Here is a 57,671-nt window from a genome sequence, read left to right as displayed (position 1 = left end):
CTCTTAGGACGTAACGGGAGCGGGAAGAGCACGTTGGCAAAGGTGATCGCAGGTTTATGGACGACAGGTGTAACGGGAAAAATAGATCGCCGAGCAGAAACTACCGCATACGGAAATCGAATTCCTATGGTGATGCAACAACCTGAGGCAGCGATGGTGGGAGCTACACCTTGGGAAGATGTAGTTCTCATGCTAGAGCAAAATGAAATAGAAGCGAGTCACATCGTATCCTTGGCTGAGCAAGCACTTCGTCAAGTCGGTATGGGTGAACGAATGCACCAACCCATCGAAACATTGTCAGGTGGGCAGAAGCAACTGGTTGCGATTGCGGGTTGTCTTGCGGTACATTCTCCGCTGCTCGTGCTTGATGAAGTAACGTCCATGCTTGATCCAGAGACTGCTGAGATTGTACTTGAGCGGGTTCGATCTATTCATAAGGGCGGAGTGACCGTCATTTGGATCACGCAAAAGCTGGAAGAACTGCGGCAAGGTGATCGGATTGTTGCTATGAATGAGGGCAGGATTGTTTATGATGGACTTGCTGATGGATGGTTTACACGTTCGTTCAATGGCAATTCAGAGAGCGTATGTGAACAGCTTGGTTTCGAAGCTCCGTATTTGGCTCGAGTGGCATGGGAGTTGGAACAGCTGGGTTTTCGATTGCGACCGTTTCCGTATACTGCCGATATGCTTGCTGAGGCGGTGAAACTATATGAGCGCTGATTGGAAGCTTCAAGGTGTAACGGTATGTGCTGAAGGAGCAGATAAGCGAGTACTGCTACACGATGTGAATGTGCCATTTCGTGCGGGGGAGATCACCCTGTTGTTAGGTCATAATGGAGCAGGGAAGTCAACGCTACTTGAGACCATGGCTGGAATCCGCACGCTGCAAGAGGGGAACATTGAGCTGGGTGAAGGTTCGTTATGGTTACAGCGTGGTCGTAAAGCTAAGCTTAATCTGGATGTGACCCTAAAGCTGGGCATTTCCATGCAACATTCCGAAGCCCAATGGTTCGCATCGACCGTTCGAGAAGAGATGCTGTATTCCTTGAAGCCGTATCGGATTCAGATGGATACGGCTGAGATGCGAATGGAAGAGGCACTCGCTAAGGTCGGTCTCGAGAAGGAGCTGCTTGCACGCGACCCTTGGACGCTTAGTGGCGGCCAACAACGTAGGTTATCGCTCGCTTGCTTGCTAGCATGCGAGCCAGATTGGCTGCTGCTGGATGAACCGACGGCGGGGCTGGATGCCGCCGGGATAAGCAGCTTGTGCGCCGTACTTAAGGCGCACAGGGCAGCAGGGCGCGGCGTGGTCGTTGCAACGCACGACCTCGATGCGCTAATGCCACTCGCGGACGCGTTCCTCGTCGTCAGCGGTGGCGTTGTCCGCGAAGCGGCGCCGTCAGCGGCGATAGCCCACAAGGCTGCGGCGCCACAGGCGCTTCGCGCGCTGTCGGAGCTATGCGACGCGGCGACAGCGGGTGGGTCCCCGCAGACTGTCGCGCAGCGGACAGGCAGTGCGCCGCCGTGGCCGGAGCCGCGTGAGGTTGCCGCGGCACTGGCCATTGAGCTCGCGAAGTCAGCGAGCGAGCGCAGGCATCCAACCGCAGCCATGAATGCAGCGGTTGCGTCAACCGAAGATGAACTACAGCCGTCTAGTTTTGACAAGTCAGTCTTCACACCACCACCTCTCGCGAATGAGCAACAACGTGCTGAACACTTTGATCCAAGAGCGCTCATCGTAATGTATTTGTTGCTTACGGCAGGTGTGTTAGCGCAACAGAACTTCCTTCAGTTGGCGATTGCGGCGGTAATTATTATAGCCCTAACCATACCCTTTCGAGCGTTGGTTCAACCATGGATTAAAGTCATTCGTGCTTATATTATTCTCATTATCGTTTTATCAGGTTTCTCCGGTATATCTTTTCAACCATTAGAAATGGATTGGGAGAAGACCCTCCCGACGACGCTCCGTCTAAGCAAGCTATTACTCGTCATGTTACTGGGCATGCCCATGCTGAAGTTAATGACGCCACTAAGGTTGCAGCGCGCGTTGGAGCAGACATTTGGATGGTTAAGCCGTATAAAGGTGCCTATATATTCGTTTGCGTTACTTGTCACACTTATTTTTCGGTTTATTCCTCTGTTAACGGGGGAATGGGAGAGGTATGCGAAGCTCGCTCATGCACGGGGAAAGGCAGTAACGCCACTTCGATCGGTACCGATCAGAATGATTAGATCAGTCATCATCCCATACGTTCGTTCAATTCTTCGATTAGCGGAGCAAATGGCTGACGCCCTTGAAGCACGGGGCTTCGGCTACACTAAGCGAAAGCCGTCATTTGGTTTCCGTCTACGGTTCGGTCGTTCTGATGCTATTCTAATGAGTATAGCCATCCCTTGCATGATAGTTCTTTTGATACTACCCGTCATGTTGTAACTTGAAGATGGGTTATGCACTCACATCGAATATTGAATTCAGCCGGTCTAGCACCTACAAATAGAGAATGGCAGTCCAGAAAGTATGCTCACCTTCTGGACTGCCATTCTCTATGTTATATATGGATAATGTCAACAACGATCATGTTCCCATCACATTGTTAAATTCTCCAACTGTGCTTTATTTCCCTAAGCGGTAGCCACCATGAAATACTGGACCTACATATTCGTTAAATGCATAACCATTTCGAATGGCAGCCAAGACGAAGTCTTTCGCTTTCGCCACTGTATCGTCAACCGATAGACCAGTAGCGAGGCCACCAGCTATTGCTGCGGCAAAGGTACAGCCTGCCCCATGATTTGTTGCAGGTTCAATTTTGTCTGCTGTAAACACGGTATATTCAGTGCCGTTGAAGAAAACATCGACAGCTTGATCTCCATCCAACGATTTACCGCCTTTTACGACGACATTCTGTGCACCTAAGTCGTGAATAAGACGAGCAGCTTCTTTCATATCTTCAATCGAAGTCAGTTTGCCAAGACCCGACAATACACCTGCTTCAAATAGATTTGGTGTTACCACAGTCGCTAGAGGTAGTAATAAATCACGGATCGCATGAGCGCTCTCGGGGTTCAACACTTCGTTTTCGCCTTTACATACCATGACCGGATCAATGACAACATTAGTCTGGTTATTATTTTTAATGGCTTGTTCTGCTACACGCACAATCTCCACGCTACCTAGCATACCCGTTTTCATAGCATGCATTGGTCCGCCTGCGAAGATCGTTTTCAATTGCTCTGCAACAACAGAAGCATCTATTGGATATACATTGTGGTGCCAGCCATTATCTGGATCCATGGTGACAATAGTTGTCAAAGCACTGAAACCGTAAGTGCCATATTCCTCAAAAGTTTTTAAATCGGCTTGTATGCCTGCGCCTCCACTGGAGTCACTTCCGGCAATGGTTAAAGTCTTAATGATATTTGACAATGTTAACGTCCCCTTCTTCTATATCTTTAATCTGTGTTTGTAATAACGTGTGATTGAATTGATTATATCAAAGATTTGTATTTATTTAACCCTTACGATAACCAAAATGTCCTTTTTTATTGATTTGATGATGTAAATTCAGACCATTTCATAAAATCGATTGAAAAAAATATGAAAACTCTGTTAATCTATTAGAGTTCGATTTATTTATTGCATAAAGAATAAGTTTAATCAATGAAGGGACTATAACATCATGAAAATCATTCGAATCATCGTTCAGGTCGTATTGTTATATTTGTTTTATGTGGTGGGTAATTATCTACAAGAGCTATTTCATCTCCCTATCCCCGGAAGTATTGTAGGGTTACTGTTACTTTTTGTGTTGCTTCTATGCAAAATAGTGCCTGTAAGGTGGGTCGAGCATGGCTCGAATACCATTTTATCATATCTTCCGTTATTTTTTATTCCTTCGACAGCAGGCATTATGAATCACCTAGATATATTTAGTGGAAGAGGATTATTATTGATCGGTGTAATCATTCTAAGTTCCGTATTGACCATTGGAGTAGCGGCACACTCAAGTCAATGGCTGGCAGGGTGGAGGAAGAACGATAGAGAGGTTATAAGTGAGAGCAGTGATGGGGGGGGAGTGAAATGACGGTTCTATTAGCAGTAGTCATTATATTAGTTACAGTATGTATTTATATCGTGATGTCCATGATTTACAGACGTTTTCACATTCCCGTTCTCATGCCTGTGCTTACGGCTACTTCGGTTGTTGTTATTCTACTTCTATGCTTTCAGATTCCTTATGACAAGTATATGATTGGGGGTCAATGGATTAACCAACTACTGGGTCCAGCTGTTGTTTCATTAGCTTACCCTTTATATAAGCAACGCTATGTGCTTCGTCGCAATCTTACTGCTATCTTAGGAGGAACAATTACAGGGTTGCTCGTAGGGATGTTGAGCGGGCTATTTATGGCGATGGTCTTAGGATTCTCTAAGCTATACCTTCTTTCCTTACTACCTAAATCCATTACTACAGCGGTAGCGATTCAAATATCAAGTAACGTAGGTGGAGACATGTCACTCACTTCCATATTTGTGATGATTGCAGGCTTTACTGGAGCCATCGGTGGACCCTATATTCTAAAACTTTTCAGAATAAAAGGTCAAGTTGGAATTGGTATTGGTCTCGGAACGGCATCGCATGCGCTAGGTACTGCGAAGGCGCTAGAGTACGGTGAGGAATCCGTTTCGATGAGTTCGGTAGCGATGACTGTTTGCGCGATCGCAGGCTCCGTTGTGGCTCCATTGATTGTCTGGTTCTTGTATCAGTAAGTTGTGAGCGTTGAGAGACACTGTTTGAAAAAGTATTAGCAAGAGGATAACCTCAATCCATTATGATGGAGAAGGATATCCTCTTTTTTGTGCATCTTATATACTAGCGATTTGGGTAAATATCAGATGGATTTGGCAATGGTGAGTTCTACTTGGGACATGATAGGATGAAGTTGGTACATTGGGTAAGTAGAATCTGATTTAATTAATCTGATTGTATATTGAAGCGGAGGTATAGATATGACTATCAGCATCCAAGAGGTACTACAAGCGTTGAAAGAGCCAGCGGGCAATGTAGCGACAGGCGTGGACGTTCTATGTTGTGGTGAATTAGAAACACCTGTGAGCAGTATTGCAACAGCATTTATAGCAAGTCAGTATGTCATTGAAAAAGCGAGTGCTTTAGGCGTAAATCTGCTAATTACACATGAAGGCTTATTCTATAGCCATTTCGGCAATAAGGAGCTATCAGCAGAGGACCCGGTGATTCTAGAGAAACAACGAGTAATTAAAGAGAGTGGAATGGCTATTTTTCGTTGTCATGATACCATTCATCGTTATCAACCTGATGGTATTATGCTAGGTTTATTACAAGAATTAGAATGGATGGGTTTGATAAAAAAGCATATGCCATACGCCACGATCCTTGATCTTTCATCTGAACACACGGTTCTTGAAATTGTTAATCATGTGAAACAACAACTGAATATTCCACATGTGCGTATTGTTGGACATATGGATATGCCCGTTCGTCGTATTGGATTGTTGGTAGGTAATCGAGGTGGAGGCGAACAAGCTATTCCCTTGTACGAACGAGAGAATCTCGATTTAATCATATATGGAGAAGGACCCGAATGGGAGACACCAGAGTATGTTAGAGATGCCATATTTCAGAAAAAGAATAAAGCCCTAATGGTTCTAGGGCATGCAGAGAGTGAAGGGGCTGGTATGAAATATATGGCGAACTGGATTCAGGAGCAATATCCTAACATTCCAGTTCACTTTATTTCGGAGAAGCCGATTTTCCAATTTATTTAATCTTTTTAATCCTAGTTACTCGTCTTCGCGGATATCTCGAGTCTTAACATTACTACTGTATATTGTCGAATGACTGGATAACTTAAAAGAAGGGTAATTCGCTTCCACTTCAAGTAACATTAACTCTTCATAAAATATTTCTTGTTGAGGATTAATAAGAAACGGAAGCGTTCCAGCATCAATTTGGATATCCCCAGTGTCAGGTTGGCTTCTAATCAGTAATACCGTTATTCCGTCACAACCACAATCTACCGTATCATAAAAAAGCTTGAAGTAACCTGGACGATCTCCAAGTGCCTCTCTTAATTTATGTTCAGCTAACGGTGTGATTTGAATTTGCATATGTAATCAGCTCCTCATAGATGATATGTTGGCATTTATTATACCCTATTGAATTGGCTGCTGCATACACTCTATAACCACCTATCTGTCCAATTGTCATCCTTCCTTTCCCAGAATATCACCATGATTAGTTCAATCATAAGAATAATTTATGTGGACTTGGAAAGCATGATAATTATGACATTTGAGGGAGGTTATACTAAGTGAGTAATGAGGAAACACATGGAAGTGGTAAGCAGAATCATGAGACATTAGGTATGTCAATTCAAGATGTGGGAAGCTCGAGGGATCAGCGTATGGCCTCGGGTGAAGAAGATACCACACTTACAGACCGTCAGGGACATCCCATTCATAATAATCAGAGTATGCGGACGGTGGGTAGTCGGGGTCCTACGACACTTGAGAACTATCATTATATTGAGAAGATTACTCATTTTGACCGAGAACGAATTCCTGAAAGGGTAGTTCATGCACGTGGTGCAGGTGCTCATGGCTTTTTTGAGGCTTACGGATCCGTGGGTAATGAGTCGATAGCAAAGTATACCCGGGCCAATCTTTTTCAAGAGAAGGGGAAGCAGACACCTGTGTTCGTCCGTTTCTCCACTGTTACACATGGCAGTCACTCTCCTGAAACGTTACGTGATCCTAGAGGATTCGCGGTTAAATTTTATACGGATGAGGGCAACTGGGATCTCGTGGGTAACAACTTGAAAGTGTTCTTTATCAGGGATGCGATCAAGTTTCCAGATCTTATTCATGCTTTTAAACCCGATCCCGTGACGAACATTCAAGATGGGGTACGTATATTCGATTTCATTATGAATACACCTGAAGCCATGATGATGATTACATTCTTATTCTCGCCTTGGGGAATTCCAGCTAATTTCCGCCAAATGCAAGGCTCAGGAGTGAATACATATAAATGGGTCAATGCAGAGGGTGAAGCCGTTCTGGTGAAATACCATTGGGAACCTAAACAAGGGATCAAGAATTTAACACAGCAAGAAGCTGAAGAAGTTCAAGGTAAGAATTTCAATCATGCCACGCAAGATTTATATGAAGCAATTAAGTCTGGTAATTTCCCGGAATGGGAACTTTGTGTCCAAATCATGAGTGATGATGAGCATCCAGAACTTGATTTCGATCCACTAGATGATACGAAGTTGTGGCCTACAGACGCCTTTCCATTTCTCCCAGTCGGACGGATGGTTCTGAACCGGAATCCGGAGGATTACTTTACTGAAGTGGAACAAGCAGCCTTCGGTACTGGAGTTCTTGTGGATGGACTCGATTTCTCGGATGATAAAATGCTCCAAGGTCGTACACTTTCGTATTCGGATACGCAGAGATACCGGGTGGGGCCGAATTACTTACAATTGCCCATTAATGCACCGAAAAAACATGTTGCTACGAACCAACGGGGTGGACAAATGGCTTATCGTGTAGATAAAGCGCCAGGACAGAATCCTCATATTAACTATGAGCCATCCTCATTAGGTGGCTTACATGAAGCGACGAAGACAGGTAAGGAGCACACACCTCATGTAGACGGAAATTTAGTGCGGCAAGTCATTGAACGTACAAATGATTTCAAATATGCGGGTGAACAATATCGAAAATTTGAAGACTGGGAACGAGACGATCTTATTCTCAATCTCGTAAATACATTGAAACCAGCGCCACAACATATTCAACAAGGCATGGTGGATTTATTCACGAAGTGTGATGTGGATTATGGTCGCAGGGTATCAGAGGGATTAGGGCATAGAGGTGAGGGGAATAAGGGAAGTGAACCCCGCTCTGAAATGAGTAGACCTATGGGGGCTACCCATACCAACGAAGGGGTTCAAGATGCAGAGAACAAGGGACATTCGGCTGACCCTTATTAGTGTGAGGAGAGTAACCTTATTGTGGGCTTGTTAGTTTGGGAATGAAGAATAGAGCCAGTCATAACTCGAATTGGAGCGAGTAGACAGGCTCTATTTTTATTAATGTCATCATAATTGAAATTTGGGGTAATACATAAACAAAAGAAAAAAACCTTTCTAGTACAAACTTCCCTAAAAAATGGTAATAATGTATAATGGGTGATAGTGACTTTCTTGAATTCCTCATAAAGGAGAACATGCCGTTGTCTACTACCATAAGTATAAAGCCGAATTTATTCATTGGATCCGCAAGAGAATCGATTAGATATGCTAGTGCAATTCAATCTCAAATCGGTAGATTGGTCCAAGTTACTCCGTGGTTTGCAGGAACATTTGGTGCCAATGAGTATACGATGGAATCCTTAGAACGTATTTTAGATCAAAGTGATTATGGAATATTTGTATTTTCCCCAGATGACGTTGCCCTTATTCGCGGTAAACATGTTTTTATCACAAGAGATAACACCATTTTTGAAATGGGACTATTCTGGGGAAAACTAAGAAGGAACCGTGTCTTTTGTATTGTTCCACAAGAAGTAACCCAAAGAGATGATTTAGTTGCTGGCGTTAATGTTGCTGAATTTCATTTGCTCTCAGATCTTGCAGGTTTAACAATTATGGAATATGAATTGCGAAATGATCGTAATTATGAAGCAGCGGTTACCGCAGCTTGTATAAAAATATTAGATATCATAGAACGTGAGAAGCATTATGTGGATCCATATGTGCTCCTTAAGAAGAAGGAGGAGGAATTACAAAGGAAGCAGAGTATTCTTCATTTTTTCTGGGAGTTCAATCGAAATGTAACAGTCTCAGAAGATCAGAAATATCATGCATTAAGTGAAGCCGTTCGTAATTCGTTCATCTCTCCAGTCAATTGCAGAGTCACAGGAGCAGCCTTCTGGCAGAAGAACGGTAATGATGGGATTCGACAAGTAGGTGGCAATGTAGGGAGAGGTAAATTTTATCCATTCAATGTTCAAGAATTGGATGAAATGTCACAACCGATTTACGTCCTTGATGTATATAATAGTGGTAAGTGGACGTTCTTCAAGCACAAGGAAGTTGCGGACGTATATGTGCTGTGCTATCCTTTAGGGAGAGAGCATGTACTCTCCGTACACATTTCAGGTGTAGAAATGATACCGGAGGGTAATCTTGAAGATATCGTCTTATATAATGATGAATTGCTTCGTACCATAAGGCATTTAGTTGGAGGGGAATCCAAATGAATAATAACGACAACTTTCGTCAAGCTCATCAACAATTACCCGCCAAAGGACCTTGGGTAGCGAAGGATGAAACAATTAAAAGTGTATCTATAACTAGAGGAAGATCGTCATCCCGAGCGAATCGAATGAGTGCTAGCGTTCGTAAATTCAAAGGTAATGCACTATTCGTTGGTCCTTCTGTCGAAGGCAGCGATAAAGAATATGTGAAAGTGCTTAGTGGAACTGTAAATGACCACAAACCTTCGTTTGCTTAAATAGATAATGTATATGTGGCCTATTGGATTTGCTCAATGGGCCTTTTTTGTATGGATAAAGGTTTGTAATATTTCACTTTCAACAAGGACTACTTTTATAGACATTTTAGATAGAGTAGAATAGAATAGGGGTCTTAATGCATACATAATGATGAGGGAGTTGGGATGAAGATGAATGAAATTGATAATAATGCAACTATTCTTTTTCAAGAAGATAGTATTACGGATTGTGGGAGAGATTATTCTAACACAGCGAGTCTAGGCTCCGGTTAATGCTCTTCTGGTCGCTGCTGAAATAGGCCGTAAATATCCAGAAAGGAACATTCACTTTATTAATCGTGGAGTAAATGGGAACCGCTCATGGATCTCAATCATAGATGGGAAGAAGATTGTTTACAGTTAAATCCAACTTGGGTGTCTCTATATATAGGGATCAACGATGTATGGTGTCGATATGGTGATAATGATGCGACTTCGGTTGAACAATTTTGGTGGAGCCATTTTGTTTACAGCAAGTACACAGATTGATCCAGCGTATTGGGCTGAAGACGGCGTACATCCAACACCGGCGGGTCACTCGTTGATCACAAAGGCTTGGTTAGAAGCAGTACAGGCATAAAATGATTCTTAACCTAATTGTATGATCATGAGTTACTAACAACGATACTAAGGAGAGATTCAGCATATGAGTAAATTTAAAGTAGGTATAATTGGTTGCGGTAACATTTTCCCTATGCATGCGAGTTCTATTCAATTATCTGGTGTTGCAGAACTAGTGGCTGTATGTGATAACAAGGAAGATCGGGCGAAACAGGCGGCAGAGAAATATAATTGTAATTTCTATACTAGTTATGAAGAAATGTTGGATAAAGAAGATATTGATGTTGTTCATATCTGTACACCACATTATTTACATGCACCTATGACGGCTTACGCGGCGAGCAAAGGGAAACATATCCTGACCGAGAAGCCAATGAGTATAAGTACGGAAGATGCGCGTAACATGGTGGATATCTGTGAGAGTAATGGGGTCACACTAGGGGTTATTTTTCAAAATCGCTATAACCCAGGTTCTCAATTGATTAAAGATGCTATTCTGGACGGTAGTCTTGGTCAAGTCCTTGGGGCTAAATGTTCAGTGACATGGAATCGTTCGGATGAGTATTATAGTAAAAGCGATTGGAAAGGGACTTGGGAGAAAGAAGGCGGCGGCGTCTTAATTGATCAAGCCATTCATACGATGGATCTGATGCGTTGGTTCGTCGGTGAGGAAATCGAATATGTCGATGCTCAGATTGGTAATCGTGCACATGAAATTATCGAAGTGGAAGATAGTGTTGAAGGTGTAATCAAATTTAATAACGGTATATTTGGTGGCTTCTTCGCTATCAATTACTACAGCTACGATGCTCCTGTAGAGATTGAGGTTCATTGTGTGAAGGGTATAGCTAAAATGGTTGCAGAAAAGGCGACTATTAAATATAACGATGGAACCGAGATTTCGAGGGATAAGGATCCTAACGAAGTGGTCGATTATGGCGAAGGCGTGAAAATATACTGGGGCGTCAGTCATATGAAACAAATCCGTGATTACTATGAAGCGCTTCAGAATGGGAAGGTTCCTTATATCGACGGTAAGGAAGCACTCAAGACGCAGGAAATGGTCGCTGGAATTTACCAATCAGGAAAAGAAAATAAGCGTGTTTATTTGTAACACAAGCACCTCATAATTTTTGAAATAGTACAAGGAGTCATCCTATTTAAGGATGGTTCCTTGTTTGTTTACAGGCCGTTGTTGAAAGATCATGATCATGATGAGTGTAATCCATGAGATTTCTTGAACTGCTCAGGGGTCATTCCCTCTAACCGCTTAAAAACAGTACAGAAATAACTGGGATGCTCATAACCGGCTTCTTTGGCGATAAGTTGCATTTTTGTAGATGGGTTCAGGAGCATAAGCTGTTTACTTCTCGTAATCCGTTCCCGATTGATATATTCCATGGGACGAATCTGTAATGTTTTTTTGAATAGGTAGCAAAGATATTGTGGTGAAATGCCCGCGAATGTTGCAATCTGATCAATCGTAATCGACTGATGACAGTTCTCTTTCATATATTGCATGATAGGTTGCAAACGAAGAACATTTTGTTGAGAGGTATCATTGCTTGTATATACATATTTAGTTAAATCAAGTAAAAGGGTATATAAGACTTTGGAACATTCTACACTGACATAAGGCCGTTCAGAGTTAGCAATGGTCAGTAAATGAGTTAAATGTGCCATTGTTGCCTTACTATCAGTAAGTGAATAAACACCCGATTGATGAATACCTGCTTGGTGTAATAGGTTGTTGCAAAGGCTGCCGTCAAAAGAAATAAAGTTCAATTCCCAAGCTGCTGAGATCGCTTGATAGTGATGGGGAATATGAGGGTACAAGCAAATGCCTTGTCCATGGGTGACATGATAAGTGTGTCCCTCTAATCTGAGGATCCCCTCACCAGAGATGACCTGAAGCCACTGGTAGTGATAGAACCCTTGAGGACGAGAAGTGGGGCTTTGATGATCCCAGTGTCCTGCACTTGTCAGAAAGATGGGCAGCTTAGCATCAGAAGAAGTTATGATTGGGAATGTAATTGAGTCTATGTTGCATCACCATCCACTTTCATATTGTGATAACCATGTGAAAATTCTTAAATAGATATATACCATTATCGTTATTATAATATGAATATAATGATATTATATCTCAATCCTAAGAATGGAGCGATTGTCGTGACGAAACAGAAATATGTTTATTCGCCACCTGCAAATGGTTTTCCAGAGTGGAACAATAATCCGGAAACATTTCAATTAAATCGGATGGATGCACATGCGACTTTAACAACATTTCATTCCTTGGAAGAGGCCTTAATGGGGAAAGCAGATGAATCTGCAAGTGTACATTCCTTGAATGGAACCTGGAAGTTCACTTGGGCAAGTAATCCAGACAAACGTATTGTTGATTTCTATAAACAAGAAGTAGATTGCAGCGAGTGGGATAATATCTTAGTGCCTTCACATTGGCAGCTCCAAGGATATGATTATCCTCAGTATACGAATGTTCGTTATCCGTGGTCCGAAAGAGAAGACATCAAACCGCCTTATGCTCCAACAGAATATAACCCAGTAGGATCATATGTGCGAACATTTACTGTTCCTGAAGCATGGGGAGATCGTCCTGTGTTTATTAGTTTCCAGGGAGTTGAATCCGCCTTCTACGTATGGATTAATGGTGAATTAGTTGGGTATAGTGAGGATTCCTTCACACCTGCAGAATTTGATCTGACGCCTTATCTCGTCTCAGGTGAGAACAAATTAGCTGTTCAGGTATATCGCTGGAGTGATGCTAGCTGGCTAGAGGATCAAGATTTCTGGCGTATGAGTGGTATTTTTCGGGATGTATATTTGTTTACAGCACCGAATGTCCATATCTATGATTTCTTCGCGCAGGCTGATCTAGAAAATGATTATCAGAATGGTCAGCTTTCGATTACAGCAACCGTCAATAATTATCGAGAAATGAATGTAGGTAAGATAAGCATCGAGGTTGCCTTGTATGATCAACAACAACAGCCCGTATTACAGCAACCATTCAATTTAACATCAACAATGGATGTGAATCCGTCCATACAGCTCAGTGGCTCAATTCGTGTTGATCATCCTGAGAAGTGGAGTGCGGAGAAACCACATTTATATACGCTGGTTCTTCAATTGAAGGATGCTGAGGGGAACACACTTCAGTTCGTAAGCTGTAAGGTTGGCTTTCGTAAATTTGGAATAGAAGATGGATTGATGAAGATTAATGGGGAAGTCGTGGTGTTTAAAGGTGTGAACCGTCACGAATTCTCTTCGTTGACCGGTAGAGCAATTCGTATTGAGGATATGATCACGGATATTAAATTGATGAAAGCTCATAACATTAATGCCGTTCGAACCTCTCATTATCCGAATCATACGAAGTGGTATGAACTCTGTAACGAGTATGGGTTGTACGTGATCGATGAGACGAATCTCGAGACACATGGCAGTTGGAGTTATGGTCAAAAGGAGCTGGGAAATGCTATACCGGGTAGTAAACCCGAATGGCGGGCCAATGTACTTGATCGCTGTAACACGATGTTTCAAAGAGATAAGAATCATCCTTCCATTGTTATTTGGTCCCTAGGTAATGAATCTTTTGGCGGTGACAATTTCATGGCAATGCATGACTTTCTGAGAGAAGTAGACCCTAATCGGATTGTCCACTATGAAGGGGTGTTTCATTACCGCCCATCCGACGCTGCGTCAGATATAGAGAGTCAGATGTACTCTCATGTTCATCATATTGAGGAGTATGCACGTAATCAACCACAGAAACCGTTTATCCTGTGTGAATATAGCCATGCGATGGGTAATTCTTGCGGTGGATTGAAGGAATATTGGGAGTTATTTGATCGATATGAAGTTCTACAAGGTGGTTTTATTTGGGACTGGATTGACCAATCGATCTTGACGACAACGGAAGATGGTGTGTCTTATTTAGCTTACGGTGGTGACTTTGGTGAATCCCCGCATGATGGAACATTTTGTGGCGATGGGTTAATTTTTTCCGATCGGACAGTCTCTCCTAAGTTGCTAGAAACAAAGAAGTGCTATCAGAACGTGAAATTCACAAGTGAAGATATACTGCAAGGACGAATTAAGATAACAAATCAGTATTTGTTTACGAACTTATCTGATTTTGAGTTATTATGGCAGTTAACGAACAATGGAATCGTTGAAAAAGAAGGACGGAAGACAATATCTGTGGAGCCTAGCACTTCTGCGGTAGTTCATCTGAAAGAGGCAATTCCCGACAAGGATCAGGTTGAATCAGAGTCAGAGTATATTCTGACCCTACGTTTTGTGTTGAAAGAGGATACGGATTGGGCGAAACAGGGACATGAAATTGCCTTTGAACAGTTTATTGTACCTGCTTCTTCAGGTCGGGTTGTGTCTGTAACCAAGGTGGATGATCTTCCTGTATTGCAGGTTAAGGATCAAGAACAGGTATTGATTGTAAGTGGGGAGTCATTCATCATACAATTCAATAAGTTCACAGGAGAAATGTCGTCGTATCAATATAAGGGGATAGAGTTGATTCAACAAGCACCAATTCCAAACTTCTGGCGTGCGCTTACAGATAATGATAGAGGGAATGGCCATGAGGAACGTAGTGGTACGTGGCGTAACGCAGGAGTGGATAGAAGACTTGATCATGTTACTTATGAAATACAAGATCATTGGGTGAAGTTCGAGGTGAGTTACTCCCTCCCAACCACAGCGGTGTCATTATGTCAGATCTCTTACGTGGTTCATGGGAATGGTGAAGTGATTCTGGATATGCAGCTAGTGCCAGGGGAAGGGTCGCCGGATATCCCTGAGATTGGGTTGCTATTTACGATGGACTCTTCTTTTGATCAATTATCTTGGTATGGAAAAGGACCACATGAGAACCAATGGGATCGCAATACTGGGGCAGCTGTGGGATTATATTCCGGAGTAGTGAGTGAGCAATGGGTTCCTTACTTACGACCACAGGAATGTGGAAACAAGACGGAAGTTCGACATGCTTCCATAGTAAATACTGAACGAGTAGGTCTCCTTATTAAAGGGGCTCCGCGCTTCGAACTGAACGTTCTCCCTTATTCACCGAAAGAGATTGAAGCACATGATCATGCCTATAAGTTACCGAAGTCCAACAAAACGGTTGTTCGAATGAATTATAAACAAATGGGTGTTGGTGGGGACGATAGCTGGGGTTCTAGACCTCATCCGGAGTATCGATTATTTGGAAACCGCTCCTATAGCTTTAGTCTTTCCTTGAAGGGATATCATCATTAAATTGCTAAAGTTAGGTTACAATACTTTGAAACACCAAAGCATTGTAGATCCGAGGGTTATTGGATGAAAGGAGAATATCACATGAAACAAATGCGTATAGGGACATTAGTGAGAGCCGAGGATGCCATAAATGTACTTCCACAGATTATTCCCTACGGGTTCGAATCCTTTGCTCTGACATTCGGACAGTCTACGAAGGGCGAGAATTTATCCGAATTATCCAAACAACTAAAAGAGATTATAGCGGAGAAGGATATTGTGATATCCAGTATTGGGGTATTTGGGAATCCCTTAACAGGTGCGGGTGATCATGTAGACACGTTAGCGAGCTGGGAGCAGCTTATTGATCATGCTCATGAATTCGGAACGGATGTTATTGCAGGATTTACGGGCCGATTGCCTGGAGCAATCGATAGTTCCATTCATAAATTCGCAGAAGTGTTCGAAGAATTAAGTAAACGTGCGGAGGATCGTGGCGTTCGCTTGGCTTTTGAGAACTGCTCTAAGGGTGGAAATTGGCAGGATGGTGATTGGAATATTGCGCATCATCCTGCAGCTTGGGAAATGATGTTCAACGCAGTTCCATCCGATAATATAGGGCTTCAATGGGAACCCTGTCATCAAATGCTTGCATTAATCGACCCTATTCCTCAGCTGCGCAAATGGGTGAACAAGATCTTTAATGTACATGGTAAAGATGCAACGATTGCTTGGGATGTCATACGTGAGTATGGGATTGACGGTCCTAAGGAATATGTATGGCACCGCACCCCTGGTTTTGGAGATACGAACTGGACTGATATTATATCCATTCTTCGTCAAGGTGGATACAACGGAACTATAGATATCGAAGGATGGCATGATCCCGTATATCGGGATGATTGGGAAATGACCGGACAAGTACACGCATTGAATTACTTGAAGCAGTGTCGTGGAGGTACGTTTGTTCCGAATCCTTCGTGATGGCATTAGATAATTTGAATAAGCTGTCGCTATTTCAGCGACAGCTTATTATTTTGTTGCGAGATAACCATTCTATATTTGTCTACAAGTTAGGCTCATTCATGCTCTGAGCGAGAGTTTTTCTACCAATCAAATAATCAATGGAAACTTGAAGTATATCGGCCAGTTTTGTAAGGGTTTCAAAGTCTGGTTTTCTCCGGCTTTGCTCATAATGGGACAAGGCACCTCGACTAATCCCAATGAGCGTAGACAACTCTTCTTGTGTCCATCCTTTCTGTTCGCGCAGTTCTGCAATTCGATTCCCAATCTTCATACATCTTCCTCCCTAAGCTCGCAACCAAAAAGAAGTAAATAGACAATATAATGATACCGAATGTACCTTTATCAAATTATAATTCGATACATTATGTATCATTATAACGTCAAATCTTCTATATGTACATCTTAGTTCGAGATAAAACTTAAAAAGGTCTTAAAAATGGAGCGTTTCTTTAATGGTTAGAGAAGGTCTAATATACACGATGAATAATATCCTCAAACAAAGGTTCATCCATATGAATATCCTCGATTTCTCCCCAATGGCTCATAACCTTTAGAATATCCATTGCTTTCAGCTTCATTCGGTTAGCTTCTATGATGACGGAATGATCGTGGATCTCCTTTATTCGAATCGTTTCAGTCTCTGACAGCAATAATGTAGCGGGTAACTGGGAATGATCGGGTATAGGAACACTAAAATTACCATTGAATGTGATTTGAAATAAAGTAGGTAGTCCAATCTTGTCTCGGAGGCGTTGAATGGTTCCATCATAGCTTAACTCACCGTGGTTAATAACCATCACTCGTTCACAAAGCTGCTCAATATCATCCATATCGTGGGTGGTGAGTAGAATGGTTTTACCAAAATCCTTATTTATGGTCTTCAGAAATGTTCGAATATTACGTTTAGCGGTGACATCTAAACCAATGGTAGGTTCATCTAGAAAAAGAATATCTGGATCATGTAGCATGGATGCTGCGAGATCCGCACGCATTCGTTGGCCAAGTGATAATTTGCGGACAGGTGTCATCCAGAATTCATGTAAATCAAGTAATTCAGATAGTTCATCTAGGCGTTTTGCTGCATCCTTCGGATCAACTTTGTACATGTGCGCTAGAATATCGTAGGAATCCTTCACGGGCAAATCCCACCATAACTGACTACGTTGCCCGAATACGACGCCCAAATTTTTCGCGACGGTTCGTCGATCTTTGTGCGGATTAATACCATGTATCAGGACTTCTCCGGAAGTTGGATGAAGAATACCAGTCAGCATTTTGATCGTAGTTGATTTACCAGCTCCGTTTGGACCAATGTAACCAATAAAGTCACCTTGATGAATGGTGAAACTGACGCCTTTGACCGCCTCCTTTGTACGATATTCTTTGGAGAATAAGGTACGCAATCCAGAGAAACGGCCTTCTTTTACAACGGGGGTACGGAAATGTTTACATATATTTGTCACTTCAATTATAGGCGTATGATATAGCATAGTCCTCTCCTTTTTAACTACCTGTACTTTGGTATTTCGATAATCCAAACTTCCAGAATCGTAAGCTACAGGCTAGACTAAATAATGCCGCTACAGCAACACCGAACAGAACCCAGGAACCCCATTGCCCACGTAAAATAAAGAGAGCAGGGATGTAGTTTACAAGACCCACCGGAATGATGATGAGAAGGATCGATTGTAACCAAGTTGGATAAAGAACTAAGGGGTATCTAGCGGCAGTATGTGAAGCATCTTCGGTTAACGTCTGTAATTCAGATATACGTGTAATCCAGAAACCTACCGTCGCTGTTGCTAGTCCAATTGAGAATAAGATGATGGCACCTGTTCCAATCGTGATAAGAGTATAGGGAATTGCGATCCATGTGATTTGACCTGAATGGATCATGCCATTCATAGCCCAACAAAGGATGAACCCACCTTGGAGAAGTTCACCGAGCATAAGTCTGAAATTCTGAGACATCAAAGCTAACAATATGGGGATTGGACGGGTTAACAGTTGATCTAATTCACCGCTAACTAAGTAATTCTCAAGGTGATGAACGTCGTTCGCAAGCGTCCGATATAACGTTTTGGAGAGCGTCATCGCACCGAATAGATAACCAACTTCATATAGAGACCATCCCTTGATATTACCGAATTTATATAGAACGATAGCAATCATTAGAAATTCAGCGATCTGAATCACTGCAGCAAGAATGGATGCTAACATAAAGTTGAGCTTGTACTGCATGCGGCTTCGAATAGACGATTTAATTAGGATGCTATATATCTTTAACCAGTCAGGATACCTCATCCGCCTTGCACCTCTACTTTCTTGCGCAGAACCTTGGTGAAGGCTAGACAGAGCAGTGTCAGTAGAATACACCATAGAATTGAGCCAAAGAGTAAGAAGCCATTCTCAAAACCAAGATAAATACGGGTTGGAACATACAATAGGAAGGGATATGGTGAGATCCAAGCGATTGCTTGTAGCCATTCAGGTAGCCACTCTATAGGAATAAAGAAGCCAGCAAGGAGATTAATCATGGCGTGATTGGCCCAGTAGAGCCAACTTGATTCAGTAGTCCAAAGTGCGGTTGCTCCGATAAGATAGTTCATACAGATTGATACGTAAGCAGCGCATAATAAGGCTAAAAAGGAATACATAAGAGTCGATCCTTGATGAGGTAGCCGAAGAGAAAACAGCAGAATATACATCACATAAATAGGGATGGACTTAAACAGGAATTGATAGGCGATTTGACCCCACTCGCGACACATCAGATGTGTGAATAAGTGAATCGGGCGCATGAGATCTAGTGAAATCTGACCGGTACGCACTGATTGTGGGATGCCTAGACCATTTGTTGTAAATCCAGAGACCCAGAGGGATGCTTGAGTAAAAGCAATATAGCCGACCATGCCATGTACCCCATATTCTCCTAACGAGCGATCCTGACCTATGCCGATCCAGACATAGGCGTAAATATAGCCAAACAGCATACTAGCCACATTATGTAGCATGTGTGCACCACGGTATTGAAGATTCCGTGAATAAGCCTTTGAAGCCAAAGTGAAATAAAGCATGCAACACCTCCGATAAGTTTAGTGTGACGATGAGATTCGTCAACTTCAGTCAAGGCGAAATGAGAGAAGGAATTCATCATACCAAAATATGGTTATTGAGGCAAGGATAATTTTAGTGGATACGTACGAGGGAAGATGTCACTACAGACAAAGGAGACCACTGAAAAAAGTCCATACACATTGTGTAGGAGGTCGCTACGATAACGAACTGTCCTTACGATCGTTGTTGCTCTCAGATTTCTTGATTATATAACCTCAATAGCGGTTGAACAACCATCTCTTATTCTAAGTCCATACATAGCCATTTACGATATCGTCGTCCCTAAAGATAATATGCTACGTCAGATAAATGACCTCATTGACTCTTCTTTTGTTCAACAAGAATTACAAAATAAATATTGCCTCGATAATGGTCGCAATGCAGTTCCTCCTATTCGTATGTTCAAATATTTACTATTGAAATCAATCTGACATGCAAATGCAAGGTGCCATGGCAATATTTTCTGTCTGTTAATCTCAAGCGAATCATTACACTCATAAAAGAATCAAAGTGAAAAAAATAAAAAGAAAGGCGATGTGGCGTTTGAATATGAACGGAAAATCGCCTTTTTGATTTTAAACATGTCTTCAACAAATGAAAAACTTACGTTTTTCAGTGGCCTCCAGACAAAGAGGGATAACCTCTAGATAGTGGAGTCTAGAGGTTATCCCATTGCAAAGCGAACGTAAGATCAAATTATTACGAAAGATGATAATAAATATGCACTAAATCCTGCTGAGCCATAAATATTATAGGAAAAATGTTAATAAGCTCCTCGGATGTGGGCTTCTACATGCTGGTCATAGAATGAACGCAGTCGATCCAATTCCTCAGGCGTATATGATGCAACATCAACGGTACCAAGATTGTCTTCTACCTGTTGGACATTTTTGAAGCCAGGAATAACACATGTCACATTCGGATTCTCAAGGATCCAACGCATCGAAGCACGTGCCATATCCACTCGGCCCTCCGCGATCCATGCTAACTCTCTAGCAAGTTCTACGCCTTTGGAGAAAGGTAATCCCCCGAAGGTCTCACCAACATTGAATTGTTCACCATTGGCATTAAAGTTACGATGGTCATCTGTAGCAAATGTACTGTTCTCATTGAATTTACCTGTAAGTAGTCCGCTTGCCAGAGGTAATCTGACTAGAATTCCTACGCCCGCAGCATGTGCCTTCGGAAATAGCTCATTAGCTGGCTTTTGGCGAAGGAGGTTAAATATGACTTGAAGTGCTTTTAGACCCGGAACGTCCAAGCAGAATAATCCCTCCTCGATCGTCTCTACACTGACGCCGAAATGACGGATCTTTCCTTCCTGTTGTAACTTCTCTAGTACTTCAAAGACTCGACCATCCTTCAGAATGGCAAGTGGCGGACAGTGTATCTGATACAAATCAATTCTTTCACGTTGCAATCGCTTTAGACTATTCTCACAATACTGACGAATGGCTTCTTCTGAGTAATTGGCGGGGTCCTGAATATCACCTGCACGGCAAAATTTCGTAGCAATATGTACAGTATCTTCTTTACCTTTCGTGGCTGTAGCTAGTAACTCCTCTGCATGCCCCGAACCGTAAACATCTGCCGTGTCAAAGAAATTAACACCTTCATCCATAGCATGTTGAAGACCGGCAATAGCTTCTTGATCATTAGAATTTCCCCAATCTCCTCCAATAGCCCACGTTCCAAAGCTAACCTCACTAACCTTCAGTTCAGTATTGCCTAGTATACGATATTTCATATATTCTCCTCCTCAATAACTATAGTTCGATCTATCTATCAACATTAAACAATAATGAAATCGTTTGCAAGTATGTTAATTGTTGCTTCGTCCAATCGACATTGTTGAACTTAAGATGGGTGATGAAGGAATTATCGTACAGATGAAGCGATTGGGCTGAATTTTGCAGAGATATACAGAAGAAAAGGAAATTATCATCTCGCTTGTAATCCTATAAACTTGTGAGAAAAGGAGACATTATTCTAGTCCATGCAGTACGTTCCCTTTACGAAGCTTTTAACGGTAATAGCAGGTTTTCCTGCATAGAAATCATCATGGTACCAAGCCACCACAGCAATTTCGGCTTGCTTATCGTTTTGAATGAATATGAAATCGAAATGAAGAAAGATTCTCTAATCCATGGTTAAGAATGTTATCTTTCTTTGATTCTTATAATCTACTGGACTGATCCCGACTCGGCTTTTGAATACGCGACTGAAATAATATTGATTTGTATAACCAATTTTGATCGCTAGATCACCAATTTTAATGTTATGCATGGAGTCATCCATAATTTCCTTTGCTTTCGAGATGCGAAGCTCCGTCAGGTATTCCAGAAAAGATGCTCCAACCTCATGTTTCATTCGCTTACTCAAATACGTAGAGTTGATGTGAAATAAGGCTGCTACATTAGGTACCGACAGTTGTGGATCATTGTAATGCTGGTTAATATAATCTATTATCTTCTCCATTATCGGAGAGAGTTCAGGGGATTGTAGTATCGGCGGGTGCTGCGCAATATCCTTTTCTTGTTCAATGACCACATCAGGATGAAGGTCGTGCAAGTGGTTGCATATCTTTGCCAGCAAAAGATTGAGATCACTCTTGGGCACGGGCTTCAACAAATAATCATAAGCATGCAATTGAACAGCTCTTCGTGCATATTCGAAATGATCGTATCCGCTTATAATCACTACCACCATGTGAGGATATCGATTCTTCACGAATTGGACTAGATCGAGGCCTTTCATTCCCGGCATATTAATATCCGCAAATAATACATCCGGTGTAGATTGTTCAATTAGAGATAGAGCCTCGTCCGCGTTTCTTGCTTCTGCTGATGCTTCAAAAGGTAGCCGGCTTTCTTGAATAAATTGGCTTAATCCTTTACGAATAATCTTCTCATCATCCATGATCAGGACTTTCCACATCTTCGTCACCTCCAAGCGGTAAGTTTAACGTCATACGCGTGATTCCTTTTCCACTGCTTATCTGTAAACCGTAGAGATCGCCATAAGCCAACTTAATGCGTTTATTCACACTGTATAGACCGAAACCAATCTCACCATTTCTATCTTTTCCGTTATGCAACATTTCCTGAAGCGATGCCAATCTTGATTCTGGGATATCAACTCCGTTATTCTCAACGGTGACTAACAATTGACCTTCTTGTTCATATGCGTTGATCGAAATTTTACTTTTTTGGTCAGTTAGCCTTTTGATTCCGTGATAGATGGCATTTTCAACGAGCGGTTGAAGTATGAAGCGAATGATATGCTGTTGTTCTAAATGTTCATCATAGCGCAGTTCGTACTCTAGAATATCCTCATATCGAACACATTGAATGTTCATGTAGCTCTCGACATGTTGAAACTCTTTTTCCAATATTACAGATTGACTGCCACAACCCAGCCCAAGCCGGAAATAGGTACCTAGAGATTCAACGATTTCCACGACATCATTTGCTTCATGACTCGCAGCCATCCATTGAATGGTATCCAGTGTATTATATAAAAAATGTGGCTTAATCCTTTCGTGAATCATTTGTAGCTCCATTTCTTTCTTCTCTTGCTGAGATTGATACAGCTTAATAAGCATTTGATTGAAGCCACGCCCCAACTCACCAATCTCATCGTGGCGTTGATCGTTGGATCGCACGCTCCAATCCCCAATCTCTACTTGTCTCATCAATTGACGTAATGCATGTAATGGCTTAACTATGGAGGAGCCTAGTAATATAACAAGAATCAAAAAGAAAACTCCAACTACGATTCCGACCATAAGGGCCGACCGCTGAGTCTTTATGATACCTTGGGAGAGTTGGGATTCCGGTACTTGAAAGATGAGTCTCCAACCTGGAACAGCAGCGATAGAAGCTGTAAAGGTGGACAGTGGTTCTCCGGAATACTCTGACTCTGATTGGGACTGTAAAGATTTTGAATTCACAATAAGTGATCCACGTCCGTCATAAACCATAATCTCTTGTGCGATTTCTTTCATTTTATCGATGGGAACTGCGGCTGAAATGTAAGCAACATCTTGATTTAAAAGCGGTTTAACGCGATATAGGATTACGACGATATCTGCTTCATTGGCCGCCTTAGAAGTAATTACGTTGCTAACAATGTAGGGGGCATCCGAAGAGATAAGTTCTGTATAATAGTCTCGGTTTAAGATGGAGAAGGACTTGCTATCTGACGTCCAGGATACGCCATTGTGATTTACGATCCGAATAGACTCGTAATCATGACTACGTCGTTGTTCTAGCTTGCGACTTTCGAGTAATAGTTCATCCCGAGTCCATTGGTGATCCGCCGCGAGGGTCGCGAGCATTTCGATTTCTCCGGTCCTCTGCTGAAACCAATAGGATATTTGTTCGCTCCGGGCATTGACGATCTGCTGGGTTAGGGATTCGTTGAGCGGCACGACCGTTCGTTCCATTTCCAAGCAAATGGTACCCAATAACGCCAGAAATAATAAGAGAAAGCATCCTCCAGTATAATACGTAATTTTTCGTTGTATAGATTTCATCCCTTTATTACAGCATATTGGCACCCAATGTGAAGTGAGAAGAATCACTTGTCCGAAATGGATAAGAAAAGCCGAAATGTGTAAATACATTTGGCAAGGTATATCCTAAAATCATATTTGTACTATTTTTCACAATGTATAACGTTCAATATAAACAGGATTAGGGGAGAAGTTATGAGAAGACACACTGGGAGAATATGTTCAATTATGATGGTGCTGGTGCTTGTATTCACGATGGTCGCTTGTGGATCAAAGAATGCATCAGATGATACGACTACTGCTATTGGAGTTGGTAATGGAAAGCATGGTGACATTAAAGTGGAGGTAACCTTTGTAAATGGAGGAATTACCGAAGTGAAGGTGCTAGAGCAGAAGGAGAACAAAGTTCTGTCAGAACCTGTATACACCCAATTGAAAGAAAATGTGATGCAGTCAAATAGTGTTGAAGTCGACGTGATCAGTGGATCTAGTGAGACAAGTAAGGGGTATTTAGATGCGATTGCGGATGCAATTGCTAAATCTGGCATTGTGTTAGCGACAGGTAGCACAGCAACAGGTGCTAAGGAGCTTGGTGAGTCTGAACAAACCTATGATGTCGTTATTATCGGTGCAGGCGGTGCTGGGTTAAGTGCAGCACTAGAAGCGGGAGAGGCCGGAAAAAGTGTCGTTGTCTTGGAAAAAATGCCAACCATTGGCGGTAATACACTGATCTCCGGTGGGGAGATGAATGCCCCCAATAACTGGGTTCAACAAGCGCTCGGTATTACCGATGATAGTGTTGAATTATTTTATGAGGATACAATGAAGGGTGGCGATAACCTGGGCCAACCCGAGATTGTGAGGATTCTGTCCGAGAAAGCGCTTGGATCAGCTGAATGGTTACATGATGTGGTAAAAGTTGAGTTCTTACCGGATCAATTATTCCAGTTCGGGGGACATTCGCGCAAACGTGCACTTATCCCTGTCGGTCACACGGGAACGGAAATGATTACCAAACTTAAAACCAAGGCGGATGAGCTAGGAATTGCGATCAAGACGAACATGAAGGCGGAGCAATTGCTGACGGATGAGAGTGGTAAAGTAGATGGAGTCATAGCAACAACTAACGATCAAAAGATAACCTTTCATGCAAATAAAGGCGTTATTATAGCGACAGGTGGATTTGGTTCTAATATAGAGATGCGTAAAAAATATAATCCGGAAATGGATGAAACCTATATGTCTACAGACACGCCAGGGACGACTGGAGACGGAATTATTATGGCTCAGAAAATCAATGCAGATATTACGAATATGGAGAATATTCAAACTTATCCAGTCTGTAATCCCATCACAGGTGTAATTTCACTTGTGGCTGATTCCCGGTTCGATGGCGCGATACTGATTAACCAAGGTGGAAAGCGGTTCGTGGAAGAATTGGAACGACGCGATGTGATTTCGCAGGCCATTCTGGCACAAGAAGGTCGCTACGCTTACCAATTCTGGAATCAGCAGATTGCTGATATCGGAAAAACGATTGAAGTGCATCAAGATGAGTATGAACAATTAATCAAGGATGGTCTACTCTACAAGGCAGATACCATTGAGGACGCAGCAAAATTCTTCGATGTAGATGTAAAGACGCTACAGGAGACTGTGAGCAAGGTTAATGAGTATGCGAAGACGGGTAAAGATCTTGATTACAATCATCGCGGTGGGCTCATTTCACTAGAAAGCGGTCCTTATTATATTCAAAAAGCAATTCCTTCGGTTCATCATACGATGGGTGGATTGGTCATTGATACGAAGGCCCATGTTCTGACGAAAGAAGGGACTGTTATTCCTGGGCTATTCGCCGCTGGAGAAGTTACTGGTGTGGTTCACGGGGGTAACCGATTAGGTGGAAATGCCATATCTGACATTGTTACTTTTGGCCGAATTGCGGGTCAAGAGGTCGCAAAGTAAATAAAATATAGCGTCATTTATTTGAAAATGGACTGGGTAAGGGAATTTCCTTATCCAGTCCATTTGTGTGTGTTCTCCTGTTGCTACAGAGAGCACATAAGAAATAGTAGCTGCTTCGAGGAATATCTAGTATTAGAGGTGCAACTTTATAGATCCTTTATAAATGGGAGACAACCATTTCACACCTTGTGGTGTTAACGTATCTGCAAGTAAATGAGAAAGATAACTAGTGGTCGCTACAGCCATTAAGCCTTTAACTTGTAGTTGCTGTTCCATGCCATAACTGATGATTCCCCATATACATACTGCCCACACGGTGTGGGTCATTCCTCGATGTCTCAACCATGGTGCCCATGCAATAAATAGGCCAAGACCGATTAACCACATCATATCAAAATACCAACCACCATACATGATTAAACCACCGATCAGACTGACCAGAGCATTACGAATCAATCCCTCTTTGGTAATGAAGCCAAATAGTAAAGCAATTAAACACACGATAGAATACTCCGGATAAAATGACTGTTCAGATAGAAATAAAAAGGTTAGCACGGATACGGATATGACACCGCCCCAGACAAGGAGTTGACGAAGTTGTTTGGAGACTTTGCCAATTCTCGAGCTTAGAATACTGGGTCCATCAAGATCTGCACTCAAAGCTGAAAAAGCCGATACTGCAATATAAATAGCTGCATTCTGGACCGTAAATGGATAATACATGGCGGCAGCAACACCGATAACTGTTCCAATAGCAAGATGTGTGGTACCTTTCATAGAACCTCCTGTGACTGACAAAATTGAATTGAAATCTGAGATGCAAACGTATGTTTGCTGTATTATTATACACACAGATCCTATATAGAAACAAGATCATTTCTAAAGAGAATCCATTCATTTCAGAAAGCTAGATGATTCTTTATTAGGATGTGCAACCTTCCAAGTATTGTAAGCGTCTTTTAAGAAAGCGCGTCTGACTCTGAATCACAGATTTAAGAAGATCTAGATCGAAATTGGTAGCGCAAATTGAAGGGAAGCGGGAGGAAAAAAACACATGCGTAAACGGGGGTTTATTTGCATTCTGTTATTATCTATGTTATTAAGTGGCTGTGGTTCTGCATCTAATTCAGATCGTGCAGGGAATTCAAACGATACTGTAGAGCAGACGGAATTTAAAGCAGACAGTAGTACGGAAGCAGCTCCAGCAAACTCACAAGTCACTGCTAAGGATGTAGCTGTAGAATCTGCCTCTCTGGCAGAGAAAGTATCCGAATCCGAAGTAGTGACAGGCCAACAGACGGGTACAACATCTACACCTGCGGTACCTGTTGATCAACTAGCTGGGTTTAATAGTAGTGCTTCAACGGCAGAGGCACTGAACAAGAAACTCATATATACCGCTAATCTAGTGATGCAGGTCAAGGACTACGCAACGACACAGTCAGAAGTGAGAAATTTGGTCTCCCTCTCGGGGGGATATATTGTAGAATTTACAGAGAATCAGTCTACACAAGAGGTCGGAGGCTCCTTTATACTTAAAGTGCCAGCGAATGGATTTGCATCGTTATTAAATAATATAGAGAAATTAACACATGAGTCGCTACAACAAAGTATCAAAGGTCAAGATGTATCAGAGGAATATGTAGATCTGGAATCTCGTCTGAAAGTAAAGGAACTCATGGAGACGCAGTATACAGAGTTTATGAAAAAAGCAACAAAGACAACTGAATTGGTAACTTTCGCGAATGAGTTAGGTGCAATCCAAGAGGATATTGAACAAATCAAGGGGAGAATGCGATACATTAACAAAAACGTATCGTACTCTACGATAGAAATTCGATTGTATCAACCGGAAGGTAAGGTCGACCCAGCCATAGTGAAAGAGGAGAAGGAACCGCTATTGGAACGCGCGAACGATGCTCTTAAGGGAACGATAGATGTGCTTACACTCTTGTTCCAGTGGTTAGTTGTTATTCTGTTTGGTGCTTTACCTGTCTTACTGGTAGGGATTGTTGTGTGGATAGCTATATGGTTGACACGTAGAAATAGAGTTCAGAAGCAACCGAAGCATGAGGGTGATTCTCAGGACCCGTCTGATGATCTAAAGTGATCACTATTAATCTAATATAAGCTATACAGCATGAAAAAGAGGCCCATTAATGAAATGGGCCTCTTCATTATTTATTTAGAACTTGAAAATGTGAATGGTTCTTTGGAGTTGGAAAACAGCATTGTTCATCGCTTCAGCTTCATCAGCAACGGCTTGAATTGAAGACATCTGATCATTCATGGTTGCAGATACCTGCTGTGTTCCGGCAGCCGATTGTTCGGTAATTGCTGAGATATTCTGAATGGAATAAGAAATCTTATGAGCACTTTCCAACATCATGTCGCTCTCATTGGAAAAGGAAGCGATCTGTTCGGAAATATATTGAACACTTTGGACAATTTGTGTAAAAATTTGTTCTGCTTCATGAATCATTTCATTCTGCTGACGTACGACTTCTTCGTTAATATTTATATGTTCAATAGCTTGTTGTACATCTTGTTCTATACTTCTTACTAGGCTGAATACACCTTGGGTAGAAGAAGCTGACTCTTCGGCTAACTTACGAACTTCTTGAGCGACAACGGCAAATCCTCTACCGTGTTCACCGGCCCGTGCTGCTTCAATGGAAGCGTTCAATGATAATAGATTTGTTTGTTCTGCTAAATCGGAAATGGACTTGGTAATCGTAGTGATCCGCTTTGCGTTTCTGGAAAGTGCATCAATGGTATTGGCCACCTGTTGAGTAGCATGAATATTCTTCTTCATACCTTCAGATTGTTGAGCAACAGAATGACGACCACTTTCTACAAGGTGTAACGTATGTATTGAACGTTCATTCATAGATTTGGTTGAATTCGTATAATTACTTACCTTTTCTTCGATATCTTGAATGGATTCTGTCATACCTGCGATATCTTGTGATATTTCATTGGAACCAATGGCCAGTTCATTTGATGAATGTGCTACTTGTGTCATAGCTAGTTTAAGATCTTGATTCTTATCGGTTATACCTCGACTAGTTGCCATAACTTGTTTCGTAATACCAGATGCTTCATTGAGTATTTTTGTGAGTTTATCAATCATACTGTTGAAGGACTGATTTAATTTAATCATAGAACCTGTTTCGTTAGCTCGTTCCCGGAAGTCACCTTGGGCAATACGTGAAGTAACCATAGAGATCTCATCGAAAGATGATGAAAGCGTTCTCTCAATAAAAAGAGCTAGAGGATAAGTGAGAGCTAGCAATACTATGAGTAGTATAATCCCAATGAGTATTTCTCCAATCACAATAAAAGTTGCAAGGACAGGAAGTGAAAATAAGGCCGCAACGAGATAACATCCAATAATAATTTGTCGAGAAAGTGGAAGTTTTAATAACCAAGACATGGTAAGCATCCTCCTATGTATAACTAGTTTTTCATATAATACCATCATATGGGATAAACAGTCTATATAATTAGGTCTATTCCTCTTTAATATAGGATAAAAGACCTGCATCAGTCTATAATATGTTTGTTTTTCTCCGATTTAATATCTATTCAAATACAAACAAATGTAATACAATATAAAAAAACATCATTTAACTTTGGAGGTGATTTGTCCGTGGTATTAAATAAGTGGAATGAAATGAAAGCGGTTAATTTAAATGCAGGGTTAGATGAACTCGTCTATCGCTCGAATATCATCGGAGAAGATCGACAAGTGTGTAATTGGGGTGGTGGTAATACGTCTATGAAGACGATAACCACAGATTTCAGAGGTCGTGAAGTTGAAGTGATGTGGGTGAAGGGGAGTGGTTCAGATCTCGCAACGATGAGAGCACAGAATTTCACGGGATTACGCTTGGATGATATCCGTCCTTTGTTTGAAAAGACAGATATGAGCGATGATGAAATGGTGCAATATTTGACCCATTGTATGCTGGATTCGAAACACCCAAGGGCTTCTATTGAGACATTGCTCCATGCCTTTTTGCCATATCAACATGTCGATCATACACATCCAGACGCTATAATTAGTATATGTTGTTCAGATAACGGGAAAGAAATTGCACGGCAAATCTATGGAGATCGCTTCGTCTGGGTTCCTTACATTCGACCTGGATTTGAATTGTCTCAAATGATTGCGAAAGGTGTATTAGCCAACCCACAGGCTGAATTGGTACTGATGGAGAAACATGGTCTGGTGACTTGGGGAGATACGTCGGAAGCTTGTTATGCCAAAACGATTGAAGTTATTAATGAAGCTGAAGCATACATTGAGAAGCATGTGAACCAAGACAAGATATTTGGTGGACGGGTTACGGAAGCACTTCCTGAAATAGAACGTAAAAATATCATTTCTAAGATTGCACCTCTTATAAGAGGCTTAGTAAGTCGTGAGGAAAAAATGATTCTGACATTCGATGATGCAGAGGACGTGCTGCAATTTGTTAACAGTCTTGACTCTGCTAGATTATCTCAAATCGGTGCAGCGTGTCCCGATCATCTGGTTCATACAAAAGTCGTGCCGCTATTCATCGATTGGTCTCCCAATGAACATGACTTGGAAGGATTAAAAGAGAAATTAATAGAAAGCATCAACAAGTATAGAGATCAATATACATCTTACTTCATACAGAACAAGCATGAAGGTGATGTTATGTTCGACTCCTCACCTAGAGTCATTCTTATTCCCGGACTCGGTATGATGAATACAGGTAAGAGCTGGTCCAATTCAAAAGTGAGTGGTGCTCTATATCACCGAGCTATTGCTGTTATGAGAGGAGCTACAACACTTGGACAATTTGTCTCTCTTAGCGAGAGTGAATCTTACAATGTAGAATACTGGCCTCTTGAATTGTATAAATTATCGCTAGCACCAGCAGAGATGGAATTCTCGCGGAAAGTAGCCTTTATCACAGGGGGAGCGGGTGGAATTGGGAGCGAAACTGCCCGCAGATTAGTATCTGAGGGCGCACATGTTGTACTAGCGGATCTCAATTTGGAAGGTGCGCATAAGGTAGCGGCGGAGATTAACGTGCAATATGGTGAGAACAGAGCCATCGCTGTGCCAATGGATGTAACCAAGGAAGAAGATATTTTGAATGCTTTCGCTGAAGTAGCGTTGGTGTATGGTGGAGTAGATATTATTGTGAACAATGCGGGTCTAGCCACATCGAGTCCATTTGATGAGACAACTTTGAGCGAATGGAATCTTAATATTTCAGTGCTCGGCACGGGGTACTTTTTAGTGGCTCGTGAAGCTTTTAAATTGATGAAAGAGCAGGACATTGGAGGAAGCATGGTATTTGTTGGATCTAAGAATTCGATATATGCTGGCAAAAATGCATCCGCGTATAGTTCAGCTAAGGCACTTGAAGCCCATTTAGCCCGCTGTATCGCAGCGGAAGGTGGGGAATTCGGTATTCGTGTTAATACTATTTTGCCCGATGCCATTCTACAAGGATCAGCTATTTGGAACTCCAACTGGCGTAATGAACGTGCAGCTGCTTATGGGATTGGACCGAATGAGTTAGAAGATTATTATCGTAAACGTACGACGCTATTGGTTAATATTTATCCGAAAGATATCGCAGAAGGAATTGCATTCTTTGCATCATCCCTGTCTGAGAAAACAACGGGATGTATGTTAACGGTGGATGGCGGAGTTCCTGCAGCTTTTACAAGGTAGATTATATCTAGTGAATCAAAGAGAGGAAGGAAGAGTATGATGGACCGCGCGTATGTATTGTTTGAGGAGCAGCAACATGCTAGAGGGATTAACCTTGATCAAGTGAAACGTAAGTTGAAAGCGCTTCGTATAGAGACACCTTCTTGGGGATATGGGGATTCAGGAACACGTTTTAAGGTGTATCCGAAACAGGGTGTTCCTCGAAGTCCTTTTGAAAAGTTGGAGGATGCAGCGCAAGTTCATGCTTTCACCGGGCTTGCTCCTTCGGTTGCTATACATATCCCTTGGGATAAGGTAGACGATTACAGCCAATTGCGAGCTTATGCAGAGGGCTTGGGTCTTAGCATCGGAGCAGTGAACCCGAATCTTTTTCAAGAAGAAGATTACATGCTTGGCAGTGTTACAAATTCCGATGCTAAGATTCGAAGAAAAGCGACAGATCACTTATTAGAGTGTGTTGATATCGCTAAGGAGACAGGGTCGAAAGACATTAGTCTATGGTTCGCAGATGGCACTAACTATCCGGGACAGGGTCATATCCGTAAGCGTAAAGCGTGGATATATGAGGCTTTGTCAGAACTTTATAAGAAATTAACACCTCATATGCGGATGCTCATTGAATATAAATCATTCGAACCTGCCTTCTACCACACCGATCTAGCGGACTGGGGAATGGCATACAATATGGCTATGAAGCTTGGCCCGCAAGCAGAAGTACTGGTAGATACAGGCCATCATGCACAAGGGACAAATATAGAGCACATTGTGGCGTATCTTATTGATGAGAAAAGGTTGGGTGGATTTCATTTTAATAGTCGTAAATATGCAGATGATGATCTGATCGTCGGTTCGGTTAATCCTTATGAGTTATTCCTTATATTCTATCAAATTATTAGCGCGTCAGAGGAGCAAGATGCTGGTATTGTTCAGACTGTGAATAACATCGCATATATGATTGATCAGAGTCACAATATTGAACAGAAGATTCCGGCAATGATTCGTTCAGTACTGAATGTACAGACTCAGTTCGCGAAGGCACTTCTAATCAATCATGATGAAATAGAGGAAGCCCAATCTCGTAATGACGTTCTAGCGGCAGAAGATGCCGTTCGCTCAGCATATGAAATCGACGTAACTCCATTACTTCATGCCATTCGGGAAGAGCAGAGTCTACCATTGAATCCGATGAAGGCTTATATGGAGAGTAGTTATGAACAAGGCATTCAGGTAAGGGGTAAGGGTGGTGCAAGCTGGTGAGAGTGCTAGCTTACGATCTTGGAGCCAGTAGTGGAAGAGCAATGAGTGGCAGTTTGAGTGATACCTTGATCGAAGTTGAGGAAATTCATCGCTTCTCGAATGACCCTGTACAGGTAGGAGAACGACTCCACTGGGATATCTTACGTTTATTCCATGAGATCAAGCAAGGATTGGTGAAGGCGAAACATCAGGGGATTACGATCAAGAGCTTGGCAATTGATTCATGGGCTGTAGATTTCGGGATGATCGGACATCATGGAGAACTTATCAGTAATCCTTACCACTATCGTGATCTCCATACGAATGGAACAATGGAACGACTATTGACTCAGATTTCAGCGAAGGAGATATTTGGACGGACCGGTGTTCAGTTCTTGTCTTTTAATACGCTGTATCAGTTAGTAGCCCTTAAGCAAGCAGGTTCCTCCATTCTAAGAGATGGTAAACACCTGTTAATGATTCCTGATTTACTTCGGTATTTCTTAAGTGGCGAGATCTTCAATGAATTTACCAACGCTACGACTACGCAACTCTATAATCCAGGGATAGGAAAGTGGGACAATGCGCTGATTCAACAACTGGGATTTGAAGAGTCATGGTTCAGCGATGTTGTTCAGCCAGGTACGAATGTGGGGGGGTTACGATCTAGCATACAAGATGAGCTTGGGATGTCCTCGATTCCTATCTTTACTGCGGCTGAACATGATACAGCTTCTGCCGTTGTAGCTGTCCCTACTTTAGAACATTCATTTGCTTATTTAATATGTGGAACATGGTCACTTATGGGTACGGAAGTGCAGGAACCTGTACTAAGTGATACGGCACTTGAGTTGAATTTCACGAATGAAGGGGGCGCTTACGGTACCTATCGATTGTTAAAGAACATTATGGGGCTGTGGATTCTGCAAGAATGCAGAAGGAAATGGGAACAAGAGGGTTATTCTTATTCTTTCCCTGAACTTGTATTGCTCGCACAACAGGAGCCCTCATTCTTGACGATGATTGATCCGGATGATGCACGGTTCTTGTCTCCAGGAGACATGCCTGAACGAATTCGCACATACGCTGTGCAGACGGGTCAGCGTCGTCCAGATGGAATTGGCGCCGTGGTGAGATGCATTTTGGAGAGTCTTGCATTAAAATATCGATATGTATTGGAATTAACGGAACGCTTGTCCGGAAACACTTTTCAGGGACTTCATATGGTTGGAGGCGGCATTCATAATACATTGTTGTGTCAATGGACGGCGAATGCAATAGGGAAGCCAGTATGGGCAGGACCGACCGAAGGAAGTACTATTGGCAATATGGCAGTGCAATGGATTGCTCAGGGGGATCTAAACGATGTATGGGAAGCCCGACGCGTGATCAGAGATTCTTTCCCGATCGCTATTTATGAGCCTGAACAGTCTGATCTATGGGAAGAGGCATATGGTACTTTTCGACAATTAACGCTGACGTGTCCTAAATAAAGTAGTAGAAAGAGGTAAGTTATGCTAGTTGCAGAACGATATGAGAAAATTGTTGGTTTGGTGAATGATAGAGGGAGCATCCGTGTATCGGAACTCAGTGAGTTATGCCGAGTGACAGAGGAGACGATCCGTCGAGATCTTGATCGATTAGAGAAGTCAGGTCGGTTACGTCGTTCTCATGGTGGGGCAGTAAATATCAAGGATCATCACCCCGAGACGCCCTATGGGGAACGAGAGATTATGCATGCTGACGAGAAGAGGAGAATCGCCCAGGAAGCCGTTAATCGAATAGAGCCAAATGATCGAATCCTTCTTGATGCGAGTACTACGGCGTGGTATATGGCTGCCAATCTACCGGATATCCCTCTCACTGTTCTAACTAATTCAATCAAAGTCGTGATGGAGCTGAGCGGTAAAGAAAAGATCCAAGTCATTTCTACAGGTGGATTGCTTGCTCAAAGGTCCCTATCATTTGTAGGTCCGTCGGCTGAGCGTTCACTAGAGGTCTATCATGTGGATAAATGTTTCTTTTCCTGCAAAGGGGTTCATTTAGAACGGGGAATTAGTGAGTCGAATGAATTACAAGCACAGGTGAAACAACGAATGATTAGTATCTCAGATCAAGTCTATCTGATGGCGGATTCTAGTAAGTTCGGATTACAATCGTTCACCCATGTAGTAGATCTTGATGGAGTTAGTGAGATGATTACAGATATGAGATTAGATCGAACACTTCTTCAGCAGTTAAATGAACGTTCTATCCTGGTGACAACCGTTTAATATGATGGATTGACAACACCTGCAGCACATGGCTTGGGAATCCATGATCTATAAAGATCCATAACATCATAAGGGTTCAGCATCTAGATTGATGGCATGAAAGTGAGGTGCGACGATGAAAGTGAGTATGTTTATAACCTGTATAAGTGATGCTGTGTATCCTCGAATAGGGGAAGCTATAGCTCGATTATTAGCGAGATACGGTGTCCTACTTGAATTTCCCTCTATTCAGACATGTTGTGGTCAACCTGCATTCAACAGCGGTTATTGGAAGGAAGCACGTGATTCGGCTAAGACGATTCTTGCGGCTTTTGATGATAGTGATTTCGTTATCGCACCTTCAGGATCGTGTATAGGAATGATTCATCATTATCCTAAGTTATTTGAAGAAGACCCCATACTTCTACAGAAGGCTAGGAGTTTACAGGACAAATCCTATGAGTTTACCCAATTCCTCGTGCAGGTACTAGGGGTTACTGATGTGGGGGCTACTTTCCCGCATAAAGTAACATATCATCCTTCTTGTCATGGGAGTCGGTTGCTCGGCATTAAGGAAGAGCCGATGAGCTTAATGCATCATGTCAAAGGGATGGAGCTCGTTCCCCTACCCTTCGCTGAAGACTGTTGTGGATTCGGAGGAACCTTTGCAGTGAAGATGTCTGAGATATCCGGTGCGATGGTTATGGAGAAAGGTGATCATGTGTTGGAAAGTGAAGCGGAAGTATTAGTCGGCCTTGATATGGCCTGTCTTATGAACATTGCTGGTCATTTACGTTATCGGAATAAACCGATTCGTGTCATGCATTTAGCGGAGTTGCTATATGAAGGGGTGAAGCATGCATGAACAAGGCAGCATCTACAGTCAAAGGGCGTGCTGGACTCGCTTTAAATGACGACTTTCTAAGGAAGGCAGTCAAATTCACAACAGAGCGACTACGGGATGGCAAAAAAAAGGCTTCAGAGGAACAAGGGAACTGGGAAGAGTGGCGGGAACGTGGGCGACAAATTCGCTTACATACGATTGCTCATCTGGATTATTATTTGAATCAATTTGTGAATCAAGCTCGAGCGAATGGGGTTCATGTTCATTTTGCAGATACGGCTGAAGAAGCTGTGAAGATTACGTTAGCGATTGCTGAACACAAACAGGCCGCAAGCGTCGTGAAGTCCAAATCTATGGTGACAGAAGAACTTCATTTGAATCATGCTCTTGAATCCATCGGAGTAGATGTGGTTGAGAGTGATCTTGGTGAATATATTATCCAGTTAGCCGGAGAGACGCCATCACATATCATTATTCCAGCCATTCACAAGAATAGATATCAGATTGCAGACCTATTGTCGAAAGAAGCCGGAGAGACGCTTCTACCGGACACATCCATTCTTGCTGGATTCGTACGGAAGAAATTACGAGAGAAATTTCTTGAAGCAGACATCGGGATGACAGGATGTAACTTCGCTATTGCAGAGACAGGGTCAATCGTATTATTCGAGAATGAAGGCAATGCGCGCATGGTGTCGACCGTTCCTTCAACACAGATTACATTGATGGGGATGGAGCGGATTATTCCGTCATGGAGTGATCTAGAAGTGATGGCAACATTACTCCCACGATCGGCTACGGGGCAGAAATTAACGGTGTATATGTCTGGCATAACGGGGCCACGAAGGAAAGAAGATGCGGATGGACCCGATGAAATGCATATTATTATTCTGGATAATGGACGTTCCTTACAACTGGGTGATCCGGAATTCCAAGAACTACTGAACTGTATTCGTTGTGGGGCGTGCTTAAATGCTTGTCCTGTATACCGTCATATTGGCGGACACGCATATGGCGGGACATACAGTGGTCCAATTGGAGCTGTGTTAACACCTGCCTTAAATAAAAATATTGACCAGTGGGATGACATTGCTAGTGCATCGACCTTATGCGGGGCCTGTTATGAAGCATGTCCAGTTAAAATTCCATTGCATGACATGTTGATCTACTTGCGGAAGCGGAAAGTTGAACGAGGATTTGGAGACACCATGGAATCGATTGGTATGCGTGGATTCGCTGCGGTCATGTCTAACTCAAAGAGATATGAGAACGCTTTAAAAATGGGGAGGATTGCACAAAGACTTGTGGTTCGAAATGGAGAAATCACTTCTAAGTTAGGTCCTCTAAAAGGATGGAACAACTATCGTGTGGCTCCAAGTCTGTCCAAGCAATCGTTCCGTGAGCAATGGGGCACGATGGAGCAAGAAATTCGGCACGGACTACAAGACATGGACCCCACCGTCTCTAGTCGGATGGAAGACATCGCAAGAAATCGGAAAAAGGAAGGGGGAGGAGATGTACATGGCTGAGTCACATCAAGAATGGCTAGCACAGTTGGAATCAGAGTCTCATCTAAAGCAAGAACAATTCATGCAAGGGATAGCAAGAAGATTAGGGCGACCTCGACTCACGACTGCTCCTCCACACCCCTTCCAAGGAGCTCCAGGTTTCTGGAACTCCTTCGAATCTTCTTCAGATGAACGTATTCAACACTTTACGGAGAATTTCACAGCGGCCGGTGGACATGTTCAAAGGTGCAGCGATATGGAAGAAGTGCGTTTCTTTATACAGGAGAAGGTACAACAATTATCTGCACGATCGATCATTCATCAGAATGAGGTTGAGCTGCATAATCTTCAGTTGGAAGAGTTATCGAATGTCGAAGTATTACAATGGAATAGCAGTCCCGATGAACACTGGATATCACGTGCAGCTGAAATGGACATTGGGATTGTTATGGCCGACTACGCAGTGTCACATACGGGTTCCATCGTCATACTCTCCTCCAAGGACAAGGGGAGATCCGTTAGTCTGTTGCCTACCGTACTTATTGCTCTTATTCCGATAGAACGATTAAAGACTCGCTTAGGTGAAGTGTTGATTCATTTCGATGATGCAGGAAGTGATAATCTACCCGCAGGTATTCATTTCATCTCGGGTCCTAGCCGGTCTGCAGATATTGAGAATGATCTTACGATTGGTGTGCATGGGCCTGGTGTTGTATTCGGATTGATCGTGGGATAATGGATCGGAATAGGTACTTTATATAACAATGCCATGAGCGGTCTAGATTAGCTCTCTTGGTATTGTTTTTTGTTTTCTAGCGAAAGAGACAGAAGTTATTTATATAGGTCTAACGTATTAATTAAGTATACTTTTAATTAAAGTATATTGATTTAAGAATACTTTTAAAATATATTATAGGCGAAGTTAAAATAAAATTGATCGAGGAGGTTGTTTATGTCACGTTTGCGTGGAATATCGACTATGGTTGTATTGGTCATGTTGCTTCAGTTATTTCTTGCTGCTGTAGTCTCGGCTGGGGCCTATGATCCTGGGCTTCAGGAATCGGAACATGTTACAACAGGAGAGGATCTATTCCCATCTCTAATCATTAATGATTTCAACACGCAGGTGGATGCATTAGGCTGGAAAGCAGGCACGAATACGAAGGAGCTCAAATTTGTTACGAGCATCCTGAATGGACCTAATGGGCCTTATGAGGGTGCCGGAGCGTTAGAGCAGACTCCGGATAATGTGAAGGTGTATGAATGGCGGACGATTTATCGGGATTTCGATCAGCCGCTCGATCTTTCCTCTTATCGTTATTTAGCCTTTGCGGCTAATAGCTGGGGATGGCAGTCTGCTGACTATGTTCTTAAGATCAATTTATATAGCGGTGACGATGTTTTTGAAAGCGTTGCCACGATTCGTCCGGACAGCTGGAAACGAGTGTTCATCAAGCTGGATGAATGGGCTGGACGTAATGCTGTGACGAAGATGGAAATTTCTTTTATGCAAAACTATGACCTTGCTGAAACAGCACCTGGTCAACCAGGCTATGACTACTGGAATGGTCACTTCCAGATCGATTATATTAGCGCTACGAATGCAATTGACTTCAGCTTTAATGCTGAGGGAGAAACGGAAGGCTTTACAGCTTCGACTGGAACGGTGGGAGCAACAGGCGGGGAGCTAGTCTATGAATGGGACGGAGAGGCTCTGCTAGAGTCGCCGGTATTAATGCTTGATACAGCTAAACGCAATGGCATGTCGTTGACTATGACGAATGGTTCAGGCGCCTCGGAGGTTCTCATACAGTGGAGAACGGGGGATGGCATTTGGAGTGAAGACAATATGAAACGTTTCACGATTCCGACGGAAGGAACATTTACCAAGGATTTTAACTTCTCAGATCAGTCAGGCTGGAATGGGCAAATTACAGCATTTCGAATCATACCGCATGCTTCTTCAGGAACCTTAAATGTAGATCAAATACGCTTTAAGCAATTTGCACAGCTGGAGAAGCCTTACGATGGAAAGGCACAAGCACGTATTGAAGGCGGAGGACTGGTGATCGACGGTACGTTGAATCAGGCATTCGTAGAGGCCCATCCTTCGGAACAGCTGTACTTGCTTGAATTAGCTACTTATGAGGATGCGAAATTGGTGCTTGGGGCGGAGACACCAATCGCCGAAGCTAATCTTGCACAATCATTCCGGTTTGAAATTGGGTTAACCGATGGTAAACGCAGTCGGCTTTACTCTAAGTTTGTTGTTGCGGCTCGTACAGTCGAGGGTGAATATATAGCCATTGATGCCCCTCACTATGTAACCAATGCAGAGGCGATTGCTGTAAACACAGAGCCATTCCCACAAGCACAGAGCATTAAAGGACTTCAGGTACAAATGACTGGAGATGCTCAGGAGCTTGGAATTAGCCACGCAGCACTGAACGTTGCCTATAACGAGCTTATGTATAAAGCTAATAATCATCCTGACAATACGATCGCTTACGAGATCGAGGGTGAGACCTATTATTTCCGCAAGGATAAGATTGAACGAATGGACAACGAGATTAAGAGCATGTCCGATAATGGCATACTCGTATCACTCATCTTGATAATGTATAACTCAAAGGATCCCGAAACAGCGAATGAATATTTAATCCACCCAGATTCGGAGCCGGGTGGTACTGTATATGCCTTGAATACAGCCAATGAGACTGGCGTTAAGTATGTAAAGGCAGCTACCAAATTCATGGCCGAGCGTTATTCTATGGCGAATGAGCAATACGGGCGAGCGGTTAATTACATTGTTGGGAATGAGATTGGACAGAACAAAGTATGGAACAATATGGGTCCCCAAACAGTTGATACCTATGTTCGTGAGTATGCACAGACGCTTCGTCTCGTTGATACGATCGTGAAGTCGGAGTATGCCAATGCGAGAACCTATGTGTCATTGGATCACTTCTGGAATGAGAACCTAGAAGGTGATTCCATGTGGAAGTACGATAACAAGGTCATTGTGGATCGTCTCACCCAGTTGACAGGTGCGGAAGGGGATTTCGCTTGGAATCTCGCATTCCATCCTTATCCAGAAGATCTGTTTAACCCACGGTTCTGGAACGACGCAACGGCAACGAAATCATTTGACACCAAGCGCATTACCTTCAAAAATCTAGAAGTTCTCGTAGATTACATGAAACAGTCTGATTATTTATTTGATGGTGCTATGCGCCGTATTATTTTATCCGAGCAAGGCTTCCACAGCTTGAGTAACTCTGCCGCTGACCAAGAGATTCAGGCAGCAGCTTACGCTTATGCCTATTACAAGGTTAAATTCTTGGATGGCATTGATAATTTTATTCTGCACCGTCACGTTGACCATGGACAGGAAGGGGGCTTGAACCTCGGTCTATGGACGCATACACCAAATTCAGTTATCGTTCCTGATCAACATAAGGCCAGTTATGATGTATTCAAATATATCGATACCAGCCGATCACTTGAGGAAACGGAATTCGCCAAAGCGATCATTGGCATTAATGATTGGAAAGAAGTTATTCCAAATTTTGACCCTTCCAAGCTAAATGATCGGTCTGAGCCTATGTTGACTGGATTGGATTATATCCGAAAAACAGAGAACAACAGCAATGATGGCAGCTTTGAATCCAGTACAGATGGGTATGAGGCGTCTGATGAAGTCAGCTCAGTTGCCCGTGTTACAGGCGAGGCATTCAAAGGTGCAGGCTTTCTGAAGGCTACAATAAACAGTTCTTTCGGCATAAATTGGGCGGGTATACAGAGGACCTATGAGCAGCCAATCGATGTGAAGAAAACACCGTATTTCACCGCAGCGCTCAAGCTTCCTAATGCGAATCCAGAAAAGGACTACTATGCCAAGTTTATTGTTTATAGCGGCTTTGAAAGTGTAGAGGGAGTGGCTAAGATTGATCCGACTGCTGGCTGGCAGCAGCTAGCGCTTCCTCTTGATAAATGGAAAGGCGCTAAGTCAGTCGACCGGATCAAGATTTGGGTACAAACAGAAGGCGGTGACCCTTGGAAAGGTGAGCTGTACATTGATGAGGCAGCTTTCGCTAAGAAGGTAACGGAGAATAAAGATTACGTCAATCTAGAAGTAACCGCGAACAAGCTGTCCCAGAACCTAGAAGTCGGATCACAGATTTCTGTGATTGTAACGAATAATAGCTCTGACAAGCTTAATAAGAAGCTCAAAGTGGAAACAAGCAAGGTGCTTCAATTTTCTCCAAGTAGTGTTTCATTAGATGGTCTTAAAACAGGACAAAGTAAGACGGTTACGCTGACAGTTACGAAATATATAAAGAAAGAGGGGGAAGAGCCTAAGTTAATGTTGAAGTATGAAGAAAGAAGCTTCCAGTTTCCGCTGCAAGAGAAAGATCCTGTAGTTGTACCTAGTGGTATATTGTATAGTTTCGAGGATGGTGTACAGGGTTGGACAGCAGGTGGAAATGTGGCAAGCATTACTGCTGTTCAATCCTTTGCTAATGGACCAACTACTCCCAATGAAGGCAGTTATGCATTAGCGGCTGTATCACAACCAGCTGCTGCAGATGCTTGGAAGACATTGAAGGTAACCGCTGCTACACCAATCGATCTAACTGCTTCGCCTGTATTCTATTATCATATTAATTCTTATGGTGGAGTACCTAACGCGACCTACGAGACAAGAGTAGTGCTCAAAAGCAGGACAGAGGCTTTTACACATACCGAGGCCATGTCACCAGACCAGTGGAATAAAATTGCAGTCGATATCTCAGAGTGGGCACATCACGGTTCGATCGATAATATCGAGATTTCATTCCGCGCAGTAGGTAATGCGATGGCATGGGCCCCGCAATTCCAAATTGATAACATTGGCAGTGAGCAATAAAATAAGTAGCAGTGATTCAACTGCTCGTCTGAATGATATATTTACTGCCTACGACCGCATTCGGTTCTTAGACGAAATATTTTTAGGCGCTGATCGGTAATGAAGATTCTGTGAACGAATATAACGACCGAATTTTATATTCATTAATCGTTCTGGCAGTGTGAATACTGCGACAGACAACGAAAGGGACCGCTGTGCCTAGATTAGGGCAATCGGTTCCCTTTTTTTGAAAGGAATATCTCGATAATCACACCAGAATTAATTCAGTATATTTAGTTGATATTGAATAGAATTAAGTATATTATCAAAAGTAAAGAATACTTTAGTTTAAAATTTAAGCTTAACAATAGTAACTTTGATCATCAATTGTGGAGCTCTTGTTATATGAAGTGTGTTGGCATCTAATTCGAGGGGAGGCAATTAGGATGTATGATAAAGATGATCTCCATTTAGTCGATCAATGGGGAGGGGTTGACGGGCTTGGAAGAGAGCTGCCATCCAGGGATGAAGCTGGCCCGATACGCCCTGATCGATACGTAGGTCTGTTTTATTTTCTTTGGTTGGGTCAGCATGGGACATTGGGTCCTTATGACAACACCCAGATTATTACTAATTGGCCAGAGGCTGTACATGACCCGGAGCATCCGGCTTGGGGTCCTCCGAGCTCATTTCACTTTTGGGGCGAACCCTTGTATGGCTATTACTTAAATGATGATGCATGGGTACTTCGCAAGCATGTACAAATGCTGACAAGCTCCGGTGTGGACTTTGTTGTGTTTGATACGACAAACCAATCTATTTACAAGGAAGTTTATGATGTTCTGTTCCAGATTATGGACGAAATTCAAGGTCAGGGCTTCAAAGTGCCTCAATTTGTTTTCTACACGAACACGGAATCGGGCAAGACCGTCTTGGACATTTATGAGGATATCTATAAGACTGGTCGTTATGAGCACTTATGGTTTCGATGGAAAGGAAAGCCTCTAATCATTGGTAATCCCGATGAATGTAATGAAGAGCAACAGCAATTCTTCACATTCCGACTGAATCAATGGCCTAATGAAGATGGAAAGACGAATGGGTTCCCTTGGATTGAGTTTCAACGTCCGCAGCGTGTTTTTTATAACGATGAAGGTCAGAAGGAAATCATTAATGTCTCTGTTGCACAGCATCCGAGCATTGCCATGAGCGATACGCCCTTTTACGGGTATGGTGATAATTGGGGGAGAGACTATTATGAAGGAATGGAGCCAGTGGAAGCTGGCGCATCATTGGATACAATAAATCAGGGGATGAATATCGCAGAGCAGTGGGAATTCGCGCTTAAGGAAGATCCACAGATTGTATTCGTTACAGGGTGGAATGAATGGATCGCTATGCGGTTACCGGGAACTAAGGAGCGTCCCGTGTTGTTCGTAGATCAGGCGACGTTGAACTTTAGCAGAGACATCGAGCCCATGAAGGGCGGGTATGGGGATCATTACTACATGCAATTAATCAGTTATATTCGTCGTTTTAAGGGGATGTCGGAGCAATGCGGTGGCAGTTTCCAATTGGAAAAGCCAATCTTGATGGCTCCTGATTTCAGCGAATGGCAGCAAATTATTCAGCAGTACAGAGATTTTGCTGGAGATACAGATGATCGCGATCATCCTGGTTATGGAGATCTTCATTATACGAATAATACAGGAAGAAATGATTTTGTTACGCTAAAGGTGGCACATACCGATGAAAGTATTTACTTTTATGCACAAACGAAGGCACCCATAACACCTTATACAGACCGCCACTGGATGATGCTACTTATTCGTGTTAGAACGGAGAGCGACAAGGGATGGGAAGGCTATCAATATATCATTAATAGGAACGTTATTAGTGAATCAACAACATGCTTGGAGCGAAGTACAGGCGGTTGGAATTGGCAACCAATAGGAGAAGTGCGATACGCCTGCAAAGGGAATGAGCTGCATCTAGAGCTTCCGCTTATTTTATTGGGAATGGATGAGACGACCGAGGGGATTTGGTTAGAGTTCAAGTGGGTAGATCATATTCAGAATGAAGGTGAAATTACAGATTTCTTTCAGTATGGCGATGCAGCACCTGAAGGAAGATTGAACTATATATATAAATTTGTGAAATAAACAAAGAGTACTAACCTTAATGGTTAATTTATGGGAGGAACGTCATGATACAGGAAAACTGGCAGGCGGAGTGGATATGGGCAGCAGGAACCGCTCATGATAACAATGTTTATGTGGAAGCTCGTAAAATCTTTACTGTAGACAAGGCAGCCGACCAAGCGAAGCTAAGAGTTTCGGCCAATCAGTCTTATAAGCTATATGTGAATGGTGTTGAGATTGGAAGGGGGCCGACTCCGGCGGATCTTTCCTGGATTTCATTCGATATGTATGACGTATCCAATTATCTGCGAGAGGGGAGCAATGTCATAGCTATTCTCGCATATAACTTCGGCAAGGATATGATTGTAACGGGGCAATTGCAAGGACCTGGCGGTGTGATTTGTCAGTTGGATTTATATGATGAGGGTGTGGAGGCTGGCAGCAGCATTCGGACAATTGCGAGTGGTTCGGACTGGAAATGCAGACGTTCACCACGCTGGAAACCGGAAGTAAGTCGTCTCCATTACTGGGGGGGGTATCGCGAAATAATGGATCTCTCCCAAGAGGATGGATGGGAACAATCGGATTATGAGGATAGTTCATGGCCAATGGCTGCTGTAATTGCAGAAGCTGAGCAAGCCGATTCTCCATGGCCGAGGCTGTTGCCGCGAGAAATTCCTTTCCTTAAGGAGACGCTTGTTTCACCTGTTTCCGTTGTGTCCTCTGAGCCTTTTACGGGGGCGATAAGCTCACCGGAGGCGCCGCTGTCATCAGCTGGGTCAGTCATGATCGATGCGTCTGTACCGGGTTCTTTCCCGCAAATTACTTATGACTTTGGAACTGAGGTTGTAGGTTATCCGGAACTGGAAGTGTTCGCAGAAGAAGGCGGTGTTTTACAATTATTTTATGGGGAATCGCTGGAAGTTGCGCTAATGGACACTTACCTTCTTCGGAAGGGGACTAATCGGCTGTCTCCATTCGGGAGGCGGGCATTCCGTTATATGAAAGTGTCGGTTATGGCTACACCTGTCCCGATTGAAGTAAGAAGCCTGCAGGTTCGATTCGTTCATTATCCGTTCGTTGATGGAGGGAAATTCCGTTGCAGTGATGAACGACTGAATCAAATTTGGGAGACGGGTCGTTATACGACAATCGTCAACAGCCAGAACCATTTTGAAGATTGCCCGCACCGTGAGGGAGCGTTATGGATAGCGGATTCGGTGGTCATGGCCAAGGTAGTCTATCAAACCTTCGATGATCCAGCGCTCATTCGCAAGTCCTTACTGCAAGCAGCACGAATTCAAAATGAAGACGGTTCTATACCGGGTACGGGTCCGCAGCATAATTCATTCCTATTGCCTGATTTCTGTGCACATTGGCTCTTTGGAGTATGGGAGTATTACACTTATACGAAAGATACAAGTTTTCTGCATGAGATATGGCCGTATGTGAATCGGCTTACTGATTGGTTTACTGATCAGGAGGATGCATCGGGATTGTTCGCAAGTGCGGATCGTGAAGGTTGGTGGTGTTTCATTGACTGGTCAGATGATATTGAACGGGCAGATCGCGTGACAGCTATTTCTTGCTTCTATTATAAGTTTCTGATTACATCAGCATTAATGGCTGAAGAGATGGGTGAAAGCGAGGCTGGAACAGCTATCAGGGAAAAAGCGATCGCCCTGCGTGAAGCCGTTCGCAATCTGCTTCGAGTACCAGATACAACAATCTATGCGGACTGTCTTACTCACGAAGGTTTATCTACAAGTGTGACTGCACAGACCAATTTCGCTGCAGCGTGGTCGGGCATCATGGATGAGATAGAAGTGAAGGCCTTTGTTAGGGACTATTACTTACCGGGAAGATTGCCTCAGATTCGCGGAGCATTCTTCTACCATATCGTATTGGAGACGTTATTCCGTTACGGATTCGTGGAATCGGCCATTACTCAAATTCGTGACTATTGGGGGTCCATGTTGGATAGAGGGGCTACAACCTGGTGGGAAACATTCGACCCATCCCTTCCATTCGTTACAACACCCAGCACTTATTTAGGCCATACACCTACCTATTTGCAAGACTCCATTCCTGTTAGTCTATGTCATGGATGGGGAGCATCACCTACGTATTTATTAAGTGAGCAATTGCTTGGTGTTGATGTAACTGAGCTTGGTAATGGATCTGTTGTTCTGCATCCGAAAGCCGTAACAGGTATTGAATGGGTGGAAGGAAATATTCCAACTCGAAAAGGTGATATACAGGCTGAGTGGAACCTTGATAAGGACGGCGTGATCAATTACGCGGCAACCTTGCCGAAGGGAATCTCATGGACAGCAATTGGACTAGAGGAATTATCAGTTGTAACGAATGAAGAGAGAGTTCGGGTTACTGGTATGATAGCTACAATTGACCGAGTGGATTGCTTGAATTAAATACGCATATGAATGGGGCCAAAATGTGTCCATAATTACAAAGGCAGTGCCTGACCGCATAGGTCTAGCATTGCTTTTACCTTGCGAAAACGCTTATATATAAAGTATACTTAACTCAATTAAGTTAGGAGTGATAGTTTGATGGGTATCGACAAGACGGACAAGACTCCGATGTATCAATATATAATGAATGACATTAAACACAAGATTAGTACAGGAGAGTTTAAGCCAAATGATCCCCTGCCGACTCAAATTGAGTTAGCGAAGGAGTATAATACGAGTGAAATTACTTCCCGAAGGGCATTATCCGACCTTGTGCAGGAAGGTTATGTTTACCGGGTTCGGGGCAAGGGGAGCTTCGTCAGTGAGAACCTAACTTCCGCTGGTATGCAGAAGATCCGTACGATTTATTTCGCTCATCGCAACTATGAAGTGAACACATTTAACCATCCGTTCTTTACAGATATGTTTGAAGGGATCAAGCAAATATGTGATGAGAATGAGATCGAGTTCTATATATGGGATATCGGTGAAAATTACGAACTTCCGGATGATCCCCATGCCGGTATTATTTTGTTGACTATGAGTAACGGGTTTGATTTGACACGACTTACAGCCTGGCAGGCAGAGAATAGGCGTATTTTAACAGTTCACTTCTATTATCCGCATTTGGGTATACCTTATGTCATCGTGGATAACCTTACTGGAGGGTACCTGGCTACTCAGCATTTGTTGTCGCTTGGACACAAGAGAATTGGCGTTATATTGACCGGCAGCTCTATAGTGGATTTAAACCAAGAGTTCTCTCTAAGGCTACAGGGTTATCGTCTTGCCTTGTCACAGCATCAGTTGCCATTCGATTCTGATCTTATCGCTGTTATGGCTGGAGATGATGAGCGAGTATTGATGGGAGAAGAAGGTTTCAGAGCGTTAATGGCGCTTCCGGATCCACCTACAGCTGTATTTGCCACAAGTGATTATAAAGCGATTGGCGCCATGAATGGCGCAAGAAGTTTAGGTATGAAAATTCCTGAAGAAATTAGTATTATAGGCTTTGATGATGTGAAGACGAGTGAGTATTCTTACCCAAGACTTTCGACTATTAACCAGAATACAAGAAAGCTAGGTGAACGTGCCACAGAGATTCTCTTGTTCGATCTTAAGGATGGCGAGAATCGATTGGTGAAGGATGAGATTGTTCCCACACTCGTGTTGAGAGACAGCACAGCTCCTCCGATTTTTACCAATCAAATAGGTAAGTGAAATAGCGAATAAGCTCCCTAATATATGGGAGCTTTTTTTTTGAATAAAATAATGAGGGATTAAATGATCCCAAAGGATACATTTATTACTAAAAAAGATGTTGCAAAAACCCTCTTATAATAGTATACTTTGTATTAAAAAGTATACGAATTAGATAGATCTATACTTTGCGAAGGAGAGACGCATTTTTTTTGAGTTATAATGGAAGCGCTTAACTTTCGAAAAATATGAGGGCAAGGGGAGACTAACATGATCAAAAGAAAAGGATTTTCCATTCTCTTGAGCATCGTAATGCTGCTGTCCATATTGACGGCTTGCGCCAAAGATGATTCATCAGGGAAAAACGGTGGGAACAATGCCGCTGTGACCAAAGCGCCAGCCGACACAGAAACACCGGCAGGTACCGAAGCGCTAGCCTCCGCGCTGACTGGTAACATTAACATTTCCTTAATGAATGCTTCTTCCTCAGTCTGGAATGCGGTTGCTAATGCTTATATGGTAAAGAATCCAGGTGTCAAAGTAAATGTGGATAATAAACCACCTGAAGGTTACAAAGAATGGTTAACGGCACAATTCGCAGCAGGCGAACCAAGTGTGGACATTGTGAATAATAACGAAGTAGGCGGATTGGTGAATGACGGTAAATTTGCGAATTACTATCCATACTTTGATAAAACGAACAATTACACAGGTAAACCTTGGAGTGAAAGTTTTGATCTCAAAGCAATGGGTATTAACTTGGAAGGAGTAAGCACAGAGGATACTCTCTTCAACCTTAACTTCGAATCTGTACAAATTGTATGGATATACAATAAAGAAATCTTCCAAAAGGTAGGCATTACTGAACCGCCTAAAACGTTCAATGAGTTAATTGATGCCTTCAAAAAAGCAGAAGAAGCGGGATACACACCGCTAGCTCTTGCGGGCGATGCCAAATCGATGTGGAGCGGTCAAGCAGGCTGGTTGGTTCGTATCTATGCTGACCAATATTTGCGAGATTATATTAATGTAACTCGTTCTCAGGAACAAGACTACTCATTCGTGCCTGGTATAGATGACACATATAAGTATGATTTAACTGATCCTTTTAATGATTCAAACAGCAATGTAACGAAAAACGAAATGAGACTGTGGAAAGCGATAAAAGATAAAGAGGGTCCTTTCAAAATCGCTGGAAATCTGCAATGGAAAGCTTATGCAGATAACTTAAAAACACTGTTTAGTTATGTTCCTGAAGGCTTCTTCGGTGTGAAAGAGGAGCAAGCTTATAACCTCTTCTTAACTGGAAAGGCGGCAACAATGGTAGGTACGCCAGGCTCATACTGGCAATTGCCTAAAGACTTTGCTGATGAGGCGAAAACGGGTGCGAAAGGCGGCGTGAAGCCGTTTGAATATGGATTCTTCAATATGCCATCCATGGAAGGCCCAGAGGTAATGGCGCCTGCTCGTACCATTCAAATTCCTGTTGGCTTCTACGGTATCGTGAATAAGGATGCGAAACAAAATGAGTTGAATATGGACTTCATGATGTATATGACTAGTCCTGAAGGTTATCTTGTATATGCTGAGGCTACTCAGAATAGTACTGATGCCGCTCTATCTGGTGCACCAGCCCTTAAGGACATTGTGCTTCCTGATGAAATGAAATCTGCGTTCGCTGACTTTGAGCCGATCGGTAATACCGAGGGTTATAGCAGTGCAGCTAACAATCTTGCTCGCGGAATGTGGGATCATCAACCTTCCATTCAAGATTGGGTAGGATTGGTGCAACGTTACTTTGCTGGCAAAGTAACAACTGATCAATACTTGGAGCAGCTCCAAGCTAATATTGATAAGTATTTGGAGCCTGCTATGAATGAAATGAAACGAGAATTGTCCGACATAGAAAATCCAGAACGCAGACCTCCAGAACGTTAATGCGCTAGCTTCAATCTGCACAGGCGACTAGTCTGTGCAGATTGAGCATTAATGATAGGAGAATGGTATTTTCCGTCACTAGGACGGAAAGAAAGGGAGGACCATCATGAGAAAAAGTGCATGGATGTTTTTAGCGTTACTACTGCTGCTAGGCGTTTTCCCGCAGGCTGCTTTGGCTAAAGACAATTGGTCCATCGAAGGAGCTGGAAATATTACCTCCATATCTGTTGCGGAGGATGGCAAGCGTCTGGCAATTGGTACGCATAGTAATCAAGCTTTTATGTATGACGCAGATGGAACCCAACTATTTGAAGTGAAAACAGGAAATGTAGTCACAGGAGTTGAACTGCTTACTAACGGAAGTTTATTTATATCTTCAGACGACCGCCATCTATACTCCTATGACCAAGACGGTGTTCAACTGTGGGATATCGATATGAAGAAACAAATCAAGAGCATTTCTGCATCACAAGACGGTACTGTTTTTGCTATGGTTGCCCAGCGTTCTGATCAGCTGCTGTTCATCGATGCAGCTACGGGTGAACAGAATGATGCAGTTAAAATTGGAACGACAATGAAATATGTCAAGGTATCTCCTAACGGGAAATGGATTGCCGTTGCTGCAACGGATCAATATGCTTACCTCATTAATGAGAATAAAGAAATTGTTTATAAAGCAGCTGCAAGTGACCAAATTCAAGGTATTGCCGTGTCGGACGAGGGCGTTATGGCCATCGGAACGAAATCGAGTACGGTAGAATTATTTAATCAAGAGGGAAAAGCGAGCGGTATCATACAAACGAGGGATATCGTTACAGATGTAAGCTTTTCTAGAAATGGAGCGAGTGTCGGTGCTTCGGATCTATCTGGTTACTTCTATATCTTTGATCATAATGGCAAGAAGCTATGGGAAAGCAAAGTAAGTGTCGAGGGTCGTCAAGTTGAATTTGACAATGAAGGCAAGAATTTATATACAGGTGCGGGCAAAGGTGCTATTTACAAGTTCGATGTAGGAAGCGTGGTTGAAGCAGCTAAAGGCAAGGCAAGGATGACCATGATTTTGTGGGCTGTTGGGTCACTTATCGTATTTGCTGGCTTGTTCGCTCTATTCTTATCTATGAAGAAAAGAAATCGTCTAGGTGTCTTTCGTTCCATCTGGCGCTCCAAATGGGTGTATCTCGGTCTTGCACCGACGTTTCTTCTCCTATTCGTCTTTCAATATTATCCAGCATTCTCAGGACTGATTCATTCCTTCTATGACTGGCAACCGGGCGGAAGGACAACCTTCATCGGCTTAGACAACTTCGTGCGAATGATTCATGATCCGTACGTAACCAAAGGAATGGGAAATCTATTACTGCTCATCGTAACGGGATTAATTAAAACGCTAATTCCTCCACTGATAGTTGCGGAGTTAGTCTATCATTTGCGGAGCAAGAAGCTGCAGTACGGCTTCCGTACCGCATTTACGGCATCGATGGTTATACCAGGTGTTGCGATGCTATTGATTTGGCAAAATTTCTATGATCCTAACGTTGGCTTATTCAACAATCTACTGGAAGTCATTGGACTAGGCTCATGGGCGCATGGTTGGCTCGGAGATCCGAACACCGCATTATGGGCCATTATCTTTATGGGCTTTCCGTTTATAGGTATCCTTCAGTTACTTGTTTTCTATGCAGGCCTACTATCTATCTCAGGGGAGCTAATTGAAGCAGCTAAGATTGACGGAGCAGGTTTGCCGCGGATTATTCGGTCAATTCATTTGCCGCTTCTTGCGGGTCAGTTCAAGTTTTTGCTCATCTTAGCACTGATTGGCATCATTCAAGACTTTAACGGCATTCTGATTGTCACGGGAGGAGGTCCTATGGATTCCACTTATGTACCTGCCTTGCAAATGTACTATGCCGCTACTAAATTCAATGACCTTGGCTATGCATCAGCACTTGGTGTAAGTATGTTCATGGTTGTCCTGGTCATTACTATCATCAACATGAAATTTATTAAAACATCGAATGATTAAGGGGGGACATAACCATGATCACCAGTCGGGATGTGAAGTCATTGAAGGTCGGAGCCAAAGTTAAAAACAAGAATCTATTCAAAGGGAACATGATCATCAATCAAATTATCATCTTCATAATGCTGGGGCTGCTGGTTGTCCTGATGCTAGTTCCAATTCTGTTCATGGTAGTCAGCTCGCTGAAGAGCAATGCTCAAATTCTAGGGAACTTCTGGGGACTGCCTTCGCCAGCCAAATGGGGAAATTATAGTGAAGCTTTCAACAGCATTTGGCATTATATTATTAATACATTGGTTTATGCGATAGCTGCAAGCTTTCTAGTTATGATTCTATCCGCTATATCCGGTTATATTTTTGCCAAGAAAGAGTTTCCCGGCAAAGAGATGCTGTTTCTTATGATGCTGGCCATTATGATGATTCCAGGCATTCTAACCTTGATTCCTTCTTATGTACTGTATGAGAGTATGAATCTGACGAACACGCCGTGGGTTATTATTATTGCTGCTGCTGCCGGAGGCCAAGTGTTCGGTACGTTTCTATGCCGGAGCTATATGTCCGGGCTGCCAAGCGAATTGTTTGAAGCGGCACGTATTGATGGGGCGTCTGAAATACGTGTTTTCTTTCAGATCGTCATACCGCTTTCTCTGCCCATCTTGGCTACCTTATTCATTATGCAGTCTGTAGGTGTGTACAACGACTATATTTGGCCGTTACTCACGATTCAAGACAGCGGTATTCAAGTTATTTCGGTAGGATTGACACAATTCACGAAGCAATTCGGCATTACCGATGTGGGCACTAAATTCGCAGCCTATGGCATCTCTTCGATACCGCTTATTCTGATCTTCTCCTTCGGGATGAAATATTATATTCAAGGCATGACACAGGGCGCTTTGAAAATGTAAAGGTGGAATAATCAATGCTAGATAAACTACAGATGCTCCCTCAATGGATATGGCATGGTGATCGTGAGAAGACAAGCAAGGTAAAATTAGTGAAAACCTTCGTTCTTGAATCCGCTGCAGACCATATAGAGTTTCGAATTGCTCTGACCGGTGCAGTTGAGGTGGAATTGGACGGCAACATCGTTGGTGTAATGGAAGAAAGTGCAGCTAATATTTGCGCTTTTCATCGGATCGTATCCTTCCCGATGAGTCTTGAGGCTGGTGAGCATACACTTCGGCTACGAATTATATGTACGAACATCATTCCAGTAGTGCCGATCAATATTCATCTTCAGGGACGACAAGTGGGCTGTATCGCTTATTTGAAGGCAGACCATTATTGGCTGTGCACAGACGAATCATGGCTTGCAAATGGTGAACATTCAGCTAGCATCTGCTTACTCGGCGAGGAGCCTTACGGTGATTTGGAAGAAGGACCCGAATGGTTCGTAGCAGGAGGATTTAGAGATATTGTTACCTCTCCATTAGACTGTGTTTCTCTATTGTCAGTTAATGAGGCAGAGGCACAGTTGCTTAACAACCAAGTTCTGCTCAGTGGAAGCGGGAAAGGAAATATTCTTATTCCGGCGCCTATTCGCAATGAATTTCATATTTTCTATCATGTTCGGAAGCAAACGGAATGGCGTGATAGAAACACTTTTATCCGTGAGATGAACTTTTCGGGTATGCCTCTTTGTGTGTTGGATTTGGACAAAGAATACAATATGCGTTTTCACCTCAAGAATCGTTCTATTACATCACTTACAATTGTATGGAATGGTGCGGAATCGCTGCAGGAGCTTGAACGGTATGAAGGATTAATTACAGAAACCATTGAGCTTGAAGCAGGCGGAGTTCATACTACCCTTCCGCAGGGTTTTCGTTATTTCCGTATGTATGTGCTGGCGAATGAAGGATGTCCATTTGAATTAGAGTGGCAAGGGGAAGAAGTGGGAGTAGCGCTAAATCAAAAGGGTTTGCTTCGGACAGATTCAGCGCTTCTTAAACAAATATTCGATATCTCTTTGCATACGAATCGGGTATGTCATCAGATTGGATTATGGGATGGGATTAAGCGAGATCGATTGAACTGGACCTATGACTTTTATCTAGCTGCCAAAGCCGATTATGTATTATGGGATGATCTTGCTGTTCTTCGCCGTTCTATTGTGGAACTTGGGCAAGGGACACCAGACGGTTATTGGATGAATGCGATTCCTTCCTATACGTTGTGGTGGTTGAATAATGTATGGGAGTACTATTTGCACACTGGCGATAAGGAGTTTGTATTGTCTATTAAGCATGATATCGTAAGACACTGCAGGCTAGTGGAGAGCAATATTGATCCTAATACTCATGAATTGCTCAATGTTACACCCACGCTGATGGAATGGGTGCCGATGGAGCCGGAAGAAGGGGTTCTAGGTATGCAGGCTTTATTCCGTATAACAGGGGATAATCTTCGCAAGTTGAAAAGCTTTGTACCAGAGCTGACAGAATTAAACGATTGGAGTCATACGCAGATTGAAGAGAAGAGCTTCCTTTCTGGTAAACAGCTGATTACGAAGCTAATTGGTATCATGGCAAGGTATGTCTCGACTGATGAAGGTGAGGCATTCCTGCGCTCTTATCAAATACAGGATCCGATAACACCGCTGTCCGCTTATTGGTTGGCCGAATGCTGTTCAGAATTTGGGCTACAGGAAAAGGCTTGGGAAGCTATATCAACAGTGTGGGGTAAAATGCTGGAGGAAGGTGCGACCACCTGTTGGGAGAGCGTAACGCTTAAACATGAGAGAGACTTTCATGATGCTTTAACAACCTATACCGCCTACAATTCATTTCGAATGAGTCTCTGTCATAGCTGGGCTAGTACTCCTGTTCATTGGATATTATCGCGGGTGCTGGGCATTACACCTCTGGAACCAGGCTATCAGAGTATCTCTTTCCGTCCACAGAAATTGACCGGGATTGGGACCTGCATGGGCAGCATTCCAACACCTTTGGGTCCAATAGAAACAGGCTGGGAAGAGGGGCATTCGGAACCGCATATTTTACGGCTTCCGGAAGGAATTAAGTTGGCAGTAGAAGCATAGGGAAATATGATTGAGGACTAAAAATGGGTCACACAAGCAGTTACTTAGCTGGAGCTGGAGAGGCAGTGCTCGCTTTGCACAGAAATAATGATGAATATGAAAAAAATAGCAGTGCAGGGAGTATCAAATCTGATAAAATACCCAGTACCATCAATCCACCAGATCTGTCGATTATTCGAAAGTTTTTTCTGAAAGAGAGGGGTAGAACAAATGAAGATAAGATTGGCAACGCTATGTGATGCAGAAGGAATAGCTCAAGTTAGTGTGAATAGCTGGAGAACTACATATAAGGGTATGATATCAGATGCTTTTTTAAATCAATTATCAGTGGAAAAACGTAAAGAAAACTGGGAGTCGGCACTCCATCATTTACAAGAGAATGATGCTACATATGTTGCGGAAGAGCATGGGACAATACGTGGTTTTATTAAGGGTGGAACGTGTAGAGAAGCAGATATAGCATATGATGCAGAAGTGTACGCTATATATTTACTTGAGGAAGAGCAGGGGAAGGGTTATGGTACATTACTTTTTAATCGATTGGTTGAAACATTAAAGTCCAATAAGCTAAATTCTTTAATGGTCTGGGTACTTGAAAGAAATCCATCTATTGATTTTTATAAGAGACTTGGAGGGCAGTATATAACGAAGAAAGAGATCAAAATAGGAGGTAATATCGTAACTGAAGTTGCGTTAGGGTGGAATGATCTTAGCTTTTTTGGACATAAGCCAAATGAAGAATGAAAATAAATAGGAATTAACTGTTTCTAGAGTCCATGATAAGGAGCGTAATTCATGAATCAAATGACCCGTGAAAAAGTAATGCAATATGCGAAGTATCGATGGCCTTATTCGACAGACGCCTGCCAATTTATCATAGAGACAGCGAATGTTAGCCAAGGCGTTGTTGCGGATGTGGGTGCAGGAACTGGACTTTTGACGCAACATTTCGTTGGTAAAGTAAAGAAGGTATTTGCAATAGAACCGGAGTTGGAAATGCGTAACTTTGCACATGACTTCATTGGAGATCGACAGGATATTGATTACATAGATGGCGTAGCTGAGAATACAACACTTGAAAGTCATTCGGTAGATTTAATTATAGCTGCCAATTCATATCATAGATTTCAACCAGAGCGTACCCTTAATGAGTTTAGAAGAATTCTGAAACCAAACGGAATGTTAGCTATTTTCTCATATCACGATGAGCATAACTTTGTACGAGATACACTGCGGGTATGTAACAATGAACACTACAATCAGCGATTAACTGCAACAAGGCATGAGGAACCCGTTCAATATTTCTATGGAGATGCTATACCTAGTAGATATTTGTTCACACAAGAGCAGAGTGAGACTTGGGATGATTACTGGGGAGCCATTGGGGCAGGGATGGAATCCCCAGATGAAAGCGAAGAGTGGTTCGTCACTTTTCAAGAAGCCCATAGACAACGTTTTAACGATATGGCCACAAGTGGATTAATTACAGTGAAGTACAGTACTGAAGTATGGTTAGGTCAACCGAAATATAGCAAAAAGACTAATGTTTGAACTGTTTCCCATGTTTAATAGATCACTTCAATATTAAGCTTCACAAGTCTTTCTAACCATGAATCCGATGGTTTCTGATTAGTCACTACATGGTGAATAACATTGAGATTAGCCAATTTAACAAAAGCAATTTTATCAAACTTCGTATGATCAGCTAACAGAATGACTTTGTTAGCTTGTTTGAGCATCATCTTTTTTAACTCACATTCGGGTTCGTTGGAATCCATAATGCCCTTGTCGAGAGAGAGGCCCTTACAACCGATAATAGCTGTATCCACGTTATATTTCTGTACGGTTTCTAGAGATATCGGACCTACTAATGAAAGCGAGCGGTATCGAAGAGACCCTCCGGTAGAAATAATATTTAAGTTGGAATTAGCAAACTCAGAAAGTATGTTAATCGAATTCGTGATCATGGTGAGATTACTTTTGTTATTTAATGTCTTTACAAACTCAAATACAGTTGAACTAGGATCAACCATTAAGGTATCGCCATCGCGAATTAAGGAGAGTGCTTTTAAGGCGATATCTCGCTTCATATCCATATTTATAGAATTTCTAGTTGAATAAGGCAGGTCCTCGTTTGTATGTCGATTGAGCATAGCCCCACCATAAGTACGACTGACAATGCCCTCTTTCTCCAGCTTTTCTAAATCACGACGAATCGTTTCTTCGGTAACATCAAACATTTTGCTTAAATCCGCCACTAACACCGTCTTATCTTGATGAATGAGATCGATGGTTTTTTGTCTTCGTTCAGCTGCTAACAATAGGATCAG

44 protein-coding genes and 3 pseudogenes (1 of these 47 only partly in view) are annotated in these 57,671 nt (G+C 42.7%); 34 read left to right on the top strand and 13 right to left on the bottom strand.

Annotated elements, in window-relative coordinates; translation table 11 throughout:
* From AC1D7X_RS18830 to AC1D7X_RS18820, 3 genes and pseudogenes are all read left to right on the top strand, one after another.
* A protein-coding gene (locus AC1D7X_RS18830) for an ATP-binding cassette domain-containing protein (protein WP_495475908.1) crosses the window boundary here: on the top strand, positions 1 to 723 show its 3' portion. It extends 129 nt beyond the left edge of the window; the window shows 723 of its 852 coding nt (coding positions 130-852); the start codon falls outside the window, past its left edge; the stop codon is at positions 721 to 723.
* Positions 713 to 1,228 (top strand): annotated as a pseudogene (locus AC1D7X_RS18825) (ABC transporter ATP-binding protein); the annotation flags it as partial. The gene AC1D7X_RS18830 and the pseudogene AC1D7X_RS18825, both read left to right, overlap by 11 nt.
* 384 nt (positions 1,229 to 1,612) lie before the next feature.
* Complete coding sequence (locus AC1D7X_RS18820; protein WP_495475932.1) at positions 1,613 to 2,440, top strand: energy-coupling factor transporter transmembrane component T; 828 nt, start codon at positions 1,613 to 1,615, stop codon at positions 2,438 to 2,440.
* Between the two features lie 180 nt (positions 2,441 to 2,620).
* Here AC1D7X_RS18820 and thiD read toward each other — a convergent pair whose 3' ends face one another.
* The gene (gene thiD / locus AC1D7X_RS18815) at positions 2,621 to 3,433 is read right to left on the bottom strand and encodes a bifunctional hydroxymethylpyrimidine kinase/phosphomethylpyrimidine kinase (RefSeq protein ID WP_495475907.1); all 813 of its coding nucleotides are present in this window, start codon (positions 3,431 to 3,433) and stop codon (positions 2,621 to 2,623) included.
* Positions 3,434 to 3,686: 253 nt separating this feature from the next.
* Here thiD and AC1D7X_RS18810 point away from each other — a divergent pair, with 253 nt between their 5' ends.
* From AC1D7X_RS18810 to AC1D7X_RS18800, 3 genes are all read left to right on the top strand, one after another.
* Positions 3,687 to 4,091, top strand: a complete 405-nt coding sequence (locus AC1D7X_RS18810; RefSeq protein ID WP_495455585.1) for a CidA/LrgA family protein — start codon at positions 3,687 to 3,689, stop codon at positions 4,089 to 4,091.
* A complete protein-coding gene (locus AC1D7X_RS18805; protein WP_495455586.1) occupies positions 4,088 to 4,777 on the top strand; it encodes an LrgB family protein in 690 nt (229 codons plus the stop codon). The genes AC1D7X_RS18810 and AC1D7X_RS18805 overlap by 4 nt, the downstream gene beginning before the upstream one ends.
* A gap of 240 nt (positions 4,778 to 5,017) precedes the next feature.
* Positions 5,018 to 5,815 (top strand): Nif3-like dinuclear metal center hexameric protein, encoded by a 798-nt coding sequence (locus AC1D7X_RS18800; protein WP_495475906.1) that lies wholly within the window; start codon positions 5,018 to 5,020, stop codon positions 5,813 to 5,815.
* 15 nt (positions 5,816 to 5,830) lie between these two features.
* On the opposite strand, the gene AC1D7X_RS18795 is transcribed toward AC1D7X_RS18800, so the two are convergent.
* A complete protein-coding gene (locus tag AC1D7X_RS18795) occupies positions 5,831 to 6,157 on the bottom strand; it encodes an iron-sulfur cluster biosynthesis family protein (protein ID WP_495475905.1) in 327 nt (108 codons plus the stop codon).
* 257 nt (positions 6,158 to 6,414) lie between these two features.
* Between AC1D7X_RS18795 and AC1D7X_RS18790 the strand changes: the two genes are divergently transcribed.
* From AC1D7X_RS18790 to AC1D7X_RS18770, 5 genes are all read left to right on the top strand, one after another.
* Complete coding sequence (locus AC1D7X_RS18790; protein WP_495475931.1) at positions 6,415 to 8,046, top strand: catalase; 1,632 nt, start codon at positions 6,415 to 6,417, stop codon at positions 8,044 to 8,046.
* Between the two features lie 236 nt (positions 8,047 to 8,282).
* Positions 8,283 to 9,317 (top strand): TIR domain-containing protein, encoded by a 1,035-nt coding sequence (locus AC1D7X_RS18785; RefSeq protein WP_495475904.1) that lies wholly within the window; start codon positions 8,283 to 8,285, stop codon positions 9,315 to 9,317.
* Positions 9,314 to 9,571 (top strand): hypothetical protein, encoded by a 258-nt coding sequence (locus AC1D7X_RS18780; protein ID WP_495455590.1) that lies wholly within the window; start codon positions 9,314 to 9,316, stop codon positions 9,569 to 9,571. Before AC1D7X_RS18785 ends, AC1D7X_RS18780 begins: the two co-directional genes overlap by 4 nt.
* Before the next feature lie 454 nt (positions 9,572 to 10,025).
* On the top strand, positions 10,026 to 10,190 hold the full coding sequence (locus tag AC1D7X_RS18775) for a hypothetical protein (RefSeq protein WP_495475903.1): 165 nt from the start codon (positions 10,026 to 10,028) through the stop codon (positions 10,188 to 10,190).
* A gap of 66 nt (positions 10,191 to 10,256) precedes the next feature.
* Positions 10,257 to 11,285, top strand: coding sequence for a Gfo/Idh/MocA family protein (locus AC1D7X_RS18770; protein WP_495455591.1), 1,029 nt, complete (start codon positions 10,257 to 10,259; stop codon positions 11,283 to 11,285).
* Between the two features lie 95 nt (positions 11,286 to 11,380).
* On the opposite strand, the gene AC1D7X_RS18765 is transcribed toward AC1D7X_RS18770, so the two are convergent.
* Entirely contained in the window at positions 11,381 to 12,157 is a 777-nt protein-coding gene (locus AC1D7X_RS18765; protein WP_495475930.1) for a helix-turn-helix transcriptional regulator, read from the bottom strand.
* A 147-nt stretch (positions 12,158 to 12,304) separates the two neighbouring features.
* Here AC1D7X_RS18765 and lacZ point away from each other — a divergent pair, with 147 nt between their 5' ends.
* Both lacZ and AC1D7X_RS18755 read left to right on the top strand, forming a co-directional pair.
* Positions 12,305 to 15,472 carry a beta-galactosidase, LacZ type gene (gene lacZ / locus AC1D7X_RS18760; protein ID WP_495475902.1) on the top strand — a complete coding sequence of 1,056 codons (3,168 nt, stop codon included), beginning with the start codon at positions 12,305 to 12,307 and terminating at the stop codon, positions 15,470 to 15,472.
* Between the two features lie 81 nt (positions 15,473 to 15,553).
* Positions 15,554 to 16,435 (top strand): sugar phosphate isomerase/epimerase family protein, encoded by an 882-nt coding sequence (locus tag AC1D7X_RS18755; protein ID WP_495475901.1) that lies wholly within the window; start codon positions 15,554 to 15,556, stop codon positions 16,433 to 16,435.
* A 121-nt stretch (positions 16,436 to 16,556) separates the two neighbouring features.
* Here the strand turns inward: AC1D7X_RS18755 and AC1D7X_RS18750 are convergent.
* The 4 genes and pseudogenes from AC1D7X_RS18750 to AC1D7X_RS18735 all read right to left on the bottom strand — a co-directional run.
* Positions 16,557 to 16,748, bottom strand: a pseudogene (locus tag AC1D7X_RS18750) (helix-turn-helix domain-containing protein); the annotation flags it as partial.
* Positions 16,749 to 16,944: 196 nt separating this feature from the next.
* On the bottom strand, positions 16,945 to 17,949 hold the full coding sequence (locus tag AC1D7X_RS18745; RefSeq protein ID WP_495475929.1) for an ABC transporter ATP-binding protein: 1,005 nt from the start codon (positions 17,947 to 17,949) through the stop codon (positions 16,945 to 16,947).
* Between the two features lie 31 nt (positions 17,950 to 17,980).
* Complete coding sequence (locus AC1D7X_RS18740) at positions 17,981 to 18,781, bottom strand: ABC transporter permease (RefSeq protein ID WP_495475900.1); 801 nt, start codon at positions 18,779 to 18,781, stop codon at positions 17,981 to 17,983.
* Complete coding sequence (locus AC1D7X_RS18735) at positions 18,778 to 19,554, bottom strand: ABC transporter permease (RefSeq protein ID WP_495475899.1); 777 nt, start codon at positions 19,552 to 19,554, stop codon at positions 18,778 to 18,780. The genes AC1D7X_RS18740 and AC1D7X_RS18735 overlap by 4 nt, the downstream gene beginning before the upstream one ends.
* 258 nt (positions 19,555 to 19,812) lie before the next feature.
* Here AC1D7X_RS18735 and AC1D7X_RS18730 point away from each other — a divergent pair.
* A pseudogene (locus tag AC1D7X_RS18730) lies at positions 19,813 to 20,022 on the top strand (transposase); the annotation flags it as partial.
* Positions 20,023 to 20,357: 335 nt separating this feature from the next.
* On the opposite strand, the gene AC1D7X_RS18725 reads toward AC1D7X_RS18730, so the two are convergent.
* From AC1D7X_RS18725 to AC1D7X_RS18715, 3 genes are all read right to left on the bottom strand, one after another.
* Entirely contained in the window at positions 20,358 to 21,341 is a 984-nt protein-coding gene (locus tag AC1D7X_RS18725; protein WP_495475898.1) for an aldo/keto reductase, read from the bottom strand.
* 392 nt (positions 21,342 to 21,733) lie between these two features.
* Positions 21,734 to 22,531 carry a response regulator transcription factor gene (locus tag AC1D7X_RS18720; protein WP_495475897.1) on the bottom strand — a complete coding sequence of 266 codons (798 nt, stop codon included), beginning with the start codon at positions 22,529 to 22,531 and terminating at the stop codon, positions 21,734 to 21,736.
* Positions 22,506 to 24,221 (bottom strand): sensor histidine kinase, encoded by a 1,716-nt coding sequence (locus AC1D7X_RS18715; protein WP_495475896.1) that lies wholly within the window; start codon positions 24,219 to 24,221, stop codon positions 22,506 to 22,508. The genes AC1D7X_RS18720 and AC1D7X_RS18715 overlap by 26 nt, the downstream gene beginning before the upstream one ends.
* Positions 24,222 to 24,305: 84 nt before the next feature.
* Here AC1D7X_RS18715 and AC1D7X_RS18710 point away from each other — a divergent pair, with 84 nt between their 5' ends.
* Complete coding sequence (locus AC1D7X_RS18710) at positions 24,306 to 26,075, top strand: flavocytochrome c (RefSeq protein WP_495455598.1); 1,770 nt, start codon at positions 24,306 to 24,308, stop codon at positions 26,073 to 26,075.
* 132 nt (positions 26,076 to 26,207) lie between these two features.
* On the opposite strand, the gene AC1D7X_RS18705 is transcribed toward AC1D7X_RS18710, so the two are convergent.
* Positions 26,208 to 26,852 carry a metal-dependent hydrolase gene (locus AC1D7X_RS18705; protein ID WP_495475895.1) on the bottom strand — a complete coding sequence of 215 codons (645 nt, stop codon included), beginning with the start codon at positions 26,850 to 26,852 and terminating at the stop codon, positions 26,208 to 26,210.
* A gap of 277 nt (positions 26,853 to 27,129) precedes the next feature.
* On the opposite strand from AC1D7X_RS18705, the gene AC1D7X_RS18700 reads away from it, so the two are divergent.
* Positions 27,130 to 28,185, top strand: coding sequence for a DUF4349 domain-containing protein (locus AC1D7X_RS18700; RefSeq protein ID WP_495475894.1), 1,056 nt, complete (start codon positions 27,130 to 27,132; stop codon positions 28,183 to 28,185).
* Positions 28,186 to 28,260: 75 nt separating this feature from the next.
* Here the strand turns inward: AC1D7X_RS18700 and AC1D7X_RS18695 are convergent, their stop codons facing one another.
* Positions 28,261 to 29,511 (bottom strand): methyl-accepting chemotaxis protein, encoded by a 1,251-nt coding sequence (locus AC1D7X_RS18695; RefSeq protein ID WP_495455601.1) that lies wholly within the window; start codon positions 29,509 to 29,511, stop codon positions 28,261 to 28,263.
* A 240-nt stretch (positions 29,512 to 29,751) separates the two neighbouring features.
* Between AC1D7X_RS18695 and AC1D7X_RS18690 the strand changes: the two genes are divergently transcribed.
* The 18 genes from AC1D7X_RS18690 (at position 29,752) to AC1D7X_RS18605 (ending at position 56,892) form a co-directional block, all read left to right on the top strand.
* Positions 29,752 to 31,797, top strand: coding sequence for a bifunctional aldolase/short-chain dehydrogenase (locus tag AC1D7X_RS18690; RefSeq protein WP_495475928.1), 2,046 nt, complete (start codon positions 29,752 to 29,754; stop codon positions 31,795 to 31,797).
* A gap of 36 nt (positions 31,798 to 31,833) precedes the next feature.
* The gene (gene rhaI / locus AC1D7X_RS18685) at positions 31,834 to 33,054 is read left to right on the top strand and encodes an L-rhamnose isomerase (protein WP_495475893.1); all 1,221 of its coding nucleotides are present in this window, start codon (positions 31,834 to 31,836) and stop codon (positions 33,052 to 33,054) included.
* On the top strand, positions 33,051 to 34,526 hold the full coding sequence (locus AC1D7X_RS18680) for a rhamnulokinase (RefSeq protein ID WP_495475892.1): 1,476 nt from the start codon (positions 33,051 to 33,053) through the stop codon (positions 34,524 to 34,526). Before rhaI ends, AC1D7X_RS18680 begins: the two co-directional genes overlap by 4 nt.
* Before the next feature lie 21 nt (positions 34,527 to 34,547).
* On the top strand, positions 34,548 to 35,306 hold the full coding sequence (locus tag AC1D7X_RS18675; RefSeq protein WP_495455605.1) for a DeoR/GlpR family DNA-binding transcription regulator: 759 nt from the start codon (positions 34,548 to 34,550) through the stop codon (positions 35,304 to 35,306).
* 115 nt (positions 35,307 to 35,421) lie between these two features.
* A complete protein-coding gene (locus AC1D7X_RS18670; RefSeq protein ID WP_495475891.1) occupies positions 35,422 to 36,150 on the top strand; it encodes a (Fe-S)-binding protein in 729 nt (242 codons plus the stop codon).
* Positions 36,147 to 37,658: a LutB/LldF family L-lactate oxidation iron-sulfur protein gene (locus AC1D7X_RS18665; RefSeq protein ID WP_495475890.1), complete on the top strand. Its 1,512-nt coding sequence runs from the start codon at positions 36,147 to 36,149 to the stop codon at positions 37,656 to 37,658. The genes AC1D7X_RS18670 and AC1D7X_RS18665 overlap by 4 nt, the downstream gene beginning before the upstream one ends.
* On the top strand, positions 37,651 to 38,373 hold the full coding sequence (locus tag AC1D7X_RS18660; RefSeq protein WP_495475889.1) for a LutC/YkgG family protein: 723 nt from the start codon (positions 37,651 to 37,653) through the stop codon (positions 38,371 to 38,373). The genes AC1D7X_RS18665 and AC1D7X_RS18660 overlap by 8 nt, the downstream gene beginning before the upstream one ends.
* A 216-nt stretch (positions 38,374 to 38,589) precedes the next feature.
* Positions 38,590 to 42,546 carry a DUF5722 domain-containing protein gene (locus AC1D7X_RS18655; protein ID WP_495475888.1) on the top strand — a complete coding sequence of 1,319 codons (3,957 nt, stop codon included), beginning with the start codon at positions 38,590 to 38,592 and terminating at the stop codon, positions 42,544 to 42,546.
* A 425-nt stretch (positions 42,547 to 42,971) separates the two neighbouring features.
* Positions 42,972 to 44,687, top strand: a complete 1,716-nt coding sequence (locus tag AC1D7X_RS18650) for a hypothetical protein (RefSeq protein ID WP_495475887.1) — start codon at positions 42,972 to 42,974, stop codon at positions 44,685 to 44,687.
* Between the two features lie 44 nt (positions 44,688 to 44,731).
* Positions 44,732 to 47,098, top strand: coding sequence for an alpha-L-rhamnosidase-related protein (locus AC1D7X_RS18645; protein ID WP_495475886.1), 2,367 nt, complete (start codon positions 44,732 to 44,734; stop codon positions 47,096 to 47,098).
* Positions 47,099 to 47,239: 141 nt separating this feature from the next.
* Entirely contained in the window at positions 47,240 to 48,361 is a 1,122-nt protein-coding gene (locus AC1D7X_RS18640; protein ID WP_495475885.1) for a GntR family transcriptional regulator, read from the top strand.
* A 249-nt stretch (positions 48,362 to 48,610) separates the two neighbouring features.
* On the top strand, positions 48,611 to 50,278 hold the full coding sequence (locus AC1D7X_RS18635) for an ABC transporter substrate-binding protein (RefSeq protein ID WP_495475884.1): 1,668 nt from the start codon (positions 48,611 to 48,613) through the stop codon (positions 50,276 to 50,278).
* A gap of 106 nt (positions 50,279 to 50,384) precedes the next feature.
* Entirely contained in the window at positions 50,385 to 52,301 is a 1,917-nt protein-coding gene (locus AC1D7X_RS18630; protein WP_495455614.1) for an outer membrane protein assembly factor BamB family protein, read from the top strand.
* Between the two features lie 14 nt (positions 52,302 to 52,315).
* Positions 52,316 to 53,206, top strand: a complete 891-nt coding sequence (locus AC1D7X_RS18625) for a carbohydrate ABC transporter permease (RefSeq protein WP_495475883.1) — start codon at positions 52,316 to 52,318, stop codon at positions 53,204 to 53,206.
* Positions 53,207 to 53,220: 14 nt separating this feature from the next.
* The gene (locus tag AC1D7X_RS18620; RefSeq protein ID WP_495475882.1) at positions 53,221 to 55,341 is read left to right on the top strand and encodes an alpha-L-rhamnosidase C-terminal domain-containing protein; all 2,121 of its coding nucleotides are present in this window, start codon (positions 53,221 to 53,223) and stop codon (positions 55,339 to 55,341) included.
* Positions 55,342 to 55,364: 23 nt separating this feature from the next.
* The gene (locus AC1D7X_RS18615; RefSeq protein ID WP_495455617.1) at positions 55,365 to 55,580 is read left to right on the top strand and encodes a hypothetical protein; all 216 of its coding nucleotides are present in this window, start codon (positions 55,365 to 55,367) and stop codon (positions 55,578 to 55,580) included.
* On the top strand, positions 55,552 to 56,085 hold the full coding sequence (locus tag AC1D7X_RS18610) for a GNAT family N-acetyltransferase (RefSeq protein WP_495455618.1): 534 nt from the start codon (positions 55,552 to 55,554) through the stop codon (positions 56,083 to 56,085). The genes AC1D7X_RS18615 and AC1D7X_RS18610 overlap by 29 nt, the downstream gene beginning before the upstream one ends.
* A 51-nt stretch (positions 56,086 to 56,136) precedes the next feature.
* Positions 56,137 to 56,892 (top strand): class I SAM-dependent methyltransferase, encoded by a 756-nt coding sequence (locus AC1D7X_RS18605; RefSeq protein WP_495455619.1) that lies wholly within the window; start codon positions 56,137 to 56,139, stop codon positions 56,890 to 56,892.
* A 14-nt stretch (positions 56,893 to 56,906) separates the two neighbouring features.
* On the opposite strand, the gene AC1D7X_RS18600 is transcribed toward AC1D7X_RS18605, so the two are convergent.
* The gene (locus AC1D7X_RS18600; RefSeq protein WP_495455620.1) at positions 56,907 to 57,662 is read right to left on the bottom strand and encodes a DeoR/GlpR family DNA-binding transcription regulator; all 756 of its coding nucleotides are present in this window, start codon (positions 57,660 to 57,662) and stop codon (positions 56,907 to 56,909) included.
* Positions 57,663 to 57,671: the final 9 nt, after the last annotated feature.

It is taken from the genome of Paenibacillus sp. Y568, from assembly GCF_059445545.1.
Note: the sequence above shows the minus strand (reverse complement) of the source record. Positions and strands in the feature narration are given on the sequence as shown.

Coding starts and splice junctions, on each gene's coding strand:
- AC1D7X_RS18820 (WP_495475932.1), top strand. CDS start 1,613: ATGAATGCAGCGGTTGCGTCAACCGAAGATGAACTACAGCCGTCTAGT.
- AC1D7X_RS18810 (WP_495455585.1), top strand. CDS start 3,687: ATGAAAATCATTCGAATCATCGTTCAGGTCGTATTGTTATATTTGTTT.
- AC1D7X_RS18805 (WP_495455586.1), top strand. CDS start 4,088: ATGACGGTTCTATTAGCAGTAGTCATTATATTAGTTACAGTATGTATT.
- AC1D7X_RS18800 (WP_495475906.1), top strand. CDS start 5,018: ATGACTATCAGCATCCAAGAGGTACTACAAGCGTTGAAAGAGCCAGCG.
- AC1D7X_RS18795 (WP_495475905.1), bottom strand. CDS start 6,157: ATGCAAATTCAAATCACACCGTTAGCTGAACATAAATTAAGAGAGGCA.
- AC1D7X_RS18790 (WP_495475931.1), top strand. CDS start 6,415: ATGTCAATTCAAGATGTGGGAAGCTCGAGGGATCAGCGTATGGCCTCG.
- AC1D7X_RS18785 (WP_495475904.1), top strand. CDS start 8,283: ATGCCGTTGTCTACTACCATAAGTATAAAGCCGAATTTATTCATTGGA.
- AC1D7X_RS18780 (WP_495455590.1), top strand. CDS start 9,314: ATGAATAATAACGACAACTTTCGTCAAGCTCATCAACAATTACCCGCC.
- AC1D7X_RS18775 (WP_495475903.1), top strand. CDS start 10,026: ATGGTGATAATGATGCGACTTCGGTTGAACAATTTTGGTGGAGCCATT.
- AC1D7X_RS18770 (WP_495455591.1), top strand. CDS start 10,257: ATGAGTAAATTTAAAGTAGGTATAATTGGTTGCGGTAACATTTTCCCT.
- lacZ (WP_495475902.1), top strand. CDS start 12,305: ATGATATTATATCTCAATCCTAAGAATGGAGCGATTGTCGTGACGAAA.
- AC1D7X_RS18755 (WP_495475901.1), top strand. CDS start 15,554: ATGAAACAAATGCGTATAGGGACATTAGTGAGAGCCGAGGATGCCATA.
- AC1D7X_RS18740 (WP_495475900.1), bottom strand. CDS start 18,781: ATGAGGTATCCTGACTGGTTAAAGATATATAGCATCCTAATTAAATCG.
- AC1D7X_RS18735 (WP_495475899.1), bottom strand. CDS start 19,554: ATGCTTTATTTCACTTTGGCTTCAAAGGCTTATTCACGGAATCTTCAA.
- AC1D7X_RS18725 (WP_495475898.1), bottom strand. CDS start 21,341: ATGAAATATCGTATACTAGGCAATACTGAACTGAAGGTTAGTGAGGTT.
- AC1D7X_RS18720 (WP_495475897.1), bottom strand. CDS start 22,531: ATGTGGAAAGTCCTGATCATGGATGATGAGAAGATTATTCGTAAAGGA.
- AC1D7X_RS18715 (WP_495475896.1), bottom strand. CDS start 24,221: ATGTATTTACACATTTCGGCTTTTCTTATCCATTTCGGACAAGTGATT.
- AC1D7X_RS18710 (WP_495455598.1), top strand. CDS start 24,306: ATGAGAAGACACACTGGGAGAATATGTTCAATTATGATGGTGCTGGTG.
- AC1D7X_RS18705 (WP_495475895.1), bottom strand. CDS start 26,852: ATGAAAGGTACCACACATCTTGCTATTGGAACAGTTATCGGTGTTGCT.
- AC1D7X_RS18700 (WP_495475894.1), top strand. CDS start 27,130: ATGCGTAAACGGGGGTTTATTTGCATTCTGTTATTATCTATGTTATTA.
- AC1D7X_RS18695 (WP_495455601.1), bottom strand. CDS start 29,511: ATGTCTTGGTTATTAAAACTTCCACTTTCTCGACAAATTATTATTGGA.
- AC1D7X_RS18690 (WP_495475928.1), top strand. CDS start 29,752: ATGAAAGCGGTTAATTTAAATGCAGGGTTAGATGAACTCGTCTATCGC.
- rhaI (WP_495475893.1), top strand. CDS start 31,834: ATGATGGACCGCGCGTATGTATTGTTTGAGGAGCAGCAACATGCTAGA.
- AC1D7X_RS18675 (WP_495455605.1), top strand. CDS start 34,548: ATGCTAGTTGCAGAACGATATGAGAAAATTGTTGGTTTGGTGAATGAT.
- AC1D7X_RS18670 (WP_495475891.1), top strand. CDS start 35,422: ATGAAAGTGAGTATGTTTATAACCTGTATAAGTGATGCTGTGTATCCT.
- AC1D7X_RS18665 (WP_495475890.1), top strand. CDS start 36,147: ATGAACAAGGCAGCATCTACAGTCAAAGGGCGTGCTGGACTCGCTTTA.
- AC1D7X_RS18660 (WP_495475889.1), top strand. CDS start 37,651: ATGGCTGAGTCACATCAAGAATGGCTAGCACAGTTGGAATCAGAGTCT.
- AC1D7X_RS18655 (WP_495475888.1), top strand. CDS start 38,590: ATGTCACGTTTGCGTGGAATATCGACTATGGTTGTATTGGTCATGTTG.
- AC1D7X_RS18650 (WP_495475887.1), top strand. CDS start 42,972: ATGTATGATAAAGATGATCTCCATTTAGTCGATCAATGGGGAGGGGTT.
- AC1D7X_RS18645 (WP_495475886.1), top strand. CDS start 44,732: ATGATACAGGAAAACTGGCAGGCGGAGTGGATATGGGCAGCAGGAACC.
- AC1D7X_RS18640 (WP_495475885.1), top strand. CDS start 47,240: ATGGGTATCGACAAGACGGACAAGACTCCGATGTATCAATATATAATG.
- AC1D7X_RS18635 (WP_495475884.1), top strand. CDS start 48,611: ATGATCAAAAGAAAAGGATTTTCCATTCTCTTGAGCATCGTAATGCTG.
- AC1D7X_RS18630 (WP_495455614.1), top strand. CDS start 50,385: ATGAGAAAAAGTGCATGGATGTTTTTAGCGTTACTACTGCTGCTAGGC.
- AC1D7X_RS18625 (WP_495475883.1), top strand. CDS start 52,316: ATGATCACCAGTCGGGATGTGAAGTCATTGAAGGTCGGAGCCAAAGTT.
- AC1D7X_RS18620 (WP_495475882.1), top strand. CDS start 53,221: ATGCTAGATAAACTACAGATGCTCCCTCAATGGATATGGCATGGTGAT.
- AC1D7X_RS18615 (WP_495455617.1), top strand. CDS start 55,365: ATGGGTCACACAAGCAGTTACTTAGCTGGAGCTGGAGAGGCAGTGCTC.
- AC1D7X_RS18610 (WP_495455618.1), top strand. CDS start 55,552: ATGAAGATAAGATTGGCAACGCTATGTGATGCAGAAGGAATAGCTCAA.
- AC1D7X_RS18605 (WP_495455619.1), top strand. CDS start 56,137: ATGAATCAAATGACCCGTGAAAAAGTAATGCAATATGCGAAGTATCGA.